The sequence below is a fragment of the Adhaeribacter rhizoryzae genome, from assembly GCF_008629685.1.
In the GTDB taxonomy this organism is placed as follows: domain Bacteria; phylum Bacteroidota; class Bacteroidia; order Cytophagales; family Hymenobacteraceae; genus Adhaeribacter; species Adhaeribacter rhizoryzae.
Map to the genome: position 1 here is coordinate 519,044 of NZ_VWSF01000001.1, position 55,784 is coordinate 574,827.

Genomic DNA, 55,784 nt, shown 5'->3' on the forward strand with positions numbered 1-55,784 from the left:
GCTGTGTGGTTCTTCTTTCAAGAACAAAGGTGTACAAACCATGCTGGATTATGTAATGGCATTATGCCCTTCTCCGCTGGATAAAGAAAGCATCAAAGGTACCAATCCGGATACCGGAGAAGAAGTAGCTCGTAAGCCTTCAGAAAGCGATCCATTCGCGGCTTTAGCCTTTAAAATTGCTACTGACCCGTATGTAGGTCGTCTTTGTTTTATCAGAGCATATTCTGGCGTGCTGGAATCTGGTTCATATGTATATAATACCCGTTCCGGTAATAAAGAACGTATCTCTCGTATTTTCCAAATGCATGCTAACAAGCAAAATGCTATTGAAAGATTAGGAGCAGGAGATATAGGTGCCGTTGTAGGTTTTAAGGATATTAAGACAGGCGATACCCTGTGTGACCAAAATCATAAGATTGTTTTGGAAGCTATGGAATTCCCTGAGCCAGTAATTGGTTATGCTATTGAGCCAAAAACCCAAGCAGATGCTGATAAAATGGGTATGGCTATTGGTAAATTGGTTGAAGAAGATCCAACTTTATTAGTTCACACCGACCAAGAAACAGGACAAACAATCCTGAGAGGTATGGGTGAGTTGCACCTGGAAATTATAATGGACCGCCTTAAAAGAGAATTTAAGGTAGAAATAAACCAAGGGGCACCACAGGTTGCTTACAAAGAAACCATTATTTCTAGCACCGAACACCGGGAAACTTATAAGAAACAATCAGGTGGTCGTGGTAAATACGGCGATATTGTATTCGAATTAGGACCCCGTGAAGATGGTAAAACCGGCTTAGAATTCGTTAATGGCATTGTAGGTGGGGTAATTCCAAAAGAATTTATTCCAGCAATTCAGAAAGGGTTTGAAGAATCAATGAAAGAAGGTGTATTAGCTGGATTCCCGATAGAATCTATGAAGGTACGCTTATTCCACGGTTCTTACCATGATGTCGATTCTGATGCATTATCTTTTGAATTAGCCGCTCGCCAGGGTTTTAAAGAAGCAGCAAGAAAATGCTCGCCGAAGTTATTAGAACCAATTATGGCAGTAGAGGTAGTTACGCCGGATGAGTATACTGGTCCTGTAACCGGAGATTTAAATCGTCGCAGAGGCTTAATGAAAGGTATGGATACAAAGGCAGGTTCTCAGGTAATTAAAGCTGATGTGCCTTTATCGGAACTTTTTGGCTATGTAACTGATTTAAGAACTTTGACCTCTGGTCGTGCAACAGCCAACATTACTATTTCGCATTACGAGCAAGTGCCGGCGAACTTGGCCGAAGGAATAATAGCTAAAGTAAAAGGTACAGGTAAATAGTCTTAGAAATAATGAACCAAAAAATCAGAATTAAATTAAAATCTTACGATCATAATTTGGTAGATAAATCTGCTGAAAAGATTGTAAAAGCTGTAAAGACAACCGGTGCCATTGTAAGTGGACCTATTCCTTTACCTACTGAAAAAGATATTTTTACAGTACTCCGTTCGCCGCACGTAAACAAAAAAGCACGTGAGCAATTTCAGTTATGTACCTATAAAAGATTAGTTGATATTTATTCAACTAGTTCAAAAACAGTAGATGCTTTAATGAAGCTAGAGTTACCTAGCGGCGTTGATGTAGAGATTAAAGTTTGATAAACCAGCTTTTTGTAATAAAGAAAGAACCGGTGTATACTGGTTCTTTTTTTATTTTTAATAGTTAAAAAATTAATTAACAATAATTTGCAAAAAGAAAATTAAAAATAGTATCTTTGCACTCCCTTAACGAAGGGATATTTGTATTTATAAAGATTGTTTAATCAGAAAGTAGAATGCCTGGAATAATCGGTAGAAAAATCGGAATGACAAGCCTCTTCACACCTGATGGGAAAAGCGTAGCTGCTACGCTTATTCAAGCAGGTCCGTGTGTAGTAACACAAGTGAAGACTGTAGAAGTTGATGGCTATGAAGCTGTTCAAGTTGGCTACGGTGATAAAAAAGAAAAATTAGCAAACAAGGCCGAAACTGGTCACTTTAAAAAAGCTAACGCAACTCCTAAAGTAAAGGTTGTAGAGTTTAGAACCGAGGTAGAAGGTTTTAATTTAGGAGATACCATCAACGTAGATTTCTTTGCAGAAGGAGAGTTTGTGGATGTAGTTGGAACCTCAAAAGGTAAAGGTTTCCAGGGCGTTGTAAAAAGATATAACTTTAGTGGGGTTGGTGGCCAGACTCACGGTCAGCACAACCGGGCAAGACACCCAGGTTCTATTGGAGCTTGCTCTTGGCCTTCTCGCGTATTCAAAGGAATGAGAATGGCTGGACGCATGGGTAACGATCGCGTAAAAGTTCAGAACTTACGGGTTTTACGTGTATTAGCCGATAAAAATTTGATTCTTGTTAGTGGTTCCGTTCCTGGTGCCAAAAATTCATTTGTAGTTTTAGAGAAATAAAATGGAGCTTTCTGTATTAAATAAAGCAGGAGAAGATACAGGCAGAAAGGTAACCCTTTCGGATGCAGTATTTGGTATTGAGCCAAATCAGCATGCTATGTATCTGGATGTTAAACAATACCTGGCAAATCAGCGTCAGGGAACCCACAAATCCAAAGAACGTAACGAAGTTTCTGGAACCACTAAAAAGCTGAAAAAACAAAAAGGTACAGGTGGTGCCCGGGCAGGTAGCATGAAATCGCCGGTATTTATTGGTGGTGGTAGAGTGTTCGGTCCTCGTCCGCGGAACTATAGCTTTAAATTAAACAAGAAATTAAAAGCATTAGCCCGTTTATCAGCTTTGTCAAGCCTAGCTAAAGATAACAAAGTGACATTGGTAGAATCGTTTTCATTTGAAAAACCAAAAACCAGTGAGTTTGTTAGTGTGCTTGGCAAATTGAATTTCTCTAACAAGAAAACCTTAATCGTAACGGCCAAAAAAGATAATAATCTTTATTTATCCAGCCGTAACCTCCAGAAAGTGAAAGTAGCAGAAGCTGCCGATTTAAATACATACGATTTATTGAAAGCGGAAACTTTGTTGCTTACTGAAGATTCATTGTCCACTTTAGAGAGCCTTTATAGCACAAAATAATGCAAATATTAAAAAAACCTTTGGTTACTGAAAAGATGACCGCTTTAAATGAAAAAGGTAAATATGCCTTTGAAGTAGCTAAAACTGCTAATAAAGTGGAAATCAAAAAAGCAGTTGAAAAGTTGTATGGCGTAACAGTAGAAAAAGTTTCTACCATGCGGGTACAAGGTAAGCTTAAAGTAAAAAATACAAAAGCTGGCGTGGTAAGCGGACGTAAGCCATCTTATAAGAAAGCTATTGTTAGCTTAAAAGAAGGTGAGTTTATTGATTTTTATAGCGGCATATAATAATTAAAAAATGGCATTAAGAAAATTAAGACCAACAACACCAGGTCAAAGATTTCGGGTAGCTCCGCAGTTTGATGAGATTACATCAATGCAGCCAGAAAAATCTTTGTTGGCACCTATAAAAAAATCTGGTGGTAGAAATGATTCTGGTAAAATGACCATGCGCTACATAGGGGGCGGTCATAAACAAAAATACCGGATTATAGATTTTAAAAGAACCAAGTTCGGAATTCCGGCAACTGTAAAATCAATCGAGTACGATCCAAACAGAACTGCTCGTATTGCTCTTTTGTTTTATGCTGACGGTGAGAAAAGCTATATTCTGGCACCAGCCGGATTAAAAGTAGACAGCACAGTAATTTCAGGGCCAGGTGTAGCTCCTGAAGTTGGTAACAGCTTGCCGCTCTCAGATATTCCTTTAGGTACTATTATTCATAATATTGAATTAATGCCAGGTAATGGCGGTACCTTAGCACGTAGTGCTGGTACTTATGCGCAGCTAGTTGCTCGCGAAAATAAGTATGCTACTATTAAATTACCATCAGGTGAAATGCGCATGGTTTTAGTTACCTGCATGGCAACTGTTGGTACTGTATCAAACTCAGACCACATGAACGTAAATCTGGGTAAAGCGGGTAGAAGCAGATGGTTGGGTATTCGCCCAAGAGTTCGTGGTGTTGCTATGAACCCAGTTGATCACCCAATGGGTGGTGGTGAAGGTAAATCTTCTGGAGGACAGCCTCGTTCTAGAAAAGGTTTATTTGCCAAAGGTAAAAAGACAAGAAATAAAAATAAATATTCAGAGAACCTGATTGTTAATAGAGGTAAAAAATAATGGGAAGATCATTAAAAAAAGGGCCATATATTGACTTCAGGCTCGAAAAGAAAGTAACAGCAATGGATGAATCCGGCAAAAAGACTGTGGTAAAAACCTGGTCTCGCCGTTCCATGATTTCTCCGGACTTTGTAGGTCATACTTTTGCTGTTCACAACGGAAATAAATTTATTCCGGTTTATGTTACAGAAAATATGGTTGGCCACAAATTAGGTGAGTTTGCTCCAACCAGAAATTTCAGAGGCCATATTGCTAAAAAAGATAAAGGTAAGAGATAACAATGCAAGCAATAGCTAAATTAAAAAATGTTCCTACCTCTCCCCGCAAAATGCGCCTAGTGGCTGGTTTAGTAAGAGGTCAGAGTGTAAATAAAGCTTTAGGTTTATTAAAATTTGAAGCGAATGTCGGAGCTGAAAAAATTGAAAAATTATTATTATCAGCTTTATCTAACTGGCAGCAAGCAAACACGGATGCCCGCATCGAAGATTCTAATCTTTACATAAAAGAAATAAGAGTTGATGAAGGAAAGATGCTGAAGAGATTAAGACCAGCTCCCCAGGGCCGTGGTCATAGAATCAGAAAGAGATCTAACCATGTGACCATTATTATAGATAGCCGCGTGGAAGAAGAACTCCAAGTAAATAACCAAGAATAATTAGCGAAATATTTTGTAATAATGGGACAAAAAGTAAATCCAGTAGGTTTAAGATTAGGTATCATCAAAGGATGGGATTCTAATTGGTACGGTGGAAAAGATTTCGCTGATAAGCTCATTGAAGATGAGAAAATTAGAAAATATATACTTGCGCGTATTCCTAAAGGTGGTATTTCAAAAATTATCATTGAAAGAACATTAAAGAGAATTACCATTACCATTAATACTGCTCGTCCGGGCGTAGTAATTGGTAAAGGTGGCCAGGAAGTAGATAAAATTAAAGAAGAGCTTAAGAAAGTAACGAATAAAGATGTACAGATTAACATCTACGAAATTAAGCGTCCGGAACTGGATGCCAAATTAGTAGGGGAATCTATTGCACAACAGTTACAAGCCAGAATCTCTTTCCGGAGAGCTATGAAGCAAGCAATTGCTTCTGCTATTCGGGTAGGAGCAGAAGGTGTTAAAGTTCAGGTATCAGGTCGTTTAGGAGGGGCCGAGATGGCACGTACCGAATCGTATAAAGAAGGAAGAACTCCCTTACATACTCTACGGGCAGATATTGACTATGCATTGTCCGAAGCGCAGACTGTTTACGGTAAATTAGGTATCAAAGTATGGATATTTAAAGGAGAAGTATTTGGTAAAAAAGACCTTTCTCCAAACCAGGAACAATCTAAACCATCAGGTGGTAATACCGGTGGATCGCCCCGCAACGAAAGAGGCGGTGACAGAGGTGACCGTGGTGGCCGCAGAGGCGACCGCAATGACCGCGGTGGAGATTTTGCCGGTAAGGATAGAAGAGAAGGTGGTGGTGGCCAACAGCGCAGAGGCGGTGGCGGCGGTAAACCCAGAAATAAATAATACAAAATCATCAAAACATTTTTAAGAGATGTTACAGCCGAAAAGGACAGTATATAGAAAAATGCAGAAGGGAAGAGTTAGAGGTCTAGCTCACCGTGGTAGCACCATTTCCTTCGGTTCATTTGCTATAAAATCATTAGAAGCTTCCTGGATTACCAGCCGCCAAATAGAAGCAGCCCGTATAGCAATGACACGTGCTATGAAACGTGAAGGTCAAGTATGGATTCGGATTTTTCCTGATAAACCAATTACCAAAAAGCCAGCGGAAGTGCGGATGGGTAAAGGTAAAGGTTCGCCAGAATATTGGGTAGCTGTGGTTAAACCAGGTACTATTTTATTTGAATCTGATGGAGTACCTCTGGAAACTGCTCAGGAATCTTTAAGATTAGCGGCCCAAAAACTGCCGGTAAAAACAAAATTTGTTGTACGTAAAGATTTCGTAGAGTAATAAAATGAAATATTCAGAAATACAAGCACTTTCTTTAGAAGAACTTAAAGAACGCTTACAAGCAGAAACTTCCAGCCGTCAATCTTTGTTATTTGCACATTCTATTTCTCCATTGGAAAATCCCTTGCGAATAAACCAAAATCGGAAAGTAATCGCAAGATTACAGACGGAACTAAGAAAAAGAGAATTAGAGGGAGCTTCTAAATAATATTACAATGGAAGAAAGAAATCTAAGAAAAGAAAGAACTGGTCGGGTTGTCAGCAACAAAATGAATAAGACAATCACCGTTATCGTAGAAAGCAAAATGAAACACCCTATTTACGGGAAGTTTGTAAATAAATCTACGAAGTTTAAAGCTCACGATGAAAATAATGAATGCGGCGAAGGTGACTTGGTTCGCATTATGGAAACTCGGCCGTTGAGCAAAAGCAAGAACTGGCGTTTAGTAGAAATAATAGAAAGAGCTAAGTAAGATGGTACAGCAGGAATCAAGATTATCTGTTGCCGACAATAGCGGAGCTAAAGAAGTTTTAGTTATCCGGGTATTAGGCGGAACAGGAAAGAAGTACGCTTCTATAGGCGATAAAATTATAGTAACTGTAAAATCAGCTTTATCATCTGGCAACGTTAAAAAAGGCTCTGTTTCTAAAGCAGTTGTTGTAAGAACAAAAAAAGAAATCCGTCGGAAAGATGGTTCTTATATTCGTTTTGATGATAATGCGGCAGTTTTGTTAAACAACAACGACGAGCCAAGAGGAACACGGATCTTTGGGCCGGTTGCCCGCGAGTTACGTGAAAAGCAATTTATGAAAATCGTTTCTTTAGCTCCGGAGGTATTATAATCATGAAAGCACAAAACGAGAAAGTAAATAAGTTACACGTAAAAACTGGCGATACTGTTAAAATTATTGCTGGTAATGATCGTGGTAAAACCGGACGTATTGTTTCCGTTAAAAAAGACGTGAATAAAGTTGTAGTAGAAGGCTTAAACCTTGTAACCAAGCACAACAAACCCAGCGCAAAAAATCCGCAGGGTGGTATTTCTAAGCAAGAAGCACCTATACATGCCAGCAATGTGCAGTTAGTTGATGCAGCAGGTGCGGTAACCCGTACTGGCAAAAAGGCTGACGATAATGGTAAACTGCAGCGGTATTCTAAAAAAACAGGTAATTTAATTTAATATGGCTACTGCACGTTTAAAAGATAAATACAATAGTGAAATCGTAAATCAGTTAAGAGAGCGGTTTCAATATAAAAGCGTGATGCAAGTTCCTAAGATTTTAAAAATCTGCATCAATAAAGGAATTGGCAATGCGGTATCAGATAAGAAATTAGTTGATATTGGCGTTGACGAATTAACAACTATCTCGGGTCAGAAAGCCGTAGCAACTAAAGCTAAAACCTCGGTATCTAACTTTAAGCTGCGTGAAGGCATGCCAATTGGGGCAAGAGTAACTTTGCGGGGCGACCGGATGTACGAATTTATGGACCGCTTAATGACCGTAGCCTTACCGCGCGTTCGTGACTTTAGAGGTATTAGCGATAAAGGATTTGATGGAAGAGGAAATTACACCTTAGGTGTTAAAGAGCAAATCATTTTCCCAGAAATCAGTATCGATAAAATTAAAGCTATTTCGGGTATGGATATTACTTTTGTAACTACTGCTAAAAACGACGAAGAGAGTTTTGAGCTGTTGAAAGCATTTGGTATGCCATTCATGAATGTAAAAAAATAATACAATGGCTAAAGAATCAGTAAAAGCAAGAGAGTTAAAACGCCTGAAAATGGTAGCTAAATATGCTGAAAAAAGAAAAGCATTAAAAGCTGCCGGGGATTGGGATGCCTTAGATAAATTACCTAAAGATGCATCGCCGGTTCGTTTACATAACCGTTGCCGGATTACCGGTCGTCCACGGGGATTTATGCGTAAGTTTGGAATTTCACGTGTAATGTTCCGGGATATGGCTTCAGAAGGAAAGATTCCAGGCTTAACAAAGGCAAGCTGGTAATTTTTTTCTGCTGATAATTAAATAATTAAAAAAAACATTAGTATCTTTGCGGCTCTTTTTAGGAGCTAATATATTTATTCATAATGAATACAGATCCAATAGCAGATTATTTAACCAGACTCAGGAATGCCATAAAAGCAAACCATCGGGTGGTTGAAATTCCGGCAAGTAAAATCAAGAAGGAAATTACAAGAGTACTTCACGAGAAAGGGTATATTCAAAGCTATCGGTTTGATGACTCTACTGTTCAGGGTACTATTAAAATAGCCCTCAAATATAATCCAAGTACAAAGCAACCTGCTATTGTAAATCTGGAAAGAGTAAGTAAACCTGGTTTACGGAAATATACTCATTATGAGAATTTGCCACGCGTTTTAAACGGTTTAGGGGTAGCCATTTTATCTACTTCTAAAGGCGTAATAACCGAAAAAGAAGCAAAAGATCTTAATGTGGGTGGGGAAGTTTTGTGTTACGTTTATTAAGAAAACATCACTATGTCACGTATAGGTAAATTGCCAATCACATTGCCGGCAAATGTTGATTTAACTGTTGCTGCCGATAATCTGGTGACGGTTAAAGGACCAAAAGGAACGTTGAGTACTTTAGTAGATAGAGATATTACCGTTGCCAGTGAAGATGGTACTATTACAGTTAACCGTCCTACAGAACAAAAGCGTCATAAAGCATTGCACGGTTTGTATCGTTCTTTAATCAACAACATGGTTGTAGGTGTAAGCGAAGGTTTTCGTGAATCGCTAGAATTAATTGGGGTTGGTTACAAGGCAACTGTTGCTGGCAATACTTTAGAGTTATCTTTAGGCTATTCACATAATATATTTTTAGCATTACCAGCAGAGGTGAAAGCTACTGCAGTAACTGAAAAAGGTAAAGCTCCTTTAATTACTTTAGAGAGTAACGATAAACAACTAATAGGCCAGGTAGCTGCAAAAATCAGATCATTAAGAAAAGTTGAACCTTACAAAGGTAAAGGTGTACGCTTTGTTGGTGAGGTAGTAAGAAGAAAAGCAGGTAAAACAGCCTCTAAATAATAACTGTCATGGCAGTAAGTAAACTCGAAAGAAGAACCAGAATTAGAAAAAGTATCAGAAGCAAAATTTCTGGTACTCCTGAAAGACCACGTTTATCCGTTTTCAGAAGTAATAAAAATATATACGCGCAATTGATTGACGATGTAGCTGGCAAAACTTTAGTTGCCGTTTCTTCTGCAAAATTTGCAGGCGAAGCAAACGGTAAAACTGAATTGTCTTCTGCTGTAGGCCGTGAACTGGCTACAATAGCGCAGGAAAAAGGTATTTCAGAAGTAGTATTTGACCGCTCCGGATATTTATATCATGGTCGTGTTAAAACATTAGCAGACAGCGCCAGAGAGGCCGGTCTTAAATTTTAATATATGTCACAGAATAACAATCGTGTTGTAAAAGCGAGTGAGATTGACCTCAAAGAACGGGTTGTGGCAATCAAGCGTGTAGCTAAAGTAGTAAAAGGTGGTAGAAGATTTAGTTTTTCAGCCATCGTTGTGGTAGGAGATGGTAATGGTACCGTGGGTTATGGATTGGGTAAAGCTAATGAAGTAACTGATGCTATTGCAAAAGGAATTGATGATGCTAAGAAGAATTTAGTTAAAGTTCCTATTTATCACCACACAGTACCTCATGCCATTGAGGGAAAATATTCAGGCGGTTTTGTTTTGGTTAAACCAGCAGCAGCCGGTACAGGTGTTATTGCTGGTGGTGCAATGCGTGCTGTTTTTGAAAGCGCAGGCATTAAAGATGTTTTGGCAAAATCTAAAGGTTCTTCTAACCCACACAACGTGGTTAAGGCTACTTTCGATGCTTTAATTAAAATGCGTGATCCTTTAGCGGTAGCTCAACAAAGAGGGGTAAGTCTTCAGAAAGTATTTAACGGTTAAGTAAGATGGCGCAAATAACAATTAAACAAATTAAAAGTGTTATTGATCGTCCGGAAAGACAAAAGAAGACGATGCAAGCACTAGGTCTGGGTAAAATAAACAAAACTGTTACAGTAGAAGATACCCCCCAGATTTTGGGAATGATCCAGAAAGTACATAACTTGGTTGAGGTAAAATAAAGTTATCATGAATTTAAGTACATTACAACCTGCTGAAGGCTCTGTTAAAGATAGAAAAAGAATAGGACGGGGTACCGGTTCAGGCCGTGGTGGAACTTCTACCAGAGGCCATAAAGGTGCTAAATCACGTTCTGGTTATAGCAAAAAGTCTGGTTTTGAAGGTGGTCAAATGCCTTTACAAAGACGTGTTCCTAAATTTGGTTTCAAAAACTTCAACCGGGTTGAATTTGCAGGTGTGAACCTAGATATTATTCAGTCTTTGATTGAAAGGGACAATGCAACTACAATCGATTTTGCTTATTTAAAAGCTCACGGCTTAGTTTCTAAAAACGATAGAATTAAAATTTTAGGACGTGGTGAGTTAAAAAGTGCAGTTGAGGTACATGCACATGCCTTCTCTAAATCAGCAATAGCTGCAATAGAAAATGCCGGTGGGAAAGTTGTTACCCTATAATTAAGTTATGAAAAAACTTATAACAACTTTTAAAAATATTTTTGCAATTGAAGACCTAAGGATTCGGATTCTGAATACCTTAGGTTTCATTGCAATATTCCGTTTGGGATCTTACGTAGTACTACCAGGAATTGATCCTAATCGGCTACAATCTAATTCTCAAGGAATATTTGGTTTACTTGATACCTTATTAGGAGGAGCATTTAGCAATGCTTCTATTTTTGCATTAGGTATCATGCCGTATATTTCTGCTTCTATTGTTTTACAATTACTAACAATAGCAGTTCCATATTTCCAGAAGCTTCAAAAAGAAGGAGAATCCGGAAGAAAAAAAATCAATCAGTACACGCGTGTATTGACCATACTAATTACTGCAGCGCAGTCATTTGGTTTTATTCAAACTATAAATGCTGAGGCAATTGTAGTAGATCCTTTTTGGTTTAGTATAACCTCAATTTTTATTTTAACAGCCGGAACCATGTTTTGTATGTGGTTAGGCGAGAAGATTACAGATAAAGGTATTGGTAATGGTATATCTATGTTAATTATGATTGGCATAGTATCGCGTTTACCTGGTGCCTTAATTGCAGAAGCATTATCTAAAAGATTAAATGGAGCTTTATTATTTATATTAGAGCTAATTGCACTGTACTTTGTGGTAATGGCTGTTGTTATGCTTACGCAAGCAATTAGAAGAATACCAATTCAATACGCAAAGCAAGTTGGTGGTACAACGCAGTATAGTGGTCATCGCCAATTTATTCCGTTAAAGGTAAATGCAGCCGGTGTAATGCCAATTATTTTTGCGCAGTCATTGATGTTTATCCCATCATTAATAGCCTCTATTTGGCGGGATACATCTGAACTAGCTGCCTCCATTGGTACTACCTTTGCAGATTTTACTTCTTGGCAGTACAATTTGTTATTCGGTATCTTAATAATTGTATTTACATATTTTTATACGGCTATTAGTGTTAATCCGGACCAAATTTCTAATGATTTAAAACGTAGCGGCGGATTTATACCCGGTGTAAAACCAGGCTTAGCTACTTCTGAGTTCATTGGCCAAGTACTTGATAGAATTACCTTACCTGGCGCTTTGTTCTTAGCTTTAATAGCTATTCTGCCGGCCATTGCTATGCTATTTGGTATAACTAGAGAGTTTTCGGCTTTCTTTGGTGGAACATCACTCATTATTATGGTGGGTGTAGTTTTAGATACCTTAAACCAAATAGAAAGCTATTTATTAATGCGTCATTATGATGGCATGATGAAGTCTGGTAAGCTGAAAGGCCGTACGCAAAATATTGCGTTGGCATCTTAATAATGGTTTATTACAAAACAGAAGAAGAAATAAATATTATTCGCGAAGCCGCTCTTATTTTAAGTAAAGCGCATGGTGAAGTAGCTTCTCTTATAAAAGAAGGAGTTACTACAAAACAATTAGATTCGCGAGCAGAAGAATTTATTAAGGATCATGGCGGTTGGCCATCCTTTAAGGGTTATAATGGCTTTCCATTTAGTTTGTGTATTTCAGTTAATTCAGCTGTTGTACACGGCATGCCAGGCGACTATGTTATTAAGAACGGCGACATAGTTTCTATAGATGGAGGCGTTTTTAAAAACGGTTTTCATAGCGATTGCGCTTATACCCACGGTGTTGGTGAACTTTCTGAAGATGTTAAACGGTTACTTACAGTTACCAAACAGTCTTTATACAAAGGGTTGGAAAAAGCAGTGGCAGGTAACCGGTTAGGTGATATGTCTGCTACTATTCAGCAGGAAGTAGAAAAAGAAGGTTTTTCAGTAGTAAGAGAATTAGTGGGTCATGGTATCGGACGGAACTTACACGAAGCGCCTGAGGTTCCTAACTATGGAAAAAGAGGTCAGGGCATTAAATTGCAAAACGGATTAGTGATTGCAGTTGAACCCATGGTCAACTTAGGATCTAAAAATATTGTTCAGGAGGCTGATGGCTGGACAATCAGAACAAGAGATAACAAACCATCTGCTCATTTTGAACATACAATTGTAGTACGGAAGGATAAAGCGGAAATTCTAACCTCCTTCGAGTACATAGAGAAAGGTGCATAAAAAATTATATGGCAAAACAGTCTTCTATTGAGCAGGACGGAACTATTGTTGAAGCTTTATCTAATGCGATGTTTCGTGTTGAACTGGAAAACGGACATCAGGTTATATCACATATTTCAGGTAAAATGCGCATGCATTATATTAAAATATTACCTGGCGATAAAGTGAAAATTGAAATGTCGCCTTATGACTTATCTAAAGGAAGAATAGTATATCGGTATAAATAAAATGAAAGTTAAAGCATCAGTTAAAAAAAGAAGTGAAGATTGCAAAGTTATCCGCAGAAAAGGAAAGCTTTATGTAATCAACAAAAAGAACCCACGGTATAAACAAAGACAAGGTTAATTTAATAAAATGGCTAGAATAGCAGGAGTAGATATTCCGGATAAAAAAAGAGGCGAAATTGCCTTGACTTATATTTATGGTATTGGCCGTAGAGCTTCTCAATCCATCCTGACCAAAGCAGGTGTTAACTTCGATAAGAAAGTTAGTGATTGGACTGAAGAAGAAGCTGGTGCTATCAGATCAGTAATCGCGGCAGAGCATAAAACCGAAGGTGTTTTGCGTTCTGAAGTGCAACTGCACATTAAGCGGTTAATGGATATAGGTTCTTACAGAGGGTTACGTCATAGAAAAGGCTTGCCTGTGAGAGGTCAGCGTACTAAAAACAATTCCCGGACCAGAAAAGGGAAGCGTAAAACAGTTGCTAATAAGAAAAAAGCTACTAAATAATTAATATAATGGCTCAAAAAAGAAAAGATAAAGCTAAAAAGCGCGTCGTTGTTGTTGAAGCAACCGGACAAGTGCATATTAAGGCTTCTTTCAATAACATAATTGTTTCTATTACCAACAACAATGGTCAGGTTATTTCCTGGGCTTCTGCTGGTAAAATGGGTTTTAAAGGTTCTAAGAAAAACACACCTTATGCTGCCCAAATGGCAGCTTCTGACTGCGCGAAAGTTGCACATGAACTAGGTATGCGGAAAGCTGAGGTATTTGTAAAAGGACCTGGTGCTGGAAGAGAATCGGCTATTCGTACTGTTCAGAATGCTGGTATTGAAGTTACTACTATTAAAGATGTAACACCATTACCGCATAATGGCTGTCGGCCTCCAAAACGTAGAAGAGTTTAAGAAAAATGAATAAAGCCTCTTTCTAAGAGGCTTTGTTAAAAAATAATATTAGCAATGGCAAGATATACTGGCCCAAAAACAAAAATATCCAGAAGATTTAACGAGCCTATCTTTGGTGCAAATAAAGCTTTACAGAAAAAAGCTTATCCTCCTGGTATGCATGGAAGAGGCCGCAGAAAAAAACAATCTGAATACGCAATTCAGTTAATGGAAAAGCAAAAAGCTAAATACCTGTATGGTGTTTTAGAAAAGCAATTTGCTAACCTGTTTGATAAAGCGCATCGTAAAGGTGGCATTACTGGCGAAAATTTATTGGCTTTGTTAGAAGCCCGTTTAGATAACACTGTTTACCGTTTAGGTATTGCGCCAACCCGGAGAGCAGCTCGTCAATTGGTTTTACACAAACATATTACCGTTGATGGCGAAGTGGTAAATATTTCCTCTTACAGCTTAAAGCCAGGCCAGGTTATCGGGGTTCGTGAAAAATCAAAGTCTCTTGAAGCAATTACAACAAGTTTGTCGGCTCGTAATGCCCGTCAGTTTGGTTGGTTAGAATGGGACGGAAAAGAAATGATTGGAAAATTTGTTTCTGCTCCGCAACGTGATCAAATCCCAGAAAAGATTCAAGAGCAATTAATTGTGGAACTTTACTCTAAGTAATAATTTACTAGTTAGTAATAGTTCTTTAATACCATCTTTTAAAAATAAAATAGTCTATATGTCTATATTAGCCTTTCAGATGCCTGAAAAAGTTGTTATGGAGAAATCCGACGACTTTAATGGTCAATTTGAATTTAAACCGCTTGAAAAAGGGTATGGAGTAACAATTGGCAACGCACTTAGAAGAATATTGCTGTCTTCACTGGAAGGTTATGCTATCACTTCAGTGAGAATGCCAAGTGTATTGCATGAGTTCTCTACCATTGAAGGAGTGATAGAAGATGTATCAGAAATTATCCTCAACCTTAAAATGGTTCGTTTCAAAAAAGTAAACGATGCCATTGAGGATAAAATAACAGTTTCTATCCGTAATCAGGAAACCTTCACGGCTGGCGATATTGACCGTTTTACCAATGGTTTTCAAATTCTTAATCCAGAATTAGTTATTTGCCACCTCGACAATAACATTTCGCTGGATGTAGAATTAACTATTCAAAAAGGTCGTGGTTATGTTCCGGCAGAGGAAAATAAGCCAAACGATCAGGTATTCGGTCAGATTGCTATTGATGCTATTTTTACGCCAATTAAAAACGTAAAATACAGTATTGAGAATACCCGGGTTGAGCAAAAAACTGACTACGAAAAACTTTTAATCGATATTCAAACAGATGGATCTATTCATCCGGAAGATGCGTTAAAAGGAGCTGCTCATATATTGATTCAACATTTTATGTTGTTCTCCGACAACACCATGACTTTTGAAACTGCTAAACCTGAAGAGGAAGAAGCAGTAGACGAAGAAATGTTGCATATGCGTAAAGTTCTGAAAACACCATTGAACGATATGGATCTTTCGGTTAGAGCTTACAACTGCTTAAAAGCAGCCGATATTCGTACCTTGGGTGACCTGGTACAGTTGGATATGCAAGACATGATGAAATTCCGGAACTTTGGTAAAAAATCTTTAACTGAGCTCGAAAATTTAGTTCAGGAAAAAGGTTTAACCTTCGGAATGGATCTGTCGAAGTACAAATTAGACGAAGATTAATTAATTAACGGCATAATTCCCGATCCCTTAACAGGTTGATTGACGGTATGCACGTGCACAAATAAATAATAATGAGACACGGTAAAAAAATAAATCATTTAGGTAGAACGTCTTCGCACCGGAAAGCGATGTTATCAAACATGGCTTCTTCGCTGATTTTGCACAAACGCGTTACTACAACAGTAGCCAAAGCAAAAGCTTTACGCAAATACGTTGAGCCCCTTTTAACTAAATCTAAGAGCGATACTACGCATTCCAGACGTACTATATTTTCTTATTTACAAGACAAAGAATCGGTTAAAATTTTATTTGACGAAATCGCAACTAAAATTGCTACCCGCCCAGGTGGTTACACCCGCATTCTGAAAACTGGTAACCGGTTAGGTGATAATGCCGATATGTGCATTATTGAGCTGGTAGATTACAACGAAAATATGTTGAGTGCTACCGCTGCGGCTGCTAAACCAAGATCCAGAAGACGATCTAAAAAGAAAGACAACACAGACGCTCCGGCGGCTAATGCTGCTCCTGCTAAACCAGAGGAATCAACTAACGCTGATCAAGCTACTAAAGCAGAGGATGCTGAATAATTATTTTTTCAGGTAATTTATAAGGGGATATGATATTTATCATATCCCTTTTTTTATTTTTGCAGTAATACAAGAGCATGAAAGAAAGAATTGCAACAGAAGCCATCTTATTGTTAGAAGATGGGAAAATTTATCGCGGTAAAAGTTTAGGCCGCATTGGTACCAGTTCTGGTGAGCTTTGTTTTAATACCGGCATGACTGGGTACCAGGAAATATTCACTGATCCTTCTTATTACGGACAAATTGTAATTACTACTGTGCCGCACATCGGGAATTATGGTGTTGTTCAAAAAGAAGTTGAATCGGGGCAAGTACAAATCAAAGGTTTGGTTTGTAAAGAATTTTCCGAGTATTTCTCCCGTAAATCTGCCGAAGGCTCCTTACAGGAATATTTCGAAAAGTCGAATATTATTGGTATTTGTGAAATTGATACCCGGGAGTTGGTTCGTCATATCCGCGATAAAGGTGCCATGAATGCCATTATTTCTTCGGATGAAGCGGATATAAAAATATTGCAGGAGAAACTTAATGCCACGCCATCGATGGATGGTTTGGAATTAGCTTCGAAAGTAAGTACCAAAGAAATATACGACCTGCATACGCCGCAACAGCAGTATAAGGTAGCTATTCTGGACCTAGGCGTTAAAAAGAATATTCTTAACAATTTTACCCAGCGCGGTTGCGAATGCAAAGTATTCCCTTTTGATACCAGTTACGAGGAAATGGAAAAATGGGGACCGGATGGATATTTTATTTCTAACGGACCCGGCGACCCGGCAGCCACTACACAGGCGGTAGAGAATGTAACCAAAATGCTGGAGCAGGATAAGCCTTTGTTTGGTATTTGCATGGGGCACCAGATTTTAGCCCAAGCCAACGGTATTTCTACTTACAAAATGCACAATGGCCACCGCGGACTAAATCATCCGGTTAAAAACCTGCTAACCGGTAAGTGCGAAGTTACTTCCCAAAACCACGGCTTTGCTGTGGATGCCGAACAGGTAAAGAATAACGAGAAAGTTGAAATTACCCACGTAAACCTGAATGACGGCACCATTGAAGGTATTCGGGTAAAAGATAAACCGGCATTTTCGGTGCAATACCACCCAGAATCTTCGCCAGGGCCGCACGATTCTGCCTATTTATTCGATGAATTTATTCAGTTGATTAAGCAGCGCAAAGGAACTGCCTAAGCAGAATATAATACCTCCACCTATAATCTTTTGTAATATTTTAAATTAAAGAAACGATGAGTATAATAGCAAGTATTAATGCCCGCCAGATTTTTGATTCCAGAGGTAATCCTACGGTAGAAGTAGATGTATTAACCGAAACTGGTTCTTTAGGCCGCGCTGCGGTTCCTTCCGGTGCTTCTACCGGTAAGCACGAAGCCGTAGAGCTGCGCGATGGCGACAAGTCTAAATACATGGGTAAGGGCGTATTACAAGCCGTTAGTAATGTTAATGATATTATTGCCGAAGAGTTAGTAGGTTTTAGCGTATTGGAGCAAAGCCTGCTTGATAAAATAATGATTGAACTGGATGGCACACCTAACAAAGGTAAATTAGGCGCAAATGCTATCCTGGGTGTATCATTAGCAGCTGCCCGGGCTGCCGCACAGGAGTTAGAGATTCCGCTTTACCGTTATGTAGGAGGCGTTAACGCCAATACCTTGCCGGTTCCTATGATGAATATTCTGAATGGTGGTAGCCACGCTGATAATTCAATAGATTTTCAGGAGTTTATGATTATGCCGGTAGGTGCGCCTTCTTTTAAGGAAGCCTTACGCTGGGGTTCAGAAATATTCCATCACCTGAAAAACGTTCTGCACAAGCAAGGCTTATCTACGAACGTAGGCGATGAAGGTGGTTTTGCGCCAAATATTAAGTCTAATGAAGATGCCATTAAAATAGTTCTGCAAGCAATAGAAACCGCTGGTTACAAACCCGGCGACGATGTAATGATTGCCATGGATGCCGCTGCTTCTGAGTTCTACGAAAATGGCGTTTATCACTTCAAGAAATCGACCGGCGATAAATTAACATCTTCCGAAATGGTTTCTTACTGGACCGAGTGGACCAAAAAATACCCGATTATTTCGATTGAAGACGGCATGGACGAAGACGATTGGTCTGGCTGGAAAGCTTTAACCGAATCTATTGGTAAAACTACGCAGTTGGTAGGCGACGATTTATTCGTAACCAACGTTAACCGTTTGCAGCAAGGTATTGATCAGCAGATAGCCAACGCTATTCTGATTAAAGTGAACCAGATTGGTACGCTTACCGAAACCATTGATGCCATTAATTTAGGCCGTCGTAACGGTTATAAGAGCATTATGTCGCACCGCTCCGGCGAAACCGAGGATAATACCATTGCTGACTTAGCGGTAGCTTTAAACACGGGCCAGATTAAAACTGGTTCGGCTTCACGCTCTGACCGGATGGCTAAATACAACCAATTACTCCGGATTGAAGAAGAATTAGGCGAAACTGCTTATTTCCCGGGTAAAAAAATGTAATTCCTGTTCTGGAAATTTCTTAAATTAGAGGCCTGTTAAATATTTAATTTAGCAGGCTTCTTCTTTTTAAAACTGGTGTAATATATGTTGGCAAGAATTCCGAAGTTTTTCCGTAGTTTTTATTTTTTATTTACCACGCTATTCCTGGTGTGGATGTTCTTTTTCGATTCGAACGATTTTGTTACGCAGTACCAGATGAGTAAAAAGCTGAGTGAACTGGAAGACGAGAAGGAGCATTACCAGCAACGCATTGCACAAGTACAAGAAGATCGGCAAGAATTATTAAGCAATTCGCAACTGCTGGAGAAATATGCCCGGGAAAAATACCAGATGAAAAAGCCCACCGAAGACTTGTTCATCATCATGAAAAAAGAAGATAAGGGTAAATAGAATGCTTTCAGGTCTAATTATTGATATAATACTAGCAGAAAATATATGCTGCTAAAACAAAAATGCCACCTGATAGCGGTGGCATTTTTGTTTTAGCACATGTGGTAAATTTATTCGATTTTTTTTCCAGCCATGGCTTCTTTAATCGAAATATCCATTATTCTTTCGGCAAAGGGGCGGGTAGTTTCTTCCAGTTCATCTACCGCTTTCAGAATTACATCTTTATCCTGATTGCCTGCCGCAAGTAAATCTGCTACGGTTTGTCTTTTAGCCGTGGTAATGGCCAACTCTTCTTCGGTTAAATGCTGGCGGTTCTTCTGCACAAATCTATCTACCTGGTAAAGGAGTTGCTCGGCAGTGGTGCGGGCTTCAATAACCATCCGGGCAGCTACATCTTCGCGGGCGTGCGTTACCGAGTCCAGCAGCATTTGCTCTACTTGTTCATCGGTTAGGCCGTACTGCGGTTTTACTTCTACCTGTTGTTTTAAACCCGAACGTAATTCAATGGCTTCTACTTTTAAAATACCATCGGCATTTAAGATAAAATTTACGTCTACTTTAGGCAAGCCGGCGGGCATGGCCGGAATCCCTTTCAGATCGAACTCAGCCAGTTTACGGTTTTCTTTTACCAAATCGCGCTCGCCCTGGTATACCGCAATTTTCATGTTTACCTGACCATCTATAGATGTGGTATATTGGCGACCGGCTTTGGTTGGTATTTTGGAGTTACGCGGAATAATGGAGTCCATCAGGCCGCCCATGGTTTCAATGCCCAGGGTAAGTGGCGTTACATCTAGCAATAATATGTCTTTACGGTTACCGGCCAGCACGTCGGCCTGGATGGCGGCGCCCAAGGCTACTACTTCGTCGGGGTTAAGCGAATTATTGGCCTCTTTGCCGAAGAAATCTGACACACGCTGATAAACCAATGGCACGCGGGTAGAACCGCCTACCATAACTACCGATTGAATGGCTTCTTTGCTAATATTTGCATCGGTCAGCGCTTGTTGGCAGGCCTTTATGGTTTTCTCAACGGTGGGCATTATTAAAGCCTCGAAGGTAGCCCGCGAAATATTACAGCTAATATTATTAATTGTAGCAGTATAAGTATCAGCAGAACTTAACGCTTTTTTGGCTTCTTCGGCTTTTAGGCGCAACGCCTGCGATAACGCTTTGTTAGTAGTCAGTTCCGCCTCCGGAATATTATTTTCCTGCAGCCAATAATCTACAATGGCCCGGTCAAAATCATCGCCGCCTAAATAAGTATCGCCGTGGGTGCTAAGTACTTCAAATATTCCTTGCTGAATATGCAGGATAGAAATATCGAAAGTACCGCCGCCTAAATCGTATACTGCTATGGTTTTTTCTTCGCTGGGGTCCAGACCAATGCCGTAGGCCAGCGATGCCGCTGTTGGTTCGTTTACAATGCGCAGCACTTCTAAGCCAGCCAGTTTACCGGCATCGCGGGTAGCTTGCCGTTGCGAATCGTTAAAATAAGCGGGTACCGTAATTACAGCCCGGTTCACCGGCGTTTTTAAGGCGTGTTCAGCGCGGCTGCGGAGTTCCTTTAATATTTCGGCCGACAGCTCGATGGGTGAATAAAACTGGTCACCTACCCGTATTTTTACCAGGCCCTCGGTATTATCGTCTATTATTTTATAGCCAAAATAATCTTTGTGGCTGCCCAAATCCTGGTAAGATTTGCCCAACAAACGCTTTACCGAGTAAATGGTATTGGCCGGGTCGGTAATAAGGTATTCTTTGGCGTTGTTACCCACCAGCACTTCACCGGCGTTGGTAAAATGCACCACCGAAGGTACTATCGTGCCCAAACCCTGATCATTAATCGCGATAGGCCTTTTTTCTTCCGGATGAATATAGGCTACCAAGCTATTGGTAGTGCCTAAATCTATACCAACTATTATTTCTTCTTTTTGAATCGTGCCCGTAGACAGATTTATTGCAACTTTAGCCATCTTGTCTTTAACGTTTTGGCTGAATAAACAGCCCGTTGAAAGAAACAAAATTACGCATAAAAATATTGCGGTTTAACAAGAATGTGGCAAGACCTATTGCCGGCGCAAAGGAACTGATTATGCAGAACAGCGGTTATACCAAGAATAATTGTAAAAGTAATTTTGCAATTAGCTTTGTTTAATGCAGATAATAAAAGCTAATTATTTATATCTCAATAAGATAAATAGCCGTATAAAACATTGATTTGCCTTACTAAACCTGCTAAACATGAAAAATTCTAAAATAAGATTGCGCGCTAAGTGGGGTCGGAGACACGCCAAAAAGGCAATTCCTTTGTTTGCATCTTTCTTTCTGGCGCATTCGCCGGTACCAGCCGGCAGTACAACGCATAAGCAAAACGCTGCGGTAGTAGCACCTAGTACTGTGGCACTTAAGTTTATTCAGTTTGAACTGGAAGTGTATGATTTATACGAGCAAATAGGTTTGCAGCAGGCTGGTTTAAGCTTGGAGGTGTTTAACCAGGCCATGGTAGGCTATCTGAATTTGCTGCACGCCGGCGAACTAACAAATACCCGTACCTTAACCATTGCCGATTTTGATAAATCTTCGTCAGAAGAACGCTTTTGGGTTATTGATTTAGAAAATAAAACGATTTTACACCAATCTTTAGTGGCGCATGGTAAAAATTCTGGTGAGAATATGGCTGAAGATTTTTCGAATGTAATTCAATCGGAAAAGAGCAGCCTGGGATTTTTTGTAACGCAGAATACTTACCAGGGCCGGCACGGATTGTCGTTAAAGCTGGCGGGAATGGATGAGGAATTTAATAAAAATGCCTACGACCGTAATATTGTGGTACACGGGGCCGAATACGTAAGTGAAGATTTTGTAAAACAGCACGGTAGGTTAGGCCGAAGCCAGGGATGCCCGGCGCTGCCCATGAAAAATCATAAGGAAATAATACAGGATATAAAAGACGGCTCGGTTTTGTATTTGCATGCCTCCAATGCCGATTACAAATCTAAATTGCTGGATACCGAAATTGCTATGAATGCTTTCTTTAAAGAAGCAATACCGGTTTATGCTTATAATTAATAATTAACATGGTTTAGAATATAGCTAGAACTTAAAATAAAAATGCCTTCCTGGAAACAGAAAGGCATTTTTATTTTTTCGGATTAAAGCTTTAGTCCGAATCGCTGGCCTAAAGTTTCCAAATCTTTTATAACCGGGTCCAGGAGCGGAATGCCAGATTCTAACCGTCGGGTTGTCATTTCACGTTCAGGGTCGCCGGGAATTAATACGGCATCTTGGCCGGCTTTGGGTTTAGCCGAGCGGAAAGTCTTAATCCAGTTATCCATGTGCTGTTTAAATTCATCGGCTGGCCGGAAAGCATCTACGCGCATTGCACCAAAAAAATGACCAATACCTTCGCCTACCGGATTGGCCGGCAAAGGCAGAAAACTTACGAAAGGCGGCACCCACGGGCCATAGTTAGCACCCGATAACACCGCAGAAAAAATATCGACCACCGCACCCAGCGCATAACCTTTGTGGCTGCCGTGTTCGCCGCCTAAAGGTAATAAAGCGCCGCCATTTTTTAGTTCGTGGGTGTTGGTAGAATTATTGCCGGCCGCATCCTGAATCCAGCCAATGGGCGCATCTAAGCCTTTGCGTTGCAATATTTCCAGCTTGCCGTTAGCGGCGGTAGTAGTGGCCAAATCTGCTACAAACGGCGGCTGGTCTTTGGCCGGAATAGCGACAGCAATAGGATTGGTGCCTAGCAAGCGTTCTACCGAAAAAGTAGGAGCTACCAAAGGGCTCGCATTGGTCATAGCCAGGCCAATCATATCGTGGGGCAGCGCCATCATGGCGTGGTAACCGGCAATACCAAAGTGGTTAGAGTTTTTTACCGATACCCAACCAGTACCTACCTGCTTCGCCTTTTGAATAATAATTTCCATGGCTTTGGGCCCTACCACTAATCCCAGACCCCGGTCGCCGTCTACCACAGCAGTGCTGGGAGTCTCGTGGACTATTTTAATATTAGGCGTAGCGTTAATCCGGCCGGCTTCCCATAAGCGCACATACCCCGATAAACGGGCAATGCCATGTGAGTCGATGCCGCGTAAATCGGCTGAGAGTAAAACATTGGTAGCTAAAATGGCATCTGCCTCAGAAAGGCCAATAGCCAGAAATATATTTTGGGTAAATTGTTGTAGTTGTGGGTAAGGAAACATTCGGGTAAAAGTATATTATAGGATAAAAGCCAGCTAATAAGAACCAGGAAAGTAAAGCAAATAGTAACCTGTTCTGTTGCTAGCGGAATATTTGAGGTTGAGAATTGTTAAGAACGCTCCTGATGGAGCAACCGGTACAGCATGCCTTCTTTTAATGCATAAGCCGACACCCGGATTTTATTTAAGGTATAATTTTCCAATACATAATCAATCAGGATTATAGCCATTACAATCATGTCTACCCGCATTTCGAGCATACCCGGTATTGCCAGGCGTTCCGAACGCTTTTTGCGCAAAATATCTTCGTAAATCTCGTAAAAATCAGCCAAGGCCAAATCTGCTTCGGGGCAGCAATCCTGTTCCCGGTCCAGCCCTTTGCGTTTTGAGTCAATGTCGCAGAGGGTATCGAAGGTGCCCGACGAACCAATTAAAACCGTGGGTTTGCAACGTTCTATGGCTTCGGCCAAGGGTTCCAGCTGATTTTGTAAATAAAGTTTCAGGGCTTCTATGGCATGTTCTTCCAGCGGATCGGTAATAAAAAATTTATCCAGCAAACGTTGAGCGCCAATCTCAAAGCTTTGTTTCCAGAATATTTGGTGGTCGTTGCAAATAATAAATTCAACGCTGCCGCCGCCAATATCCATTATCAGGCTTTTTTCATAACCAATTTCCAGCGCCGATTTTACCCCGTCATAAATAAGCTCAGCCTCCAGGTCACCGTCGATGGTTTCTACCGGTATACCGGTTTCGGTGGCAATATCGCGGATTAAGTCTGGTCCGTTGGCAGCATTTCGCACAGCGCTGGTAGCCATGGCTTTTATTTCTTCGGCGCCGTGTTGTTCTATTAAAGCTTTAAAATGTTTCAGCGTATTTAGGGCGCGGGCATAAGCTGCCGGGGTAATTTCGCCGTGGCTAATACCACCTTCGCCAAGTTTTACCGGCTCTTTTATTTTAACCAAATCCAAGGGTTCGCTGCCACTTTTAATTTGGGTAATTAAAAGATGAAACGTATTGGTTCCCATATCAATCAGGGCTACTTTTTTATCTTTTTCCATAATATTTTATGTTTTGCTGCCGGTACTAAACCGGTAAAAAGTACCTAAAGGCAATTTATGGGCATTAACATCCTGTAAATAAAGTTCGCCAAATTCCTGAAAACCTTGCCCGTTAAATGTAAAATTTTGTTTTACCAGGTTCTCCAGAATAAAGGCCGAAAAGCCCAAGGAATATAAATTTATTAAACACAGGTTATCGGTTGGGTCTAATAATTGGCCGCAGAGTTTAAAAAGCTCGTTCAGTTCGTCTTCCAGTTGCCATTTTTCGCCGTTAGGTCCGCGGCCATAAGCCGGCGGATCTAATATTAAGCCCTGGTATTTATTGCCGCGCTTTACTTCGCGGCGGGCAAATTTCATGGCATCTTCTACTATCCATCGAATATTGGTTAAGTTGCTGGCTTCCATGTTTTCGCGGGCCCAGTAATTTACGGCTTTAACGGAGTCCAGGTGCGTTACATCGGCACCAGCAGCACGGGCAGCCAACGAAGCACCACCGGTGTAGGCAAACATATTTAATATTTTGGGTTGCGGGGTTTTCAGTTGGCGGGCCTGGTCGTAAATAAACTGCCAGTTGGGGGCCTGCTCCGGAAAAATACCCACGTGCTTAAACGACGATAAACCTAACCGGAAACGCAAATCCATTTGCCCGTACTGGTACTGCATAAACCATTGCTCCGGCATTCCTTTCTTCAACAACCATTGGCCTTTTTCGGTGCTGCCTTTTTCTTTCTTAAAAACCGCCTGTGCTGTCCGTTCCCATTCCGATTGCGGTAAGCTTTTGTCCCAGATGGCCTGGGGTTCTGGGCGGGCTAAAATATATTGCCCAAAGCGCTCCAGTTTTTCAAAGTTGCCGGCATCGAGTAATTCATAATCTGCCCAATCTTTTACCGTTAAAAAGGTATACATGAAGCTTTTGCTTTAATTATTTTGTTCTTTTAAGTAACCTGCCAAACCTTTGCTATACGTTGGTTGGCAGCTAAAAATTAAATTAGCTGACCGAATATCTTTATCTTTGCAGGTAATTATACGCAGCGGGGCAAATATAAAAAGAAAACCCCGGTAGGCGAAAATGCTTAACCGGAGCAGTCGTAATTAATAAAATACGGAAAATTAACCTTAAGATGGAAATTACTTTTTATAAATACCAGGGCACCGGCAACGATTTTGTGATGATTGATAACCGGCAGGAGTTTTTTGATATAAAAAACCAGGCGCTGGTAGCCCACTTATGCGAACGCCGGATGGGAATAGGGGCCGATGGCCTTATTCTGTTGCAGAACCGTACGGGGTATGATTTCGAAATGGTTTATTTTAATGCCGATGGCCGCCTGGGTTCGATGTGCGGCAATGGCGGGCGTTGTACCGTGCAGTTTGCCAAGCAACTAGGCGTAATATCCGATAAAGCTTATTTTCTGGCTGCGGACGGCGACCATTATGCCAGTATTGCGGAAGATGGTACGGTCTCGTTAAAAATGAACGATGTACAGGCCATTGAATGCGCCGATAATTTTTATTTCTTAAATACCGGTTCGCCGCACTACGTAGAATTTGTAGAAGATTTAACCCAATACGAAGTTTTTCAGAAAGGCCGCAGCATCCGCTACAACGATCGTTTTAAAGCCGAAGGAATCAACGTAAATTTTGCCGAATTAGCGCAGCCGGATGAGCCCATGTTTGTGCGCACCTACGAGCGCGGCGTAGAAGACGAAACTTTTTCGTGTGGTACCGGCGTAACGGCTACGGCTATTGCTGCATCTTTTAAAGGCCGTACCAGCCCAGTAAAAATTAAAACTCTGGGCGGAAACCTGGAAGTAGCTTTTAACCGCACCGGCGAAATCGTATCGGATATTTACCTGATTGGCCCGGCTGTTTTGGTATTTGAAGGGAAGATTGGTGTGTAGGCATTATTTATGCGGCATTTACAGAGATTGAATATTGAAACAGAAGATTTACGTTTTGATGTTTTTAATTTTAACAGCAGTTTCTTGTTCAAGTGAAATTGATAAGGTTAAGAAGAGTAATATTATAGAAGAAACAAGCTTTATGCTGAAACTATATAAAGATATTGATGGACAATTCCATTATTGGGAGACTTGGGAACATGATGAAAAAACTGCAATTGTTCATTGGGGCATTGTTGGCCAAAAAGGAGAACAGAAGGAGATTAAATTAGGAATTCTAAGGAACTATAGTAAAACAGTTCAAAAAGGAATTGACGAAAAGCTAAGAGATGGATATTCTGAATTTGATGAAGACAAAGTTTCATTCTTAGAAATTGAATATAAGATTGATGGCTTTGGAACAGAAACTGATTTAGATAAAAGACACCGCCTTGAAGAAAGAATGGACGAGACATTAGGCTGGACAGGGCTTGGACATACGGACGGTGGAAGCATTGGAAGTGGAACAATGGAAGTTGGCTGTATTGTAGTGGACTTTGATACAGCTAAGAAAGTAGTAGAAGAAGACTTGAAAAACACTGAGTTTGGTGACTTCTCAAGAATATATAAAATGGAATAAAAACAACCACATAGTATTATATAAACGCCAGCACTGGCTGACGCTGCTGCTTATATGAGGGCGTTATTAGTATTATGCGATTAGCTACACAATTATTTGAAGGCTGTAACTAAACAGTATCTTCTTTCAATATTCAAATTTTATTATCAATATTAAGAATCTAACTATAACAACTAATCACTAACAACTAAAAGGTGTTCCTGAAATCTGATTTGTTATACCTGCGGGCATTGGAAAGTACAGATTTGGAATTTTTGTACCAACTGGAAAATAATACGGCCGTTTGGCGGGTTAGTAATACCGTTGCACCCTATTCAAAAGAAGTACTGCAATTATATCTGGAACAAGCCACTGCCGATATTTATAGCACCAAGCAATTACGGTTAATGATTTGCACGCTGGCTCACCAGCCAGTAGGTGTAATTGATTTGTATGATTTCGAACCTTTACATGCCCGCGCTGGGGTGGGCATAGTAATAGCCGAGGATTACCGGAAGCAACAATATGCTTTTGAGGCTTTAACTTTATTGCAGCATTATTGCCAAAATTACCTGCTGCTGCACCAGGTTTACTGCACTATAGCCATCTCGAATGCGGCCAGTTTAAAATTATTTCAAAACGCTGGTTTTACTGCCATAGGTTTGCGCAAGCAATGGATAAAAATTCCTGCGGGCTGGGAAGATGTGCTGGAGTTTCAGAAAATATTAGAATAACAGCCAAATTTAATATTTGTATTTTTAAGAGGTCTATAAGGTGCAATGTTGTACTATATGCTTGTTTATACAAATGAGTATAATAATTAATTAAAAATTAATACTACAAAGCTGCTCCAGTCCTCATTAAAAATATTATAATCCTATTTTATCCGGAATAGCTGATTTAATCATCTTTTCATGAGTTACAAATTCGTTTTATTAAGCATTTGAAATTCCCTTTTAACCTAATTTAACTAGTAGTATAAAAGTGATTTAGTATTAATACGTATGCTTTTTGGCTGATTTATACTGATATTTTTTAAAAATACAAGTAATATTTTGTTTTTCTAACAGCCTTTTTCCAGAATTTCCGTACAATCCTTCTGTAAGCAAAACCTAACCTGCCTAACTGGTTTTCGTTACATTTTTATCCTTAAAAATTATAAAAAATTAATTTAAGGTTTTAACAACTGTGATATTACTATGCTAAAAAGTGACCACGACAACACGGCCAAAAACGCTGATTTAACAACTGATTTATTAATGGAAGATTCCGTAACCTTAAAAAAAGAATTGGACCCGAAAAAGCCGGCAACAAATATAAATAGCTTTCTAGCCGACATGCCAAATATTATCTGCATGTCGCATTTACGGTGGGACTTTGTTTTTCAGCGCCCCCAGCACTTGTTAACCCGTTTTGCCCAGCATACTAACTTATATTATTTTGAAGAACCTTTGTTCTATGATGGTGCCCAGCCGCGCTTAGATGTAACTACCCGCGAGGGTGGTAATATAAATATTGTAGTAGCGCATTTACCTAATGGTTTAACTCCCCAGGAATCGGATGCGAAGCAAATAGAATTAATAGATCAGTTTTTGGCTGAGCATAATTTAGGCCGCTTTATTTTCTGGTACTACACGCCCATGGCTTTAGAAATTACGCGCCATCTGCAGCCCGAACTTACTGTTTTCGATTGCATGGATGAGCTGTCGGCGTTTAAAGGTGCACCGCCGCGCCTGCGCGAACTCGAAGCCGAAATGTTTAAAAAAGCCGATTTGGTATTTACCGGCGGACAGAGCATTTACGAGTCTAAGAAAAACCAGCATCCGGATGTTTATGCTTTCCCGAGCAGCATTGATAAGGCCCATTTTGCCCAAGGTCGGGAAGCGTTAGTTGAACCAGCAGATCAGGCAAATATTCCGCACCCACGTTTTGGTTTTTACGGCGTGGTAGACGAACGCTTTGATATTGAACTATTACGCAGCATGGCTGCTTTGCGGCCCGACTGGCATTTTGTAATTATTGGTCCGGTGGTAAAAATAGATCCCGCCGATTTACCTGCTGCCGAAAATATTCATTACCTGGGCGGTAAAAACTATAAAGAACTGCCAATTTATTTAGGCGGCTGGGATGTGGCTTTGCTGCCTTTTGCCCGCAACGAATCTACGAAATACATTAGCCCAACCAAAACACCGGAATATTTAGCCGCCGGCAAACCCGTAGTATCTACCTCCATAACCGATGTTATTCGGCCTTATGGTGAGTTGGGCCTGGTGCATATTGCCGATACTCCCGAAGATTTTGTAGCAGCTATTGAGAAAGCCTTAGCCCAACGCGAAGATGCCGAATGGAAAGCAAAAACAGATGAGTTCCTGTCGGGAATATCCTGGGATATAACCTGGCAAAATATGGTGGGCTTAATGCAAATTGCTGTTACCGAAAAGAAAAGCGCATCTTAAAAAGCTTCTTTCGGTATAAATCTTAATAAGAAACGTAAAATATAACTTCATAATAACAAATAATATGTTTGACTATCTAATCGTCGGAGCTGGTTTTGCCGGTAGCGTGTTGGCAGAGCGTCTTGCCACCAGATCAAATAAAAAAGTGCTTATCATAGACAAACGTTCGCATATTGCGGGTAACGCCTATGATCATTTTAACGAAGAAGGCATTCTGGTTCACAAATATGGTCCGCATATTTTTCATACCAACTCCAAAGATGTCTTCGATTACCTGAGCCAATTTACCGAGTGGCGCTCTTACGAGCACCGGGTACTCGCCAGTGTAGATGGCCAGTTAGTTCCTATTCCGATTAACCTCGATACCATTAATAAACTGTATGGTTTAAATTTAACGTCTTTTGAGCTCGAAGATTGGTTCGAATCGGTAGCCGAATCGGTACCGGTTATTAAAACATCCGAAGACGTAGTAGTAAGTAAAGTAGGCCGGGAATTATACGAAAAATTCTTCCGGAACTATACCCGCAAGCAGTGGGGCATGGACCCATCGGAGTTAGATAAATCAGTTACCTCGCGCGTACCAACCCGTACCAACCGCGATGGCCGTTATTTTACCGATTCTTATCAGGCGATGCCGTTGCACGGGTTTACAAAGATGTTTGAAAACATGCTGTCGCACCCAAATATTAAAATAATGCTTAATACCGATTATAAAGAGATTATGGATATAATCCCTTATAAAGAAATGATCTTTACGGGTCCGGTAGATGAATATTTTGATTATAAATTTGGCAAGCTGCCTTACCGGTCTTTGGAGTTTAAGCACGAAACCCTGAATACCGAAACCTTCCTGCCAACTGCCGTGGTAAATTACCCGAACGAGCAGCCTTATACCCGTATTACCGAGTTTAAATATTTAACCGGTCAGAAACATCCGAAAACCAGCGTGGTATACGAATATCCGCAAGCCGATGGCGACCCGTATTACCCCGTGCCACGGCCCGAAAATGCTGAGCTCTACAATAAATATAAAAAGCTGGCCGACCAAACGCCCGGTGTGCATTTTGTAGGCCGTTTGGCAACGTACAAATATTATAACATGGACCAGGTAGTGGCCCAAGCTTTAACCCTTTACAAAAAAATAACTGAAAAGGTAGAAGAAGACAAGACAATTGCCGAGATCGAAAAGATCGTTATTAAAGGCAAGTCGTCGCTAAACGGATCTTCCATCAAAATCAGTCCGAATGGAGCACATTAGTCTTTGGGGCGGGATTGAATGCAGTCATAATAGGGTAGGAGACCAATATTTCGACCAAATTAGCCGCAATGGCCATTTAAGTCGGATTTCCGATTTAGATTTATTTGCGGAGCTTGGCATAAAAAAACTCCGTTATCCAATTCTTTGGGAGCACATTGCGCCCCAAAGTTTAGATAACCCGGATTGGCGTTGGACAGATGAGCGTTTATCTCGTTTAAAGGAACTGAATATAGAACCCATTGCCGGCCTGGTGCATCATGGCAGCGGACCGGCTTATACTAGCCTGGTAGACCCAAATTTTGCGGAAGGCTTAGCAATATTTGCCGGCAAAGTGGCGGAGCGTTACCCCTGGTTAGAATATTATACACCCGTAAACGAGCCGGTAACCACGGCTCGTTTCAGCGGGTTGTATGGCTTTTGGTATCCGCACGGTAAAAGCGATGCGCAGTTTGTAAGAGCCTTGTATAACCAGTTGCAGGGCACCCGGCTGGCCATGAAAGCTATCCGGCAAGTAAACCCATCGGCCAAACTCGTACAAACCGAAGATTTGGGCTATACCCAAAGTACCCCGCTATTAGCTTATCAGGCCAATTTCGATAATGCCCGTCGCTGGCTTTCTTTCGATATATTGTGTGGTAAAGTCACGCCAGATCATTTCCTGTGGCAATATTTAACAGCATCGGGCCTCACAGAAGCCGAATTAAGCTCATTTGTGGATGACCCCTTGCCACCCGATATAATGGGCATAAACCATTATATTACCAGCGAACGCTACCTGGACGAACATTTAATTGCTTACCCGCTGCACACCCACGGCTCTAACGGCAAACACCGCTTTGCCGATGTTGAAACCGTACGGGTATTGGGCGTGGATCGCATAGGCATTAAAGGTTTGTTGCAGGAAACCTGGGAGCGGTATAACCTGCCCATAAGTGTTACCGAAGCCCATATTTGTTGCACCCGCGAAGAGCAAATGCGGTGGTTTAAATATATCTGGGATGCCGCCGATGCCTTAAAAGCCGAAGGGGTAAAGATAGAAGCCGTTACGGCCTGGGCATTACTGGGCTCTTTTGATTGGGATAGCTTACTTACCCAACAACGGAACCATTACGAAAATGGTGTATTCGATTTAAGAGGCGAAAAGCCCCGGCCTACCGCTATGGTAGAAATGCTGCGTAACCTGGCACAAACCGGCAAATATTACCATCCGGTTTTAGAAAGCAAAGGCTGGTGGGATAGGGAAGAGCGCTATGAATACAAGCATAAAAAAGTTTATATCAGCCGGCCCAAACACCAAATGGTAAATCATAAAAATATTGCTCCGGTATTAATAACCGGCCAAACCGGCACTTTGGGGCGGGCATTTGCCCGGATATGCAAAAACCGGGGTTTAGCTTATCAGCTACTAAGCCGGCAAGACCTGGATATTTCCGATGCGCAATCGGTAGCGCGGGCAATTGCTACTTATAAGCCCTGGGCCATTATTAATACCGCTGGTTACGTACGGGTAGATGAAGCCGAAAGCGATTCTGACCGCTGTTACTGCGAAAATTCCGATGGCCCGGCCATTCTGGCAGAAAAATGTAAAGCCCATAATATTAAGCTGCTTACCTTTTCTTCTGATTTGGTATTTGATGGAGAAAAAACCGGCGCTTACACCGAAGAAGATTTGCCCGCGCCTCGCAATGTATATGGCAGCAGTAAGTTTCTAGCCGAACAGAAAGTTTTACAAATATTGCCTATGGCCTTAGTGGTAAGAACGAGCGCTTTTTTTGGCATTTGGGATAAGCATAATTTTATTTATCATGCGTTACATGCCTTTGTGTCAGGTAATGTATTTACCGCCGCGAAAGATGTTGCTATAACGCCAACCTATGTGCCCGACCTGGTAAATGTTGCGCTGGATTTGCTGATTGATGATGCCCAAGGAATCTGGCACCTGGCTAATAAAGGTGTTTATACCTGGGCAGAATTGGCCCGGCAGGCGGCGGCTATAGCCAAACTAGATAATATTAATCTGCAGGAAATAAACGTAGCCGAAATGCATTTACCAGCTTACCGGCCATTAAATACAGCATTAACCAGTATAAAAGCCGATTTAATGCCTACTGTAGAAGATGCCTTATACCGGTGTGTGCAGGAAATTATGATGCAAATGCAGCAGGAAAATATTAATGCCGAAAAACTAAAAGAAGCTGAAAACAACATTAATATTTTTAGAACCAGCAGTACCGGAACCGATTAAATAAAGCTTTAAGCAACCCCAAGCGCCGGGTACAGGTAAATAATATTTACTTGTGCCCGGCTTTGTTTTTCAGGAATATTTGGCAGAAAAATAGCCAGAACCGGTAATAAATATTTAAGGTATAATCTTTGCCAAAGCTATGGAATTCATTTTTATTCCTTATCGTTTATATATATGGCTGTATAAAAAGATAAGTTTTGGGTTTATAATAGTTCTAAACTTATCTAACTTATTAATGCATACCTTGTTTTACCCGGTATTCTTACGAATATTCGGAAAAACAATTTAATTTTGACGATTACTGTTAATTTCTAAAGTAGATACGAAATGTTCGATTTTATCGGAAAAACGATTGCCAAAGTGTTCGGAACCAAATCTGAACGCGATATTAAAGAGATTGCCCCTTACGTTGGCTTAATAAATGAAGAATATAAAAAATTAGCTTCCCTTTCTGATGGCGAATTACGGAACCGTACGGCAGAAGTAAAAGCCATTATAGACGAGCGGTTGCAAAATATAGATACTAAAATACAAGCGCTGCACCAGAAAGTAGCCGATGAGCCAAATCTGGATATTATGCAGAAGGAAGCGGTTTTTAACGAAATTGACGAGTTAGAGAAAACCCGCAACAAAGACCTGGAGACCGTATTAATGGAAGTATTGCCCCAGGCCTTTGCCATTGTAAAAGAAACTGCGCGCCGGTTTAAAGAAAACAAACAATTAGTAGTACCCGCTACCGAATTAGATCGGCAATTAGCTGCCCGCAAACCAAACGTAGAAATAAACGGCGACGAGGCTATCTGGCACAACAAATGGCTGGCGGCCGGCAGCGAAGTTACCTGGGATATGCTGCATTACGATGTGCAGTTAATTGGTGGTATTGTATTGCACCAGGGTAAAATTGCCGAGATGGCGACCGGTGAAGGTAAAACGTTGGTGGCAACCCTGCCGGCTTTCCTAAATGCCCTGGCCAAACGCGGCGTACACGTGGTAACCGTAAACGACTACCTGGCTAAGCGTGACTCCGAGTGGATGGCGCCTTTGTTCGAGTTCCACGGCCTCACCATTGACTGTATAGATAAACACCAGCCCAATACCGATGCCCGCCGCCGGGCTTACCAGTCTGATATTACCTACGGTACCAACAACGAATTTGGCTTCGATTATTTGCGCGATAATATGTCGCGGAATACCGATGAACTGGTACAGCGCAAGCACCATTTTGCGATGGTAGATGAGGTAGACTCCGTGTTAATTGATGATGCCCGTACCCCCTTGATTATTTCGGGACCCGTACCGCGCGGCGATGAACACGAATTTTACGTGCTGAAACCGCGTATATCAGTGTTGGTTGATGCCCAACGTAAACTAGTTGGTAACTTATTAGTAGAAGCCAAGCGACTGATTAAAGAAGGTAACGAAAAAGATGGCGGTCTGGCTTTGTTCCGGGCTTACCGGGGTTTACCTAAAAACAAGCCTTTAATTAAATTCCTGAGCGAAACCGGTATGCGTACCATTCTGCAAAAAACCGAGAATTTTTACCTGCAGGATAATGCCCGCCAAATGCCCGAAGCCGATGAACCACTTTACTTTACCATCGACGAAAAGCATAACAATATTGAACTGACCGAAAAAGGGGTTGATATGATTACCGGTCAGGGAGAAGATCCGCAGTTCTTTATAATGCCGGATTTGGGCAGCGAACTGGCCGCAATTGAGAATAATTCGGAAGCATCGCACGAAGAAAAATTGCACCGGAAAGAAAAATTAATGAACGACTTTGCCGAAAAGTCGCAGCGGATTCATACGGTAAACCAATTATTAAAAGCTTATACGTTGTTTGAAAAGGATGTTGAATATATCCTGACCGAAGACAAGAAAGTAAAAATTGTAGACGAACAAACCGGCCGCGTAATGGAAGGTCGCCGGTACTCCGATGGCTTGCACCAAGCCATTGAGGCCAAAGAAAACGTGAAGGTAGAAGATGCTACCCAAACCTACGCCACGGTAACCTTGCAGAATTATTTCCGGATGTACCACAAACTTTGCGGTATGACCGGTACGGCCGAAACCGAAGCCGGTGAGTTCTGGGAAATTTATAAACTGGATGTAGTTGTAATCCCGACTAACCGGGTAGCCCAGCGCGCCGACCAACACGATAAAGTTTACAAAACCGTACGCGAGAAATTTAATGCGGTAGCCGAAGAAATTGTAGAATTAACCAAAGCCGGTCGTCCGGTGCTGGTAGGTACTACTTCGGTTGAAATATCGGAACTGGTAAGCCGAATGCTGCAAATGCGTAAAATTCCGCACCAGGTATTAAATGCCAAGCAACACCAGCGTGAGGCCGAAATTGTAGCTGAAGCCGGTAAACCATCTACCGTAACCATTGCTACCAACATGGCTGGCCGGGGAACGGATATTAAACTTACACCCGAATCGAAAGCGGCCGGTGGGTTGGCCATTATTGGTACCGAGCGCCACGAGTCTCGCCGCGTAGACCGCCAGTTGCGGGGTCGGGCGGGCCGCCAGGGTGACCCGGGTTCTTCGCAGTTCTTCGTGAGTTTGGAAGATAACCTCATGCGTTTGTTTGGCTCTGACCGGATTGCCCGCCTTATGGACCGGATGGGCTTAGAGGAAGGCGAAGTAATTCAGCATTCTATGATTTCGAACTCGATTGAACGGGCACAGAAAAAAGTAGAAGAAAATAACTTTGGTACCCGGAAACGGTTGCTGGAGTACGACGACGTAATGAATGCCCAGCGGGAAGTAGTTTACCGCCGCCGCCGGAACGCTTTGTACGGCGAACGTTTGCAACTCGATATCTGGAACATGATTTACGATACCTCCGAAGATATTGCCCTGAACCACAAAGGCAGCGGCGACTACGAAGACTTTAAACTGAATATTATCCGGGTGTTTGGTTTCGACAGCGAGATTACGGCCGATGAAATGCAGCGCCTGCAGCCGGAGCAACTGACCGAACGTTTGTATCAGGAGGCTCTGACTTATTATTTAGATCGGACCAAAAATATTTCTGAGCATTCGTACCCGATTATTTCGGATATATTCCTGAACCGGGGCGCTTTAATTCAGAATGTAGCTGTGCCGTTTTCAGATGGTCGCCGGCAGTTAACCGTTGTTGCTGATTTAAAGAAAGCATACGAAACGCATTCGCAGGAATTAATCCGGGAGATGGAAAAAATTATAGCGCTGGCTACTATTGATACTGCCTGGACGCAGCACTTGCGCGAAATGGACGACCTGAAACAATCGGTGCAAAATGCCGTTTACGAGCAAAAAGACCCGCTGTTGATTTACAAATTCGAATCGTTTGAGCTGTTTAAGCGCATGATTGGTAAAGTAAACGAAGAAACTGTATCTTTCCTTTTCCGGGCCGATATTCCGGTGCAGGAACGCGAAGAAGTGCAGGAAGTACGCGAAGCGCGTCCGAAGCCACAGCCAAAAGCGCCGGCTTTAAAATTAGAAAAAGAAGAAGCACATTCGGGCCTGGATGGTGGCAGTAACAACATACCAAGTATGCCGCCAGCAGCAGAACCCGAGAAACACATTCCGGTACGGGCGCACAAAGTTGCTAACCGGAACGATAAAGTAAGTGTTCGGTACAACGATGGTCGGGTTGTACGAGATGTGAAGTTTAAGAACGTAGAACAAGATGTGACCAATAATCGTTGTGTGATTATTGAAGACTAAGCATATAGAAACGCAAAGTAATATAGCACCTTATATCGATCATACGCTTCTGCGCCCCGATGCAGACGAGCGTATGATCGTTTCTTTATGCGCCGAGGCAGAGGAATTTGGGTTTGCGGCAGTTTGCATTCCGCCTTGTTTTGTAAAGCTGGCCAAAAACACGCTGAACGGACATGATATTAAAATTGCCACCGTTATTGGCTTTCCGTTGGGTTACCAAACCGCCGAAGTAAAATTTTTTGAAGCCCATAAAGCTTTAACTACCGGAGCGGCCGAAATAGATATGGTCATGAACCTGGCGGCTTTTAAATCGGGGCACTACGCCGAAGTGGAAAACGAAATTGGCGAAATGGCAACGCTATGCCATTTTAAAAATGCGCAACTTAAGGTAATTATTGAAACAGCTTTATTAACCGAAGAAGAAATAAAAAAAGCTTGCGAAATATGTACCGAAGCCGAAGCTGATTTTGTAAAAACTTCTACCGGGTTTTCCAGCCGGGGCGCTTCCGTTAACGATGTAAAATTAATGCGAAAATATTTGCCCGACTATATTCAGATAAAAGCTTCTGGTGGCATTCGCGATTTAGCCTTTGCCAAAGAATTAATTGCCGCCGGTGCCGATCGGATCGGTACTTCGGTGGGTATTCAATTAGTAAAAAATGAAAAAGAATTTCTTTAGTAGTGTATTAGTTTTATTATTTCTCTTTTTCATGTCGGCTTGTGCTACCGCTGTTAGAACAACCGGTAGTACCGATGCGCGCATCGAGGGAACTGCTAAAGCCGAAGATCTAAGTAAATATCGGCCAAAATTTGACTTGCCTGCCGGCGCTACCGGAACAAATACCGGTTCAACTGCTGCTGCTACCGCTATACCAACCAATCATGTTAATACCAAAGTAGCAGCGTTAATGGATACTTTAGCCAACATGAATAAATCTATCCGGTTTGCGCAGGGCTATCGCATATTGGCCTACACTGGTATGGAACGAAAGACTGCTCTTGATCTAAGGGCGGAAATTGTGGCGCGGTTACCCGATGAACCGGTTTATCCGCAATACAAACAACCTACCTGGCGGGTTAAAGTAGGCGATTATTTCAGCCGGATTGAAGCCCAGCAAGTACTACTCCGGATTAAAGATTTAGCGCCCAATGCCATGATTGTGGTGGACCAGATAAATGTAAAATAAAAGGCCTAGATTGGCCTTTTTTGTTTTAAGTGGTTAATATTTCTAATATCTGAATTTTATCAGATTAATAAGAGCTTAAAACTATCATTCCATTGCGTTTTAGATAAACCAGATTAGTTTTATTAACTTTCGCTTTTCAATTAGAAATCTCAGTTTTATATAGTTATGGCTGATTTAAAAGAGGCAATTAAAATAATGGCAGCCGATTTCGCTGCCGATACGGTAAGCATTCGCCGGCATTTACACGCCAATCCCGAACTTTCTTTCCAGGAATATAACACCTCTGCTTTTGTTAAAAGCAAATTGCAGGAGTACGGTTTGGCACCAATTAGCATGGCCGATACAGGCGTGGTAGCTTTAATAGCCGGCAAAAATCCAGAGAAGCGAACCATTGCCCTGCGGGCCGATATGGATGCCTTGCCCATAAATGAGCAGAACGCAGTAGATTATAAATCGAAAAACGAAGGCGTAATGCACGCTTGCGGCCACGATGTACATACAGCTTCTTTGCTGGGGACTGCCCGTATATTAAACCAATTGCGCGAAGAATTTGAAGGTACCGTAAAACTTATTTTTCAGCCTGGCGAAGAAATTATTCCGGGTGGCGCTTCTATCATGATAAAAGAAGGCGTACTGCAAAACCCAACGCCCCAGGCAATATTCGGGCAGCATGTTTTTCCGGTATTGCCGGCCGGTCAGGTAGGGGTACGTTCGGGTATGTACATGGCCAGCTCCGATGAATTGTATGTAACCGTAAAAGGTAAAGGCGGCCACGGCGCCATGCCCGAAATTAATATTGATCCGGTGGTAATTGCCGCGCATATTATTGTGGCCTTGCAGCAAATTGTGAGCCGTCATGCCAGTCCGCGCATACCTACTGTATTATCATTTGGTAAAGTTATAGCCAACGGTGCCACCAACGTAATACCCAACGAGGTAAAGATGGAGGGTACTTTCCGGACCATGAACGAACCATGGCGGGCCGAAGCGCACCAGAAAATGAAAAAAATGGCCGAACAAATGGCCGAAGCCATGGGCGGCAGTTGCGAGTTTACCATCCGTCGAGGTTATCCTTATTTGCAAAACTCCCCCGAGTTAACGGCTAAAATGCGGTCGGCGGCTGAAGAATTTTTAGGCACAGAAAACGTAATAGATTTGGATATTTGGATGGCCGCTGAAGATTTTGCGTATTATACCCAACAGGTAGATGCTTGCTTCTATCGGCTTGGTACCCGCAACGAAGAGCGCGGTATTACTTCATCGGTACATACGCCTACTTTTGATGTGGACGAAGCATCGCTGCAAACAGGAATGGGTTTAATGACCTGGCTGGCATTGGAAGAACTAAAAAGCTAACAGCTTTAAATAGCTTCTGGAATAGCATTTAGCGGGAGAAATATTCGGGAATAATATTAATAATTAATAAAGCATTTGTGCAGTTGAAATGGACTTTACCTCGAGTTGGGCGCTGGGGTAAATATGGGGTGACGCTTTACTTTTTTAGCTTTCTATTTTCTCCGGGGGCAAGCCTAGCCCAACATAAAATAATGCGGCCGGCTAATTTCTGGCCCGAGTTGCAGGTAGAATACGTGCTAAAAAATACCAGCTTCTTTTATTTCCGGAATCATTATCGTTTTAATTTTGATGATGCAAATAATTATTTAGGCGAAAAAGGCCTGACCGAAAGCCTGGAGCGGGTACAAGTGCGGGCTGGGTATGAACAGGTGTTTAATAACCAGTGGAGCTTAGGCATTGCGGAGTCTTATGCCAAAGAACAAACGCGCGGCATTTTCTTTAACGAGGTTTACGCCCGCCATATAAGTACCTTCGGAAAAATCCGGTTTGCGCAACGGGCCTCTTTTGAGCATATTTTGCGGTGGCCAACCAATAATAATGGCCGCATCCGGTTCCGGGCCGATTTAGAGCAAAATATTAATGTAGGCAAAAGACTTATCAGGCCCCGGCTTTCCTATGATTTGTTTTATAATATTAGCTACCAAAATCCCAAAGGGCCAAATATTGCCCAACGACTGGTTGATCGTACCCGCTTACGGCTGGAGGTACTTTACAACTTTAACGAAAGATTTTCGGCTACGCCTTATTTTACCGAACAGGTAGATTTTACGGGTAAAGCGCCAGAATACAGCGCCGCGGGAGAAATAATAAAGCCGGCTAGCAAGCAAAATGCGCATACTCCTATTGTCGGTCTGGATTTGCGCTACGTTTTATTTCATGGCGGCGAGCCATTTCCCCGGACATTACCTAGCCATTCGAGTAAATAAAATAATTATTTAACTGACTTTTAGTCTTATTTTAATATTTTTATATAGTTTTTAATGTCATAGTGTCTGGATTTTGTCGGATTTTTGGTTTGGTATGGAATTTATTAATAGTTAGATATCAGATTAAGAAATTAAAAATTCAGACATAAAACTAGGAGATTAAAACCATGACAGTAGCAAGAGTAAACGGTCAGTTACTAGACAGATTACCAGAAACCTATGGTACCCTGTTAGATAAATTTTTTACCGAAGGCTTAACAACTAAGCGTAATTTAACTACCTTCCGTCCGCAGGTAGATGCCATTGAAACACAAGAAGCCTTTAAGTTTGAAGTAGCTTTACCCGGTTTCCGGAAAGAAGATGTACAACTGGAATTACAGGAAGGTAAATTAACTATTTCGGGAGAGCGGAAGTTTGATACCGAAAATAAAGAAAACAAGTATCACTTCATCGAAACCAATTACGGTAAGTTTAGCCGTTCTTTCTTCCTGCCCGATAATATTAACGAAAGCGCCATAGAAGCGCAGTTCCAAAATGGTCTGTTAACTGTAGTAGTACCTAAAGATGCACAGAAGGTATTAAAGCGGCAGATTGAGATAAAATAATTTTTGAGATAAAACAAAAAAGACGCATATTTTGGCGTCTTTTTTGTTTTATTACCGTTATTAAAAGCTAAGTAGAGCCGGAACTATGGCCAATATACTAACACTAAAATATTAAGCGTTACTATAATCCAGGGTAATTAGGAAATCCGGCACAAGACTTATTAAAATACACCATTAAACCTTATTTGTTTTATTTATGAAAGCAAGACAATTTATGTTTGGCCTTGTGCTTTCTGCCGTAATGGGCGGCGGTATAGCTATTGGAGGTTATAAATTATTAGACGATCAGGAGCAGGCACAGCAAGTACAGCTGCAAAACCAAAATGTACGGTACTCCAGTTTGTTACGCGATAGCGACGTTAAAGTACCGGAAGGCTTAAACTTTATTACAGCTGCCCAAACTGTAACGCCCGCCGTTGTACACGTTATGACGGAGTACGGCGTAACAGCCGCAAAAGGTGGTTCGCGGCAGCGCGACATGATGGACCCTTTTCTGCGCGATTTCTTTGGCGATGATTTTGAAAATTACCATCGCCAGCAAGGGCCTTCTATGGGTTCTGGTTCCGGCGTAATTATTTCTTCGAACGGTTATATCGTTACCAACAACCACGTTATTGATAAAGCCGATAAAATTGAAGTAGTACTGGATGATAAACGTAAACTACAGGCTACCCTGGTTGGTACCGACCCCAGCACTGATTTGGCTTTGTTAAAAGTAACAGCTGATAATTTGCCTACAGTACGTTATGGCAACTCCGATAACCTGAAAGTAGGCGAGTGGGTGTTAGCCGTGGGCAACCCTTTTAACCTGAACTCAACCGTAACTGCGGGTATTATTAGTGCCAAAGGCCGCAGTGTTGGTATTATTCAGGCCACCGACGATAAAAATAACAACGTAGGAATTGAGTCTTTTCTGCAAACCGATGCCGTTGTAAACCCTGGTAACAGTGGCGGTGCCTTAGTAAACCTGAACGGTGATTTAGTGGGTATTAATACTGCTATTGCTAGCCGCCGGGGTTCTTTCGAAGGTTATTCTTTTGCCGTACCATCCGCTATTGTAAGCAAGGTAGTAGACGATCTCCTAAAATACGGGGAAGTACAGCGGGCGTTATTGGGTATCCGGATGCAGGAAGTGGATGCCCGTTTGGCGGAAGAAAAGAAAATTAAGAACCTGAACGGTATTTACGTAGTGCAGTTAACCGAAAACAGCGCCGCGCAAGCAGCCGGGTTAAAAGAAGGCGATATAATTACCCACATTAACAATACTCCGGTTAATACTTCGGCCCAGTTGCAGGAGCAGGTTGCGCGTTACCGGCCCGGCGATAAAATTAAAGTTACTTACATTCGTGGCGGCGATGCCGAAACCGTAACAGCAACCTTACGCAACCGCATGGGCGATACCAATGTGGTGAAACGCGAAGCAGCTAAAGCCATAACTTTCTCAGGTGCTAAATTCTCGCCGTTGAGCAAAGACGAGTTGAATAAATTAAACCTCGACGGTGGTGCCAAAGTAAGTAATGTGAAGGCCAGCCAATTTAAAAATTCCGGCATCGAAGACGGCTTTATTATTACCCGTATCGATAAATCTAAAGTAGAGAAGCCACAAGATGTAGAGCGGCTGCTGAAGAATTCGGATGATGAAGGTGTATTGGTAGAAGGTATTTATCCGGACGGCCGCCGGGCTTACTACCCAATCGGTCGCCGATAAATGAAATATATTTATTAAAAAAGCTCCTGTGGTAATCACAGGAGCTTTTTTTTGTTCCCTAAATCTCGCTGCTTTTACTTAAAGCATTATCACATTCCTGGGTTTTCACGTAATTAAAGTAGCGCATCAGCAAATTTTTAATTAATTCCTGAAATCATGAGCCAATCAACTGCTATTAGAAATTATTTTTCGGTTACTATTTTAGAGCAATTAGGCATTAACGCGGTAAATAATGCCTGGAGTACGGGTTTAAATGAGGGTGGTGAAAAGAATGAAGCAATTAAGGAAATACATTCGCCGGTAGATGGTAACCTGATTGCGAAGGTACGAATGGCTAATGCCGCCGATTATAACACGGTAGTTAACCGTGCGCAGGAAGCTTTTTTAGTTTGGCGTAAAGTGCCTGCGCCCAAACGCGGTGACATTGTGCGGCAGATTGGCAATAAATTACGCGAGAATAAAGAAGCTCTGGGCCGTTTAGTTAGTTACGAAATGGGTAAAATAGTGCAGGAGGGCTTAGGCGAAGTGCAGGAAATGATTGATATCTGCGACTTTGCTCTTGGGTTGTCGCGGCAGCTCCACGGCCTTACCATGCACTCCGAGCGCCCCAACCACCGCATGTACGATCAGTATCATCCGTTAGGTATAGTGGGTATTATTTCGGCTTTTAATTTTCCGGTAGCGGTCTGGAGTTGGAATGCCATGTTAGCGGCAGTTTGCGGCAATGTGTGTGTCTGGAAACCCTCCGAGAAAACACCTTTATCAGCTATTGCCTGCCAGCATATAATCCGGGAAGTATTACAGGAAAACGATCTGCCCGAAGGAATATTTAACCTGGTAATCGGCGATGCTGGTATTGGTAGTTTAATGGCCCACGATACCCGAATTCCGTTAATATCAGCCACAGGCTCTACGCCCATGGGCAAGAAAGTAGGCGAGGCAGTGGGGGCGCGATTGGGTCGGGCTTTGCTGGAGTTAGGCGGTAACAACGCCATTATTATTACATCCAATGCTGATTTGGAAATGGCGCTCCGGGCCGTGGTGTTTGGGGCCGTTGGTACTTGCGGCCAGCGCTGCACCTCTACGCGCCGACTTATTATTCACGAATCGGTTTACGAAGAAGTAAAAGAACGGCTGATAAAAATATACGCTAACCTGCCCATTGGTAATCCTTTACAGGACAATATATTAGTAGGCCCACTAATTGATAAAACCGCCGCTAAAGCTTTCGAGCACGCCATAGCCGAAGTGCAAATAGAAGGCGGTAAATTATTAATTGGCGGCGAAATATTAAGCGGCGATGGTTACAAAACAAGCACCTATGTTACCCCGGCTATCCTGGAAGTAGAAAACTATTACCCCACTGTACAGGAAGAAACGTTCGGGCCAATTTTATATCTGATTAAATATTCCGGTGGGTTAGAGGAGGCCATTGCCTTACAAAATGGCGTGAGGCAAGGTTTGTCTTCGGCCATATTTTCTACGAACCTGTTCGAAACCGAAGCTTTTTTATCGGCCTGGGGCTCTGATTGCGGCATTGCCAACGTAAATATTGGTACTTCCGGCGCCGAGATTGGGGGTGCTTTTGGTGGTGAAAAAGAAACCGGCGGTGGCCGCGAATCGGGTTCCGATGCCTGGAAAGTTTACATGCGCCGCCAGACCAACACCATTAACTTTGGCAGCGAGTTGCCCTTGGCGCAAGGCATAAAATTTGATATTTAAGCCAGTTTTATTTGGTAGCTAACAGCCGCTGATAGAGGTCATAATTTTCCTGATCAAACACCACAAAAACTACATACTCCAGAAAAGAATCCTCAGCTAAAAACTTGCGCACAGTTTTTATAGCTACTTGTGCGGCTTTGTCTTTGGGGTAGCCATACACACCAGTACTGATATTCGGGAAGGCTACAGTTTTAGCGCTATTTTCTACTGCCAGTTTTAAGCTGTTCTGGTAGCAATTTGCTAGTTGCTCGGGTTCGTCCATTTCGCCGTTTTGCCAAACCGGACCAACCGTATGAATAACGTATTTAGCTGGTAAGCGGCCCGCTGTGGTAATAACGGCTTCTCCGGTTGGGCAAAAGCCTTGCCGGGCTCTAATTTCCTGGCAAGCTTCCAGAATAGCCGGTCCGCCAGCGCGGTGAATGGCGCCATCTACGCCGCCGCCACCCAATAACGAACTGTTAGCTGCATTCACAATGGCATCTACGGCTACCTTGGTAATATCTCCCCGAAATAATACCAGCCGGCTGTTTGATTGGATTTCTTCTTGCCAGGTATGAGCCATATATTAATTTATTTTAGCGGTTTTCGTTAAAAATAGGAATGACTATAATATTGTTTACCTAGCATAAGTGCCGGAAATAAATTCCTATTAAAAATAAGCAAAGCAAATATAAAGGGTACCTAAACCGAACCCACATGCTAAAATAAGGTGTAAATAAAAGGCGCAATTGCCGAGCTGCCACCAACTACCAGAAGCACCCCAATGAGCAATAGCACCAAAATTACCGGTGCCAGCCACCACTTTTTATTTTCTTTTAAATATTGCCACAAATCTTTTAAGAGTTCCATCCTACCTTGAGTAATATACCTAAGAAAGTTACGTAATATATTTTAATATTTGCTGCCGGATGCTTTTGCAGTTGCGGGTATAAATGTTTATACCCGCTCCCGAACAAACCTGTTTTCAAAATTAATGCATAATTATGATTGATTCCCCTGAATCAGAATTTTTAAACCGCCAACAAGCTTTTGCCCGAGAAGAAGAACGTTTTAAGCGCAAAGCCAATGCTATGGGCTGGTTACGTTTAGCTATTTTTATTGCCGGTGCTGTTAGCTGCGGCTATTTATTTTATTACAACCAAAATAGCCTGGGTTTTGTGGTGCTGCTGGTGGCGTATATATTTTTTCTGGTAGCTTTAAAAAAACATACCAAGCTACAGTATAACCAAAAACATAATCGGTTCCTGAAGAATATAAACGAAGCCGAAATAGAACGTTTAAACGGGAAGCTTAACCCTTTTGAAAGCGGGAGCCAATTTAAAAATGCAAAACACCCTTACACTGCCGATTTAGATATTTTTGGCGAACATTCGGTCTATCAGCTGATAAACCGGGCTGTTACCAGTATTGGAAAAGAAAAAATAGCTAATTGGTTAAGCAATGCTGCATCGGTGCTGGACATAACAGAACGACAGGAAACTGTGGCCGAACTAGCCCCGGATATTGATTGGCGGCAACACCTGCAGGCCAAAGCACTGCATTACAAACACCAGGTAGAAGAGCCTTTTCTGTTTTTCGATTGGCTGAAAGCGCCCGATTTTTACCGGGATAAAGCTTGGTTAAAAGTAGCTACTTTTATTTTACCGCTTTTAACCATTGGCAGCATTGTCTTATTTTTCAGCGGTTTTACCGGTTATCCGGCGGTAATATTTATGCTGGTGCAATACTTATTGTGTTATAAATACGCGGCAGCCCGCGACGATTATTACGAAAAAAGCAGCGGCATGTACGATGTGCTACGCAGTTACCGCGACATGCTTCGGCATCTCGAAAACCGTCCTTCGCAGGCAAAGAAACTAAACACATTAAAACAAAACCTGGTAATTGCAGGGCAGCCTGCATCCGTTCAGATTCATCGTTTAGCCGTAATTGTAGAATATTTGGCAGCCCGGATGAATGTGTACATGAGCTTTATTCTGAACGCCGTTTTAATGTGGGATTTTTACTGGATGTACCGCCTGGAACGATGGAAAAAACATGTGGCTCCGGATTTAGAACATATTCTGGATGTAATTGCCGAAACAGAAGCTTTGGCCAGTTTGGCCGCTTTTTCTTATGCTTACCCGCAATATGCCCAACCAACCCTCAGCCAAATTCCTTTTGAAGTGGATGCCGGTGAACTGGGCCACCCATTAATATTTACGCAACAACGCATTACCAATAATTTTAAAATGGCCGGGGCGGGACATACCTGTATTATTACGGGCTCTAACATGTCCGGTAAAAGTACCTTTTTACGTACCTTGGGCGTTAACATGGTGCTGGCCTTAGCCGGGTCAGTGGTTTGTGCCCGCCAGTTCCGGTTGTACCCGGTGCAGGTATTTACCGCCATGCGCACCGAAGACAACTTAGCCGAAAGTACTTCTTCGTTTTACGCGGAGTTAAAAAGGCTGCGGCAATTACTGGATTTAACCACTGATACAACCCCGGTTTTTTACTTACTCGACGAAATATTAAAAGGCACCAATTCCCGGGATCGGCACGAAGGTGCAAAGGCTTTAATAAGGCAAATGCACACCCGCAATGCCGCCGGGTTGGTATCTACCCACGACCTGGAATTAGGAGGCATGCAGCAAGATCATCCGGAATATATTACCAACTACAGCTTTAACAGTACCATTGAAGAAGATAAAATATTATTTGATTATAAACTGCAACCGGGCTTGTGCCATAGCTTTAATGCCAGCAAACTGATGCAACTAATGGGAATAGAAATAGATAAATAAAAATTAATATAATAGCTGCTGCGCGCATACAGAACTGAAAAATATTGGATATAAGTAAATGGTGAAACAAACGGCGGTCTTGGTCTTATTGCTGAGTTGTGTTTTTAGCGGGTGCTACGGGCAGGGCTTAGATGCAGCTACTTCCGTGCCCGATATTTCTAAAAAATATTACCTGGTACTAGATAAACCGGGTAAGGTTAGCCGTATTCGTTTTTACCCTGGTAGCCAGATTAGCTTTAAAATAACCAATGATAAAAGACTTTACGCGGGCAAGCTAGAAGCCGTGCGGAAACAATCTATTGTTATTTTTAATACCGAGCTGCCTATCCGGGAAATCAGGAAAATAAAAGTAGTACAGCGGGCTCCCGCGGGCAGGTTTTTATATGGTTTGGGTAGCGGCATCCGGGGCGTCGGCTCCCTTTTTACCTTAATTGGGGGCGGTAATTATTTATTTACCAATGATAAAGAAAATGGCCGGGTTACTGCTTTGGCCGGATTATCAGCCTTAGGTGTGGGCCAATTATTCCGGGGCTTTAACCGCCGCACCTACAACATAAATAAAAACCGGCAACTCAAAACCATCCAGATTATTTAAGACTAAACCCAATATTGGTTTGTAGCTTTGCCCTAACATTAAAAAATATGCGTGTAATTAGTGAAATACCTCATCCGGCTGTTAAAATAACTGTGTTTTCCTGGAACGGGAAATATATTGTTAAGCTCGAAAAAGGTTCTTTTGAACAAACTTATAAAGTAAGCGAAATGGATATTCTGGATGAAAACGATATTCCAAAACTGTTGGATGAAGCTTTTATTGCAGCCGCGTTGCAACGTTTCCGCGAGATGGGCCAAGCCTGGCAGGAAGCTCAGGAACGCTTGGAATAACAACTATCTGGGTATAACTATATTTTATTTAGCTGCCATTGCGGCAATTACGTAGAATATTTAATTAAACTAAAAAAGTAATTTTTTTATTTGCTAACGCAGGAAAATACAAATGGAAAATGATTTTTCGGCTCTTAAGTCTTTGCAGGAACTGAAAAACCTGTTGGATTCTGGTGCCATTACCCAACAAGAGTACGAGGTGCTGAAGGGAAAAATTATTTTTGGTAATAGTTCTTCATCTTCGGCAACTCCCCCAAACGCCGTACCGCCAGTGGCACCGGCCAGCCCGGAAGTACCTAAAACAACGGTTCCCCAGTCGGTTGCCGCTAATCCATTAACGCCCGAATATCAGCGCGTAACCAATACAGCAGCCGAAAATAAGGTTAATGCTCCGGAAAATGTAAACCGCAATGAATATTTGGGTGATAATACTATCAACCAGCCGGAAGAATTAAGCGAGGTAAAACGCAAAGATTGGCTCTTAACCATTCTGATAACCCTGGCAGTTGTATTGTTAATTGGTTTGGTGGCTTACCAGTTTTTTAGCGATTCAGAGTCGGAGCGATTAACAAGTATAAGTGGCCCGGATGCGGAGGAAGTTACAACAGCAGCAGAACCGGCCACTGAAACTGAGGAAAATATTGCCGCTACTACGCCGGCTCCTGTGGTAACCGATACAGCTCGTTTAAATCAGCCAAAAGAGCCAATTGCCGCGGTTAATACAACACCAACCGAATTAACCACGCCGGAAACGGCTACGCAACCAACTACCGAAAACCCGGCTACTACCACTGTACCCGTAACACCGCCGCCCGCATCTAAAATAACCGACGAAGAGGCTTTGAATAAAATAAAAGATCGGTTGCAGGCTTATTATGCCGATATGAAGACCGCGCCTTTTGCCGCCCAAAATCATTTTGCCCCAACGGTAGAGCGGTATTATACCTTAACGGGTACTACGCCGCAGGCCATCAACGAAAATATTAGTTCTTACCACTTTAACGAATTTCAGGATAGCCAATCGAGCATAGAAGATGGCTCACTTAAAATGACTAACCGCGGCGATAATAATTATGAGGTAACTTATATTGAACACGGCACTGCTTTCCGGAAGTCGAAAGGGCAAAAACAAGAAACTACTGCGCGGGTAAGGGCCCGGTTTGATAAAGACTTTAAGTTAACTTATTTCCGGCAGGAACAATTACTGGAAAACAGGTTTATAGAAGAATAGAATTCATCTAAAAACAAAAGGCCTTCCGCATCTGCAGAAGGCCTTTTGTTTTATGGGGCTAAATAAAATTAACCAATAGAAATGCGTTTGAATTCGCTAACGGTTAAACCTTTGCTGGTTTTATCCAATAATTGCGCAATAGATAAAGAGTTATCTTTTACAAATTCCTGGTTTAACAAAGTATTTTCTTTGTAGAACTTGTTCAGTTTACCCATGGCAATTTTTTCCAGCATGGCTTCTGGCTTGCCTTCGGCGCGGGCTTGCTCTTTACCAATTTCAATTTCACGCTCAATCGTAGCTGAATCAACGCCGTCTTTATCCAAAGCAATTGGCTTCATAGCGGCAATTTGCATGGCTACATCTTTACCAACTTCGGTAACATCGGTGCCGTTGGTGTTTTTTAAGCCTACCAATACACCTAATTTGCCATTAGAGTGGTTGTAAGCCACAACCTGGTCGGCGGTAACAGACTCGTAAGAAACTACATCAATTTTCTCGCCTATTTTACCCATTAAATCGGTAATATGGTCTTGTAAGGTACGGCCATCGGCTTGGGCAGTAGCGAGTAAATCTTCTTTGGTAGCAGCATTGTTAGCAACAGCGGCTTCCAGAACAGCTTTGGCTAAACTCTGGAAATCGGCAACCTTAGATACTGGCTCAGTTTCGCAAGCTAAAGCAATTACTTTACCGGTAGTACCATCGGGGCTTACCTGCGTCAGAACAACTCCTTCTGATGTTGCATTATCGGCACGTTTGCTGGCTATTTTCTGACCTGCTTTACGCAGAATATCTTTAGCTGCTTCAAAGTCACCGTTTGCTTCGGTAAGTGCTTTTTTGCAATCCATCATACCGGCTCCGGTTTCCTGACGGAGTCTGTTTACGTCTTGTGCTGTAATAGCCATATTTTTTATTTAGTTAAAAGTTATGAGTTAAAAGTTAAAGTCAGATTTCGTGAATATTAAATTCTGTATCTATTAGCTAGCATCCTATATCTAGTATCCAACATCCAACGTTTGATTTATGCTTTAAAAAAAACTGAACATCAGAATTAAGTTTTCCAATGTTCAGTTTCTGAGGTATTAAAAGATTTAAGATTATTCTCCTGAGTCGGCAGCTACTTTTTCAGCAATACCTTCTTCTTCAGAACGCTTACGCTCGGTATCTTCTTTATCTACTTTTCTTTCAGATAAACCATCTTCAATGGCTTTACCCATTACGCTTACAATAAGCGAAATAGATTTAGAAGCATCATCGTTAGCCGGAATTGGGAAATCAACTAGCTCTGGGTTAGAGTTGGTATCGACAATCGCAAATACCGGTAAGTTTAATTTCTGCGCTTCTTTAATAGCAATGTGCTCACGCTTTACATCCACTACAAACAAAGCAGCTGGTAACCGGGATAAATCAGCAATACCACCCAATACCCGCGATAATTTTTCCCGCTCGCGCGATAACATTAAACGCTCACGTTTCGCCATTGCCGCATAAGCAGTGTTGTCTTTTACCATTTTATCAATGGTAGACATTTTCTTTAACGACTTACGCACGGTTGCAAAGTTGGTAAGCATACCACCTAACCAACGATCGGTAACGTAAGGCATTTTAAGTCTTTTTGCTTCTTCGGCAACAATATCCTGGGCTTGTTTTTTTGTAGCCACAAACAGGATTTTACGACCCGATTTAGCTATCTGACGGATAGCAGCCGCTGCTTCGTCTAAAGAAGCAATGGTTTTGTTCAGGTCTATAATATGGATGCCGTTTTTTTCCATGAAAATGTAAGGAGCCATTTTCGGATCCCATTTCCGGGTAAGGTGCCCAAAGTGAACACCGGCATCAAGTAATTCTTTATAATTTGTTGTACTAGCCATTTTGTAAATACACCTTTAAGATTAACGTTTAGAGAACTGGAATGAACGTCTCGCTTTTGCTCTACCAAACTTCTTCCGTTCCACCATACGTGGGTCGCGGGTTAAGAAGCCTTCTTTCTTCAGGGCCGGACGGCTTTCTGCATTTTCAGTTACCAAAGCTTTGGCAATGGCTAACCGGATTGCTTCGGCCTGGCCGCTGGTGCCGCCACCTTTTACATTCACCCGAACGTCGTATTTACCAACGGCATCCAATGTTTTGAATGGCTGGTTTACAATTGTTTGTAATACTTCGTTAGGGAAGTATTCTTTTATATCTCTATCGTTAATAGTGATATTCCCTTGCCCAGGCGCCATGTAAATACGCGCCACCGAGGTTTTTCTTCTACCAGATGTATTGAGAATTTCCATTAATTATGTTTATGAATTGATTTTAACTTGTTTTGGCTGTTGTGCTTCGTGCGGATGCTCGGCTCCGTTGTACACAAACAGATTACGGAATTGCTCGCGGCCCAAACGGGTGCGGGGTAACATACCGCGTACTGCTCTTTCTATTACTCTAGCCGGCGATTTTGCTTTTAGCTCACGAACAGTAGTACGTTTCTGGCCTCCTGGGTAACCAGAGTGCGTTACGTAAACTTTATTGTCTAATTTTCTACCGGTAACCCGTAAGTTAGTGGCATTAATAACAATTACGTTATCGCCACAATCTGAATTTGGAGTAAAAGAAGCTTTGTGCTTACCTCTTAAAATGTTGGCTATTTGGCTGGATACCCGGCCCAATGTTGCGTCTCCGGCGTCTATCACTACCCAACCTTTATTAGCGGTCGCTTTACTAACTGATAGCGTCTTATAACTTAAATGATCCATTATTTATGGTTAAATGGTTATAAATGAATGATTTCCTGCTCAGGAATTCTGAAAGGAGGTGCAAAGTTAAGATTATTAATCGAATTTGCAAAATACTGATAATTAAAAATATAGTTAAAAACCTTTTGCCAAAAGTGGTTCAGTAAAGCGGAAATTTTTAAATTTTATGGCTACTTAAGGTGCGGCCTTACCTACTAAATGGTTGGTATAAAATCTGGCAAATAAGAAGTAATAATATTTTTTAAGAAGTAGTCAGTTTACTATTTGTATTGGCGCAGCATTTTTAGCAGCACCTGAAAATCTTTTGGGTACGGTGCTTCTACCGAAATTTGTTCCCCGCTTAAGGACGAAAAACTTAATAGCGAAGAATGCAGGGCGAAACGCTTAATAAATGGTTGCTCTTCCTCTTCTTTCTTTAAATTAAATTTCCGCTTCAGGCTCGATAAGTACACGTGTTCTCCTTTGTATAAGGTATCGCCCACAATAGGCGCTTTCAGAAAAGCCAGGTGTAAGCGGATCTGGTGCATGCGGCCGGTAATGGGTTTGCAGGCTAATAAGGTATGCTGGCTAAATTTTTCCAGGGTGGTAAAATACGTTTCGGCGGCTTTGCCCGAGCGACTTAACTTGGCCGTACCCTTTAAACCCGGCTGAATAGCTTTATCTACGCATAAATCCTGAAAGTCGTGCGTGCCCCAAGCTACCGCGTGGTACAATTTGGTTACTTGGCGGTGTTCAAACTGCATTGATAAGTGGCGGTAAGCTTCATTATTTTTAGCCAAAGCTAGCGTACCCGAAGTTTCCTTATCTAACCTGTGACAAGCCTGCGCATCTTCGTGATATTGCCGGGCCAAACGCAAAATATTGGTGCTTTGGGGAGTGCGGTCTTCGAGGGTAGCTAGAAAAGGAGGTTTATTAATAATAATAAAGTCGTTGTCTTCGAAAAGTATTAAATCCTTAAAAACAGGATATTTCATATTCGTTGGTCGTTAATCGTTGTTCATTATTCGCGCTTCGAATGTTTATTGTTTAAAAATTCGATGTTCGGAATAATTTTAGATTGACTGCAAAGATGCAGCTTTATTTTATTAACGTAACAAAACAGCTTTTGATAACTAAACTAGCAAAAGTAAAATTTTGCCAAGGCAATGAGAAAGTACAGTCTATGGCACATTATGAATCTCCGATTAACGAACAACAATTAACGAATAACGAATTTAAACCTTTGCTTTGCTCAGCCGGAACCGCATAGATGTGCCTTGGTTTAACTTGCTGGTAAGTTCTATGGAAGATCGATGAGCTTCTAATATATGTTTAGATATGGCTAAACCCAAACCCGAACCACCGTTTTCGCGGGAGCGGCTTTTGTCAATACGGTAAAAGCGTTCGAAAACCCGGGTTTGGTGTTCGGTAGCAATGCCGGGGCCATCGTCGGTTACGGTAACCTGAATGCGTTTTTTGGTTTCGGTAAGTTTAACCCAAATATTACCGGCAGAATGGCCGTATTTAATGGCATTGTCTATTAAGTTTATTAATACTTGTTTAATCCGGTTTGGGTCGGCGTAAACCAGCAAGGGCTCTTCACTTTTGGTTTCGAGGTGTAAAGTTACTTGCTGCTGGGCGGCTTTTTGTTCTAATTCCTCAAACACTTCGCGGCAGAGTACTTCAATATCAAAGTTTTTCTGCTCCATTTTAACTACGCCTTTTTCCAGTTGCGAAATACTGATTAAGTCCTGCACCAAATTATCCAGGCCATCGAGGCTTTTAGCGGCTTTCTGTAAAAATTTATCGCGCACGTTTTCGTCGTCAATAGCCCCATCGAGCAACGTATGAATAAAGCCCTGGGCCGCGAAAATAGGGGTTTTGAGTTCGTGCGATACATCGGCCAAAAATTCCCGCCGGAGCACCTGCAAACGTTTTAATTCATCTATTTCTTTTTGTTTCTGCTCGGCCATGTACAGAATTTCATCTTTAATCCGCTTGAGCGGATCGGGCCGGAACAAAAATTTATTACTCATTCGCCGGAATTCTTTGCGCTTTATATTTTCCAGGCCAGCATAAATATTATTTATCTCCCGGAAAATGAGGATTTCGAAAGAAAAATAAATAAGGATAAAACAAACCGAGAAGGTTAAGCCCAGCGTAATGGCCAGCCCACGCATAGATAAATATGGCGAAAAGAAAAGGAAAGCCGTAAATATAGCCGCTGCTACCACCGAAACAATAATGGCTATTGTCCGGGAATTAAATTGCATACTTAATCTGTGTTAAATTTATAACCAACGCCTTTTATGGTTTTTATGTGATCTTCGCCAATTTTCTCGCGCACCTTTCTAATATGCACATCTACGGTACGGGCAATTACAAATACATCGGTACCCCAAATATTATTCAGTAACTCTTCGCGGTTAAAAACTTTATCGGGGGTAGCAGCCAGGAAAGAAAGCAGCTCAAATTCCTTTTTAGGTAAGGTAATTTTTTCGTCGTCTTTAAACACCGAGAAACTTGTCCGGTCTATTCGCAGGTTACCCACCTGAATTACTGCATTCGTATCGGCCGTTTGGCTGGCATCGCGCCGAACGTAGGCGGCTAAGCGGCTCAACAGTGCCCGGGGTTTAATGGGTTTGTTAATAAAATCGTCGGCGCCGGCCTCAAAAGCCGCCACTTCCGAAAATTCTTCGGAGCGGGCTGTTAAAAATATAATAAAAGTTTCTTTAAAATCTGGTAATTCCCGTAAATGCCGGCAGGCCGTAATGCCATCCATTAAGGGCATCATTACGTCCATCAGAATAATATCGGGCTTAAAGGTGAGGGCAGTAGCTATAGCGGCTTTGCCGTTTTCGGCGCTAGCAACTTCGTAGTTTTCCCGGGTTAAGTTGTATTGCAGGAGTTCTACAATATCCGGATCATCGTCTACTACCAGAATTTTATAATTAGCCGTTGTTTGCACTTTGTTGTATCTGAAATTAGGCTAGGTAAAGCCGTTGGGTTAAAACCTTAACAAAGATACAATATTTAAACGGGTAAGGTATTGGTTATAAAGCGGCTGTATGTTAAGAAATTATTAAGAATTAACTAAAAGCAGCCAGCCAACTTAGAATGGGCGGTTAACTTCTTTTGTCAATATTTAGCTTGTACTTTAAACCGCTGTACTGGTATAAATTTACTTTTATAGAACCCACAAACATTTCGGCCTTAATCATAACCGGAATTTTGTTTTTATCGTCGGAGAGGTAGACCGAAACTGCATTTTCGCCGGAGAATAATTTATTAGCCGGCATTTTGGGTACCAGTTTGAAGGCCTGAATATTACCGGCTTTGGTTTCTACCATTTCGCGCCCCCGGAAAATAACCGTAAAATCATACACTTGATCGTCGAAGAACCCTTGCAGCCGGATTACGTCGCCGTTTTTATATTTATCGAGGTTTAAGGTGCGCATGTAGTAAAAGCCGCTCACAATATCCTGCACATTTTGCGGTATCTTAAAGGTTTCGGTGCCTTTTTTGTCTTCTACTACCGCCAGGTTCCGGTAATGATCAAAATTTACGTATTCTTTTTTGCGGTACTTGCCTTCCTCAATATTCCGGTGAAAGCGTATTGGTAAAATAGCAGTGGTATCTATATAAGAGCGCCAGGTATCGCGGATGCGTAGGAAAAAATCGAAAGAGCCAACGGTTTTGCCGTATACATTAGCTTTGTAGCAAGCCCGGTTATTTATTCGCTGAATATTCGGGTCGATATCTATAACAGCTTCCGCAGCGTTGATCATGCCGTAATGCACCTTATACCGCAGCACTTCACCGGTCGAAAAAGAATCCTGTTCCACGCGGCGCAGGGTATCGTTCATTACAAAACCCGATGCTATTACTAGCACCACCAGAAACAACAATATAGCCGGTAAAAACTTATTCATATAATTTAAAAGCTGGCCTTTATTCTTCTGCATGAACAAATGTTATACCAACAATACAAACGGTAAATTTAAGAGAATGATTTTATATGCAGAACCCTAAGTAATAAAAAAAGGTGCCTGGAA

General features: G+C 41.7%; 67 protein-coding genes (1 of these 67 cut by a window edge). 53 read left to right on the forward strand and 14 right to left on the reverse strand.

The genetic code is table 11. The features are described 5' to 3' along the window. From fusA to F0145_RS02160, 34 genes are all read left to right on the forward strand, one after another. Positions 1-1,321: the 3' portion of an elongation factor G gene (gene fusA / locus F0145_RS01995; RefSeq protein WP_150086376.1), read on the forward strand. Its footprint begins 779 nt before the window's first position; 1,321 of the gene's 2,100 nt are visible here — the last part of the coding sequence; its start codon lies beyond the left edge, outside the window; the stop codon is at positions 1,319-1,321. A gap of 11 nt (positions 1,322-1,332) precedes the next feature. Beyond that, positions 1,333-1,638, forward strand: coding sequence for a 30S ribosomal protein S10 (gene rpsJ / locus F0145_RS02000; protein ID WP_146894485.1), 306 nt, complete (start codon positions 1,333-1,335; stop codon positions 1,636-1,638). Between the two features lie 176 nt (positions 1,639-1,814). Further along, positions 1,815-2,432: a 50S ribosomal protein L3 gene (gene rplC, locus F0145_RS02005; protein ID WP_150086377.1), complete on the forward strand. Its 618-nt coding sequence runs from the start codon at positions 1,815-1,817 to the stop codon at positions 2,430-2,432. A gap of 1 nt (position 2,433) precedes the next feature. Next, positions 2,434-3,066, forward strand: coding sequence for a 50S ribosomal protein L4 (rplD, locus tag F0145_RS02010; protein ID WP_150086378.1), 633 nt, complete (start codon positions 2,434-2,436; stop codon positions 3,064-3,066). After that, positions 3,066-3,353 carry a 50S ribosomal protein L23 gene (rplW, locus tag F0145_RS02015; RefSeq protein ID WP_150086379.1) on the forward strand — a complete coding sequence of 96 codons (288 nt, stop codon included), beginning with the start codon at positions 3,066-3,068 and terminating at the stop codon, positions 3,351-3,353. The genes rplD and rplW overlap by 1 nt, the downstream gene beginning before the upstream one ends. 10 nt (positions 3,354-3,363) lie before the next feature. Further along, positions 3,364-4,188, forward strand: coding sequence for a 50S ribosomal protein L2 (gene rplB / locus F0145_RS02020; RefSeq protein ID WP_150086380.1), 825 nt, complete (start codon positions 3,364-3,366; stop codon positions 4,186-4,188). Next, positions 4,188-4,466, forward strand: a complete 279-nt coding sequence (rpsS, locus tag F0145_RS02025; protein WP_150086381.1) for a 30S ribosomal protein S19 — start codon at positions 4,188-4,190, stop codon at positions 4,464-4,466. Before rplB ends, rpsS begins: the two co-directional genes overlap by 1 nt. Positions 4,467-4,468: 2 nt before the next feature. Beyond that, positions 4,469-4,843 (forward strand): 50S ribosomal protein L22, encoded by a 375-nt coding sequence (gene rplV / locus F0145_RS02030; protein ID WP_150086382.1) that lies wholly within the window; start codon positions 4,469-4,471, stop codon positions 4,841-4,843. Between the two features lie 21 nt (positions 4,844-4,864). After that, positions 4,865-5,707 (forward strand): 30S ribosomal protein S3, encoded by an 843-nt coding sequence (gene rpsC / locus F0145_RS02035; RefSeq protein ID WP_150086383.1) that lies wholly within the window; start codon positions 4,865-4,867, stop codon positions 5,705-5,707. Positions 5,708-5,735: 28 nt separating this feature from the next. Continuing rightward, positions 5,736-6,155 carry a 50S ribosomal protein L16 gene (rplP, locus tag F0145_RS02040; protein ID WP_150086384.1) on the forward strand — a complete coding sequence of 140 codons (420 nt, stop codon included), beginning with the start codon at positions 5,736-5,738 and terminating at the stop codon, positions 6,153-6,155. A gap of 4 nt (positions 6,156-6,159) precedes the next feature. Further along, positions 6,160-6,363: a 50S ribosomal protein L29 gene (gene rpmC / locus F0145_RS02045; RefSeq protein WP_150086385.1), complete on the forward strand. Its 204-nt coding sequence runs from the start codon at positions 6,160-6,162 to the stop codon at positions 6,361-6,363. Positions 6,364-6,370: 7 nt separating this feature from the next. Then, complete coding sequence (gene rpsQ, locus F0145_RS02050) at positions 6,371-6,628, forward strand: 30S ribosomal protein S17 (protein ID WP_150086386.1); 258 nt, start codon at positions 6,371-6,373, stop codon at positions 6,626-6,628. Position 6,629: 1 nt separating this feature from the next. Beyond that, the gene (gene rplN, locus F0145_RS02055; RefSeq protein WP_146894474.1) at positions 6,630-6,998 is read left to right on the forward strand and encodes a 50S ribosomal protein L14; all 369 of its coding nucleotides are present in this window, start codon (positions 6,630-6,632) and stop codon (positions 6,996-6,998) included. A gap of 2 nt (positions 6,999-7,000) precedes the next feature. Next, the gene (gene rplX / locus F0145_RS02060; protein WP_150086387.1) at positions 7,001-7,336 is read left to right on the forward strand and encodes a 50S ribosomal protein L24; all 336 of its coding nucleotides are present in this window, start codon (positions 7,001-7,003) and stop codon (positions 7,334-7,336) included. Position 7,337: 1 nt separating this feature from the next. Further along, positions 7,338-7,892 (forward strand): 50S ribosomal protein L5, encoded by a 555-nt coding sequence (gene rplE, locus F0145_RS02065; RefSeq protein WP_150086388.1) that lies wholly within the window; start codon positions 7,338-7,340, stop codon positions 7,890-7,892. Between the two features lie 4 nt (positions 7,893-7,896). Next, the gene (rpsN, locus tag F0145_RS02070) at positions 7,897-8,166 is read left to right on the forward strand and encodes a 30S ribosomal protein S14 (protein ID WP_150086389.1); all 270 of its coding nucleotides are present in this window, start codon (positions 7,897-7,899) and stop codon (positions 8,164-8,166) included. A gap of 83 nt (positions 8,167-8,249) precedes the next feature. Next, positions 8,250-8,648 (forward strand): 30S ribosomal protein S8, encoded by a 399-nt coding sequence (gene rpsH / locus F0145_RS02075; protein ID WP_150086390.1) that lies wholly within the window; start codon positions 8,250-8,252, stop codon positions 8,646-8,648. 12 nt (positions 8,649-8,660) lie between these two features. Further along, the gene (gene rplF, locus F0145_RS02080; RefSeq protein ID WP_150086391.1) at positions 8,661-9,215 is read left to right on the forward strand and encodes a 50S ribosomal protein L6; all 555 of its coding nucleotides are present in this window, start codon (positions 8,661-8,663) and stop codon (positions 9,213-9,215) included. Between the two features lie 8 nt (positions 9,216-9,223). Beyond that, positions 9,224-9,574 (forward strand): 50S ribosomal protein L18, encoded by a 351-nt coding sequence (gene rplR, locus F0145_RS02085; protein WP_150086392.1) that lies wholly within the window; start codon positions 9,224-9,226, stop codon positions 9,572-9,574. Between the two features lie 3 nt (positions 9,575-9,577). Beyond that, positions 9,578-10,096, forward strand: coding sequence for a 30S ribosomal protein S5 (gene rpsE / locus F0145_RS02090; RefSeq protein ID WP_150086393.1), 519 nt, complete (start codon positions 9,578-9,580; stop codon positions 10,094-10,096). Positions 10,097-10,101: 5 nt separating this feature from the next. Further along, a complete protein-coding gene (gene rpmD, locus F0145_RS02095) occupies positions 10,102-10,275 on the forward strand; it encodes a 50S ribosomal protein L30 (protein WP_150086394.1) in 174 nt (57 codons plus the stop codon). A 7-nt stretch (positions 10,276-10,282) separates the two neighbouring features. After that, complete coding sequence (rplO, locus tag F0145_RS02100; protein ID WP_150086395.1) at positions 10,283-10,729, forward strand: 50S ribosomal protein L15; 447 nt, start codon at positions 10,283-10,285, stop codon at positions 10,727-10,729. A gap of 7 nt (positions 10,730-10,736) precedes the next feature. Continuing rightward, a complete protein-coding gene (gene secY, locus F0145_RS02105) occupies positions 10,737-12,053 on the forward strand; it encodes a preprotein translocase subunit SecY (RefSeq protein ID WP_150086396.1) in 1,317 nt (438 codons plus the stop codon). Between the two features lie 2 nt (positions 12,054-12,055). Continuing rightward, the gene (gene map / locus F0145_RS02110) at positions 12,056-12,823 is read left to right on the forward strand and encodes a type I methionyl aminopeptidase (RefSeq protein ID WP_150086397.1); all 768 of its coding nucleotides are present in this window, start codon (positions 12,056-12,058) and stop codon (positions 12,821-12,823) included. 8 nt (positions 12,824-12,831) lie between these two features. After that, positions 12,832-13,050 (forward strand): translation initiation factor IF-1, encoded by a 219-nt coding sequence (infA, locus tag F0145_RS02115; RefSeq protein WP_026461690.1) that lies wholly within the window; start codon positions 12,832-12,834, stop codon positions 13,048-13,050. A gap of 1 nt (position 13,051) precedes the next feature. Continuing rightward, positions 13,052-13,168, forward strand: coding sequence for a type B 50S ribosomal protein L36 (gene ykgO / locus F0145_RS02120; RefSeq protein WP_071885446.1), 117 nt, complete (start codon positions 13,052-13,054; stop codon positions 13,166-13,168). A gap of 9 nt (positions 13,169-13,177) precedes the next feature. Beyond that, complete coding sequence (gene rpsM, locus F0145_RS02125; protein WP_150086398.1) at positions 13,178-13,555, forward strand: 30S ribosomal protein S13; 378 nt, start codon at positions 13,178-13,180, stop codon at positions 13,553-13,555. 8 nt (positions 13,556-13,563) lie between these two features. Next, the gene (rpsK, locus tag F0145_RS02130) at positions 13,564-13,956 is read left to right on the forward strand and encodes a 30S ribosomal protein S11 (RefSeq protein ID WP_146894461.1); all 393 of its coding nucleotides are present in this window, start codon (positions 13,564-13,566) and stop codon (positions 13,954-13,956) included. A 54-nt stretch (positions 13,957-14,010) separates the two neighbouring features. After that, entirely contained in the window at positions 14,011-14,616 is a 606-nt protein-coding gene (gene rpsD / locus F0145_RS02135) for a 30S ribosomal protein S4 (RefSeq protein ID WP_150086399.1), read from the forward strand. 58 nt (positions 14,617-14,674) lie between these two features. Next, on the forward strand, positions 14,675-15,664 hold the full coding sequence (locus tag F0145_RS02140) for a DNA-directed RNA polymerase subunit alpha (RefSeq protein ID WP_150086401.1): 990 nt from the start codon (positions 14,675-14,677) through the stop codon (positions 15,662-15,664). Between the two features lie 71 nt (positions 15,665-15,735). Beyond that, a complete protein-coding gene (gene rplQ, locus F0145_RS02145; RefSeq protein ID WP_150086403.1) occupies positions 15,736-16,254 on the forward strand; it encodes a 50S ribosomal protein L17 in 519 nt (172 codons plus the stop codon). Positions 16,255-16,331: 77 nt separating this feature from the next. Next, a complete protein-coding gene (carA, locus tag F0145_RS02150; RefSeq protein ID WP_150086405.1) occupies positions 16,332-17,447 on the forward strand; it encodes a glutamine-hydrolyzing carbamoyl-phosphate synthase small subunit in 1,116 nt (371 codons plus the stop codon). Between the two features lie 56 nt (positions 17,448-17,503). Further along, positions 17,504-18,775 (forward strand): phosphopyruvate hydratase, encoded by a 1,272-nt coding sequence (gene eno, locus F0145_RS02155; protein WP_150086408.1) that lies wholly within the window; start codon positions 17,504-17,506, stop codon positions 18,773-18,775. Between the two features lie 84 nt (positions 18,776-18,859). Beyond that, positions 18,860-19,165, forward strand: a complete 306-nt coding sequence (locus tag F0145_RS02160) for an FtsB family cell division protein (RefSeq protein WP_150086410.1) — start codon at positions 18,860-18,862, stop codon at positions 19,163-19,165. Positions 19,166-19,275: 110 nt separating this feature from the next. Here F0145_RS02160 and hscA read toward each other — a convergent pair whose 3' ends face one another. Beyond that, a complete protein-coding gene (hscA, locus tag F0145_RS02165; protein WP_150086412.1) occupies positions 19,276-21,141 on the reverse strand; it encodes a Fe-S protein assembly chaperone HscA in 1,866 nt (621 codons plus the stop codon). A 268-nt stretch (positions 21,142-21,409) separates the two neighbouring features. Between hscA and F0145_RS02170 the strand changes: the two genes are divergently transcribed. Beyond that, positions 21,410-22,237: a murein L,D-transpeptidase catalytic domain family protein gene (locus F0145_RS02170; protein ID WP_150086414.1), complete on the forward strand. Its 828-nt coding sequence runs from the start codon at positions 21,410-21,412 to the stop codon at positions 22,235-22,237. Positions 22,238-22,320: 83 nt separating this feature from the next. Here F0145_RS02170 and F0145_RS02175 read toward each other — a convergent pair whose 3' ends face one another. From F0145_RS02175 to F0145_RS02185, 3 genes are all read right to left on the reverse strand, one after another. Beyond that, positions 22,321-23,382 (reverse strand): Ldh family oxidoreductase, encoded by a 1,062-nt coding sequence (locus F0145_RS02175; protein ID WP_150086416.1) that lies wholly within the window; start codon positions 23,380-23,382, stop codon positions 22,321-22,323. A 107-nt stretch (positions 23,383-23,489) separates the two neighbouring features. Continuing rightward, positions 23,490-24,437, reverse strand: coding sequence for a Ppx/GppA phosphatase family protein (locus F0145_RS02180; RefSeq protein WP_150086418.1), 948 nt, complete (start codon positions 24,435-24,437; stop codon positions 23,490-23,492). A gap of 6 nt (positions 24,438-24,443) precedes the next feature. After that, positions 24,444-25,343 carry a class I SAM-dependent methyltransferase gene (locus F0145_RS02185; protein ID WP_150086420.1) on the reverse strand — a complete coding sequence of 300 codons (900 nt, stop codon included), beginning with the start codon at positions 25,341-25,343 and terminating at the stop codon, positions 24,444-24,446. A gap of 215 nt (positions 25,344-25,558) precedes the next feature. Between F0145_RS02185 and dapF the strand changes: the two genes are divergently transcribed. From dapF to amaB, 14 genes are all read left to right on the forward strand, one after another. Continuing rightward, positions 25,559-26,338, forward strand: coding sequence for a diaminopimelate epimerase (dapF, locus tag F0145_RS02190; protein ID WP_150086422.1), 780 nt, complete (start codon positions 25,559-25,561; stop codon positions 26,336-26,338). Between the two features lie 34 nt (positions 26,339-26,372). Continuing rightward, the gene (locus F0145_RS02195) at positions 26,373-26,957 is read left to right on the forward strand and encodes a hypothetical protein (RefSeq protein WP_223815766.1); all 585 of its coding nucleotides are present in this window, start codon (positions 26,373-26,375) and stop codon (positions 26,955-26,957) included. Positions 26,958-27,151: 194 nt separating this feature from the next. Further along, positions 27,152-27,670 (forward strand): GNAT family N-acetyltransferase, encoded by a 519-nt coding sequence (locus F0145_RS02200; RefSeq protein WP_150086424.1) that lies wholly within the window; start codon positions 27,152-27,154, stop codon positions 27,668-27,670. A gap of 465 nt (positions 27,671-28,135) precedes the next feature. Then, the gene (locus F0145_RS02205; protein ID WP_223815767.1) at positions 28,136-29,392 is read left to right on the forward strand and encodes a glycosyltransferase family 1 protein; all 1,257 of its coding nucleotides are present in this window, start codon (positions 28,136-28,138) and stop codon (positions 29,390-29,392) included. Between the two features lie 64 nt (positions 29,393-29,456). Beyond that, a complete protein-coding gene (gene glf / locus F0145_RS02210; protein ID WP_150086426.1) occupies positions 29,457-30,650 on the forward strand; it encodes a UDP-galactopyranose mutase in 1,194 nt (397 codons plus the stop codon). Further along, positions 30,637-32,895 carry a family 1 glycosylhydrolase gene (locus F0145_RS02215; protein WP_150086428.1) on the forward strand — a complete coding sequence of 753 codons (2,259 nt, stop codon included), beginning with the start codon at positions 30,637-30,639 and terminating at the stop codon, positions 32,893-32,895. The genes glf and F0145_RS02215 overlap by 14 nt, the downstream gene beginning before the upstream one ends. A 327-nt stretch (positions 32,896-33,222) precedes the next feature. Next, a complete protein-coding gene (secA, locus tag F0145_RS02220) occupies positions 33,223-36,609 on the forward strand; it encodes a preprotein translocase subunit SecA (protein ID WP_150086430.1) in 3,387 nt (1,128 codons plus the stop codon). Then, positions 36,599-37,288: a deoxyribose-phosphate aldolase gene (gene deoC, locus F0145_RS02225; RefSeq protein ID WP_223815768.1), complete on the forward strand. Its 690-nt coding sequence runs from the start codon at positions 36,599-36,601 to the stop codon at positions 37,286-37,288. The genes secA and deoC overlap by 11 nt, the downstream gene beginning before the upstream one ends. Then, on the forward strand, positions 37,269-37,796 hold the full coding sequence (locus F0145_RS02230) for an SPOR domain-containing protein (protein WP_150086432.1): 528 nt from the start codon (positions 37,269-37,271) through the stop codon (positions 37,794-37,796). The genes deoC and F0145_RS02230 overlap by 20 nt, the downstream gene beginning before the upstream one ends. A gap of 165 nt (positions 37,797-37,961) precedes the next feature. Beyond that, positions 37,962-39,152 (forward strand): M20 metallopeptidase family protein, encoded by a 1,191-nt coding sequence (locus tag F0145_RS02235; RefSeq protein WP_150086434.1) that lies wholly within the window; start codon positions 37,962-37,964, stop codon positions 39,150-39,152. Positions 39,153-39,343: 191 nt separating this feature from the next. Further along, on the forward strand, positions 39,344-40,078 hold the full coding sequence (locus F0145_RS02240; protein WP_150086436.1) for a porin family protein: 735 nt from the start codon (positions 39,344-39,346) through the stop codon (positions 40,076-40,078). 167 nt (positions 40,079-40,245) lie between these two features. Continuing rightward, a complete protein-coding gene (locus F0145_RS02245) occupies positions 40,246-40,683 on the forward strand; it encodes an Hsp20/alpha crystallin family protein (RefSeq protein ID WP_150086438.1) in 438 nt (145 codons plus the stop codon). A gap of 196 nt (positions 40,684-40,879) precedes the next feature. Further along, positions 40,880-42,391, forward strand: coding sequence for a Do family serine endopeptidase (locus F0145_RS02250; protein WP_150086440.1), 1,512 nt, complete (start codon positions 40,880-40,882; stop codon positions 42,389-42,391). 156 nt (positions 42,392-42,547) lie between these two features. Further along, positions 42,548-44,113 carry an L-piperidine-6-carboxylate dehydrogenase gene (gene amaB, locus F0145_RS02255; protein ID WP_150086442.1) on the forward strand — a complete coding sequence of 522 codons (1,566 nt, stop codon included), beginning with the start codon at positions 42,548-42,550 and terminating at the stop codon, positions 44,111-44,113. A 7-nt stretch (positions 44,114-44,120) separates the two neighbouring features. On the opposite strand, the gene F0145_RS02260 is transcribed toward amaB, so the two are convergent. Beyond that, positions 44,121-44,675, reverse strand: a complete 555-nt coding sequence (locus tag F0145_RS02260) for an O-acetyl-ADP-ribose deacetylase (protein WP_150086444.1) — start codon at positions 44,673-44,675, stop codon at positions 44,121-44,123. A 137-nt stretch (positions 44,676-44,812) separates the two neighbouring features. Continuing rightward, a complete protein-coding gene (locus F0145_RS26055) occupies positions 44,813-44,962 on the reverse strand; it encodes a DUF5989 family protein (protein WP_190277447.1) in 150 nt (49 codons plus the stop codon). Positions 44,963-45,096: 134 nt separating this feature from the next. Here F0145_RS26055 and F0145_RS02265 point away from each other — a divergent pair, with 134 nt between their 5' ends. From F0145_RS02265 to F0145_RS02280, 4 genes are all read left to right on the forward strand, one after another. After that, positions 45,097-46,899: a MutS-related protein gene (locus F0145_RS02265; protein ID WP_223815769.1), complete on the forward strand. Its 1,803-nt coding sequence runs from the start codon at positions 45,097-45,099 to the stop codon at positions 46,897-46,899. A 58-nt stretch (positions 46,900-46,957) separates the two neighbouring features. After that, a complete protein-coding gene (locus F0145_RS02270; protein WP_150086446.1) occupies positions 46,958-47,494 on the forward strand; it encodes an LSm family protein in 537 nt (178 codons plus the stop codon). 47 nt (positions 47,495-47,541) lie between these two features. Then, positions 47,542-47,784 (forward strand): hypothetical protein, encoded by a 243-nt coding sequence (locus F0145_RS02275; protein ID WP_150086448.1) that lies wholly within the window; start codon positions 47,542-47,544, stop codon positions 47,782-47,784. A gap of 112 nt (positions 47,785-47,896) precedes the next feature. Continuing rightward, a complete protein-coding gene (locus F0145_RS02280) occupies positions 47,897-49,015 on the forward strand; it encodes an SHOCT domain-containing protein (protein ID WP_150086450.1) in 1,119 nt (372 codons plus the stop codon). A 68-nt stretch (positions 49,016-49,083) separates the two neighbouring features. Here the strand turns inward: F0145_RS02280 and tsf are convergent, their stop codons facing one another. The 8 genes from tsf to F0145_RS02320 all read right to left on the reverse strand — a co-directional run bounded on the left by tsf (position 49,084) and on the right by F0145_RS02320 (position 55,661). After that, the gene (gene tsf / locus F0145_RS02285) at positions 49,084-49,917 is read right to left on the reverse strand and encodes a translation elongation factor Ts (RefSeq protein WP_150086452.1); all 834 of its coding nucleotides are present in this window, start codon (positions 49,915-49,917) and stop codon (positions 49,084-49,086) included. A 192-nt stretch (positions 49,918-50,109) separates the two neighbouring features. Continuing rightward, a complete protein-coding gene (gene rpsB, locus F0145_RS02290) occupies positions 50,110-50,883 on the reverse strand; it encodes a 30S ribosomal protein S2 (protein WP_150086454.1) in 774 nt (257 codons plus the stop codon). A 21-nt stretch (positions 50,884-50,904) separates the two neighbouring features. Further along, positions 50,905-51,291 carry a 30S ribosomal protein S9 gene (rpsI, locus tag F0145_RS02295; RefSeq protein WP_150086456.1) on the reverse strand — a complete coding sequence of 129 codons (387 nt, stop codon included), beginning with the start codon at positions 51,289-51,291 and terminating at the stop codon, positions 50,905-50,907. A 9-nt stretch (positions 51,292-51,300) separates the two neighbouring features. Then, complete coding sequence (gene rplM, locus F0145_RS02300; RefSeq protein ID WP_150086458.1) at positions 51,301-51,750, reverse strand: 50S ribosomal protein L13; 450 nt, start codon at positions 51,748-51,750, stop codon at positions 51,301-51,303. Between the two features lie 260 nt (positions 51,751-52,010). Further along, positions 52,011-52,724 (reverse strand): RluA family pseudouridine synthase, encoded by a 714-nt coding sequence (locus tag F0145_RS02305; RefSeq protein WP_150086460.1) that lies wholly within the window; start codon positions 52,722-52,724, stop codon positions 52,011-52,013. A gap of 240 nt (positions 52,725-52,964) precedes the next feature. Further along, positions 52,965-54,002, reverse strand: a complete 1,038-nt coding sequence (locus F0145_RS02310) for a sensor histidine kinase (RefSeq protein ID WP_150086461.1) — start codon at positions 54,000-54,002, stop codon at positions 52,965-52,967. Positions 54,003-54,004: 2 nt separating this feature from the next. Next, entirely contained in the window at positions 54,005-54,697 is a 693-nt protein-coding gene (locus F0145_RS02315) for a response regulator transcription factor (protein WP_150086463.1), read from the reverse strand. Between the two features lie 157 nt (positions 54,698-54,854). Further along, a complete protein-coding gene (locus F0145_RS02320) occupies positions 54,855-55,661 on the reverse strand; it encodes a DUF3108 domain-containing protein (RefSeq protein WP_150086465.1) in 807 nt (268 codons plus the stop codon). Positions 55,662-55,784: the final 123 nt, after the last annotated feature.

What these genes read in the sequence shown, in the direction of transcription:
- F0145_RS02250 (WP_150086440.1), top strand. Translation starts at nt 40,880, where the DNA reads ATGAAAGCAAGACAATTTATGTTTGGCCTTGTGCTTTCTGCCGTAATG.
- rpmC (WP_150086385.1), top strand. Translation starts at nt 6,160, where the DNA reads ATGAAATATTCAGAAATACAAGCACTTTCTTTAGAAGAACTTAAAGAA.
- rpsJ (WP_146894485.1), top strand. Translation starts at nt 1,333, where the DNA reads ATGAACCAAAAAATCAGAATTAAATTAAAATCTTACGATCATAATTTG.
- F0145_RS02185 (WP_150086420.1), bottom strand. Translation starts at nt 25,343, where the DNA reads ATGTATACCTTTTTAACGGTAAAAGATTGGGCAGATTATGAATTACTC.
- rplW (WP_150086379.1), top strand. Translation starts at nt 3,066, where the DNA reads ATGCAAATATTAAAAAAACCTTTGGTTACTGAAAAGATGACCGCTTTA.
- F0145_RS02310 (WP_150086461.1), bottom strand. Translation starts at nt 54,002, where the DNA reads ATGCAATTTAATTCCCGGACAATAGCCATTATTGTTTCGGTGGTAGCA.
- tsf (WP_150086452.1), bottom strand. Translation starts at nt 49,917, where the DNA reads ATGGCTATTACAGCACAAGACGTAAACAGACTCCGTCAGGAAACCGGA.
- dapF (WP_150086422.1), top strand. Translation starts at nt 25,559, where the DNA reads ATGGAAATTACTTTTTATAAATACCAGGGCACCGGCAACGATTTTGTG.
- map (WP_150086397.1), top strand. Translation starts at nt 12,056, where the DNA reads ATGGTTTATTACAAAACAGAAGAAGAAATAAATATTATTCGCGAAGCC.
- secA (WP_150086430.1), top strand. Translation starts at nt 33,223, where the DNA reads ATGTTCGATTTTATCGGAAAAACGATTGCCAAAGTGTTCGGAACCAAA.
- rplQ (WP_150086403.1), top strand. Translation starts at nt 15,736, where the DNA reads ATGAGACACGGTAAAAAAATAAATCATTTAGGTAGAACGTCTTCGCAC.
- rplM (WP_150086458.1), bottom strand. Translation starts at nt 51,750, where the DNA reads ATGGATCATTTAAGTTATAAGACGCTATCAGTTAGTAAAGCGACCGCT.
- rplE (WP_150086388.1), top strand. Translation starts at nt 7,338, where the DNA reads ATGGCTACTGCACGTTTAAAAGATAAATACAATAGTGAAATCGTAAAT.
- F0145_RS02170 (WP_150086414.1), top strand. Translation starts at nt 21,410, where the DNA reads ATGAAAAATTCTAAAATAAGATTGCGCGCTAAGTGGGGTCGGAGACAC.
- F0145_RS02245 (WP_150086438.1), top strand. Translation starts at nt 40,246, where the DNA reads ATGACAGTAGCAAGAGTAAACGGTCAGTTACTAGACAGATTACCAGAA.
- F0145_RS02140 (WP_150086401.1), top strand. Translation starts at nt 14,675, where the DNA reads ATGTCTATATTAGCCTTTCAGATGCCTGAAAAAGTTGTTATGGAGAAA.
- glf (WP_150086426.1), top strand. Translation starts at nt 29,457, where the DNA reads ATGTTTGACTATCTAATCGTCGGAGCTGGTTTTGCCGGTAGCGTGTTG.
- infA (WP_026461690.1), top strand. Translation starts at nt 12,832, where the DNA reads ATGGCAAAACAGTCTTCTATTGAGCAGGACGGAACTATTGTTGAAGCT.
- F0145_RS02205 (WP_223815767.1), top strand. Translation starts at nt 28,136, where the DNA reads ATGCTAAAAAGTGACCACGACAACACGGCCAAAAACGCTGATTTAACA.
- F0145_RS26055 (WP_190277447.1), bottom strand. Translation starts at nt 44,962, where the DNA reads ATGGAACTCTTAAAAGATTTGTGGCAATATTTAAAAGAAAATAAAAAG.
- F0145_RS02275 (WP_150086448.1), top strand. Translation starts at nt 47,542, where the DNA reads ATGCGTGTAATTAGTGAAATACCTCATCCGGCTGTTAAAATAACTGTG.
- rplR (WP_150086392.1), top strand. Translation starts at nt 9,224, where the DNA reads ATGGCAGTAAGTAAACTCGAAAGAAGAACCAGAATTAGAAAAAGTATC.
- F0145_RS02230 (WP_150086432.1), top strand. Translation starts at nt 37,269, where the DNA reads ATGAAAAAGAATTTCTTTAGTAGTGTATTAGTTTTATTATTTCTCTTT.
- rplF (WP_150086391.1), top strand. Translation starts at nt 8,661, where the DNA reads ATGTCACGTATAGGTAAATTGCCAATCACATTGCCGGCAAATGTTGAT.
- rpmD (WP_150086394.1), top strand. Translation starts at nt 10,102, where the DNA reads ATGGCGCAAATAACAATTAAACAAATTAAAAGTGTTATTGATCGTCCG.
- eno (WP_150086408.1), top strand. Translation starts at nt 17,504, where the DNA reads ATGAGTATAATAGCAAGTATTAATGCCCGCCAGATTTTTGATTCCAGA.
- rplP (WP_150086384.1), top strand. Translation starts at nt 5,736, where the DNA reads ATGTTACAGCCGAAAAGGACAGTATATAGAAAAATGCAGAAGGGAAGA.
- rpsQ (WP_150086386.1), top strand. Translation starts at nt 6,371, where the DNA reads ATGGAAGAAAGAAATCTAAGAAAAGAAAGAACTGGTCGGGTTGTCAGC.
- rplX (WP_150086387.1), top strand. Translation starts at nt 7,001, where the DNA reads ATGAAAGCACAAAACGAGAAAGTAAATAAGTTACACGTAAAAACTGGC.
- F0145_RS02180 (WP_150086418.1), bottom strand. Translation starts at nt 24,437, where the DNA reads ATGGAAAAAGATAAAAAAGTAGCCCTGATTGATATGGGAACCAATACG.
- F0145_RS02175 (WP_150086416.1), bottom strand. Translation starts at nt 23,382, where the DNA reads ATGTTTCCTTACCCACAACTACAACAATTTACCCAAAATATATTTCTG.
- F0145_RS02260 (WP_150086444.1), bottom strand. Translation starts at nt 44,675, where the DNA reads ATGGCTCATACCTGGCAAGAAGAAATCCAATCAAACAGCCGGCTGGTA.
- F0145_RS02215 (WP_150086428.1), top strand. Translation starts at nt 30,637, where the DNA reads ATGGAGCACATTAGTCTTTGGGGCGGGATTGAATGCAGTCATAATAGG.
- rpsE (WP_150086393.1), top strand. Translation starts at nt 9,578, where the DNA reads ATGTCACAGAATAACAATCGTGTTGTAAAAGCGAGTGAGATTGACCTC.
- rplC (WP_150086377.1), top strand. Translation starts at nt 1,815, where the DNA reads ATGCCTGGAATAATCGGTAGAAAAATCGGAATGACAAGCCTCTTCACA.
- rplO (WP_150086395.1), top strand. Translation starts at nt 10,283, where the DNA reads ATGAATTTAAGTACATTACAACCTGCTGAAGGCTCTGTTAAAGATAGA.
- secY (WP_150086396.1), top strand. Translation starts at nt 10,737, where the DNA reads ATGAAAAAACTTATAACAACTTTTAAAAATATTTTTGCAATTGAAGAC.
- amaB (WP_150086442.1), top strand. Translation starts at nt 42,548, where the DNA reads ATGAGCCAATCAACTGCTATTAGAAATTATTTTTCGGTTACTATTTTA.
- rplB (WP_150086380.1), top strand. Translation starts at nt 3,364, where the DNA reads ATGGCATTAAGAAAATTAAGACCAACAACACCAGGTCAAAGATTTCGG.
- F0145_RS02235 (WP_150086434.1), top strand. Translation starts at nt 37,962, where the DNA reads ATGGCTGATTTAAAAGAGGCAATTAAAATAATGGCAGCCGATTTCGCT.
- F0145_RS02320 (WP_150086465.1), bottom strand. Translation starts at nt 55,661, where the DNA reads ATGAATAAGTTTTTACCGGCTATATTGTTGTTTCTGGTGGTGCTAGTA.
- rplD (WP_150086378.1), top strand. Translation starts at nt 2,434, where the DNA reads ATGGAGCTTTCTGTATTAAATAAAGCAGGAGAAGATACAGGCAGAAAG.
- rpsB (WP_150086454.1), bottom strand. Translation starts at nt 50,883, where the DNA reads ATGGCTAGTACAACAAATTATAAAGAATTACTTGATGCCGGTGTTCAC.
- rpsH (WP_150086390.1), top strand. Translation starts at nt 8,250, where the DNA reads ATGAATACAGATCCAATAGCAGATTATTTAACCAGACTCAGGAATGCC.
- F0145_RS02280 (WP_150086450.1), top strand. Translation starts at nt 47,897, where the DNA reads ATGGAAAATGATTTTTCGGCTCTTAAGTCTTTGCAGGAACTGAAAAAC.
- F0145_RS02270 (WP_150086446.1), top strand. Translation starts at nt 46,958, where the DNA reads ATGGTGAAACAAACGGCGGTCTTGGTCTTATTGCTGAGTTGTGTTTTT.
- rpsI (WP_150086456.1), bottom strand. Translation starts at nt 51,291, where the DNA reads ATGGAAATTCTCAATACATCTGGTAGAAGAAAAACCTCGGTGGCGCGT.
- rpsN (WP_150086389.1), top strand. Translation starts at nt 7,897, where the DNA reads ATGGCTAAAGAATCAGTAAAAGCAAGAGAGTTAAAACGCCTGAAAATG.
- rplV (WP_150086382.1), top strand. Translation starts at nt 4,469, where the DNA reads ATGCAAGCAATAGCTAAATTAAAAAATGTTCCTACCTCTCCCCGCAAA.
- carA (WP_150086405.1), top strand. Translation starts at nt 16,332, where the DNA reads ATGAAAGAAAGAATTGCAACAGAAGCCATCTTATTGTTAGAAGATGGG.
- rplN (WP_146894474.1), top strand. Translation starts at nt 6,630, where the DNA reads ATGGTACAGCAGGAATCAAGATTATCTGTTGCCGACAATAGCGGAGCT.
- rpsM (WP_150086398.1), top strand. Translation starts at nt 13,178, where the DNA reads ATGGCTAGAATAGCAGGAGTAGATATTCCGGATAAAAAAAGAGGCGAA.
- rpsD (WP_150086399.1), top strand. Translation starts at nt 14,011, where the DNA reads ATGGCAAGATATACTGGCCCAAAAACAAAAATATCCAGAAGATTTAAC.
- F0145_RS02160 (WP_150086410.1), top strand. Translation starts at nt 18,860, where the DNA reads ATGTTGGCAAGAATTCCGAAGTTTTTCCGTAGTTTTTATTTTTTATTT.
- rpsS (WP_150086381.1), top strand. Translation starts at nt 4,188, where the DNA reads ATGGGAAGATCATTAAAAAAAGGGCCATATATTGACTTCAGGCTCGAA.
- F0145_RS02240 (WP_150086436.1), top strand. Translation starts at nt 39,344, where the DNA reads ATGCGGCCGGCTAATTTCTGGCCCGAGTTGCAGGTAGAATACGTGCTA.
- rpsC (WP_150086383.1), top strand. Translation starts at nt 4,865, where the DNA reads ATGGGACAAAAAGTAAATCCAGTAGGTTTAAGATTAGGTATCATCAAA.
- F0145_RS02265 (WP_223815769.1), top strand. Translation starts at nt 45,097, where the DNA reads ATGATTGATTCCCCTGAATCAGAATTTTTAAACCGCCAACAAGCTTTT.
- hscA (WP_150086412.1), bottom strand. Translation starts at nt 21,141, where the DNA reads ATGGCTAAAGTTGCAATAAATCTGTCTACGGGCACGATTCAAAAAGAA.
- F0145_RS02305 (WP_150086460.1), bottom strand. Translation starts at nt 52,724, where the DNA reads ATGAAATATCCTGTTTTTAAGGATTTAATACTTTTCGAAGACAACGAC.
- rpsK (WP_146894461.1), top strand. Translation starts at nt 13,564, where the DNA reads ATGGCTCAAAAAAGAAAAGATAAAGCTAAAAAGCGCGTCGTTGTTGTT.
- ykgO (WP_071885446.1), top strand. Translation starts at nt 13,052, where the DNA reads ATGAAAGTTAAAGCATCAGTTAAAAAAAGAAGTGAAGATTGCAAAGTT.